This window comes from Natronotalea proteinilytica, from assembly GCF_055379935.1.
On the sequence record NZ_AP043947.1, the window covers coordinates 2,018,500 to 2,076,170 of the forward strand.

The 57,671-nt window shown below is 58.1% G+C and carries 40 protein-coding genes and 1 CRISPR repeat array (2 of these 41 only partly in view); of the genes, 19 read left to right on the forward strand and 21 right to left on the reverse strand.

The genetic code is table 11. From position 1 onward, the window contains the following. Positions 1-1,922, reverse strand: the 5' portion of a protein-coding gene (locus tag ACZ5AL_RS08120) for a S49 family peptidase (RefSeq protein WP_464509869.1). 538 nt of this gene lie to the left of the window's left edge; only the first 1,922 of its 2,460 coding nucleotides appear in the window; the start codon lies at positions 1,920-1,922; its stop codon lies off the left edge, out of view. A 187-nt stretch (positions 1,923-2,109) separates the two neighbouring features. Between ACZ5AL_RS08120 and ACZ5AL_RS08125 the strand changes: the two genes are divergently transcribed. After that, complete coding sequence (locus ACZ5AL_RS08125; RefSeq protein WP_464509870.1) at positions 2,110-2,943, forward strand: DUF6503 family protein; 834 nt, start codon at positions 2,110-2,112, stop codon at positions 2,941-2,943. Positions 2,944-3,067: 124 nt separating this feature from the next. Further along, positions 3,068-5,962: direct repeats of the CRISPR family, unit length 28 nt; unit sequence GATGACTCCGCCCACGCGGAGATAGACC. Positions 5,963-6,318: 356 nt separating this feature from the next. On the opposite strand, the gene ACZ5AL_RS08130 is transcribed toward ACZ5AL_RS08125, so the two are convergent. From ACZ5AL_RS08130 to ACZ5AL_RS08140, 3 genes are all read right to left on the reverse strand, one after another. Beyond that, positions 6,319-7,386, reverse strand: a complete 1,068-nt coding sequence (locus ACZ5AL_RS08130; protein WP_464509871.1) for a glycosyltransferase family 8 protein — start codon at positions 7,384-7,386, stop codon at positions 6,319-6,321. After that, a complete protein-coding gene (locus tag ACZ5AL_RS08135) occupies positions 7,379-8,380 on the reverse strand; it encodes a glycosyltransferase family 8 protein (protein WP_464509872.1) in 1,002 nt (333 codons plus the stop codon). The genes ACZ5AL_RS08130 and ACZ5AL_RS08135 overlap by 8 nt, the downstream gene beginning before the upstream one ends. A gap of 315 nt (positions 8,381-8,695) precedes the next feature. Further along, positions 8,696-9,535 (reverse strand): 2,3,4,5-tetrahydropyridine-2,6-dicarboxylate N-succinyltransferase, encoded by an 840-nt coding sequence (locus ACZ5AL_RS08140; protein ID WP_464509873.1) that lies wholly within the window; start codon positions 9,533-9,535, stop codon positions 8,696-8,698. 190 nt (positions 9,536-9,725) lie between these two features. Here ACZ5AL_RS08140 and ACZ5AL_RS08145 point away from each other — a divergent pair, with 190 nt between their 5' ends. The 5 genes from ACZ5AL_RS08145 to ACZ5AL_RS08165 all read left to right on the forward strand — a co-directional run bounded on the left by ACZ5AL_RS08145 (position 9,726) and on the right by ACZ5AL_RS08165 (position 16,238). Next, entirely contained in the window at positions 9,726-9,893 is a 168-nt protein-coding gene (locus ACZ5AL_RS08145; RefSeq protein WP_464509874.1) for a hypothetical protein, read from the forward strand. A gap of 134 nt (positions 9,894-10,027) precedes the next feature. Continuing rightward, positions 10,028-11,959 (forward strand): DNA primase, encoded by a 1,932-nt coding sequence (gene dnaG, locus ACZ5AL_RS08150; RefSeq protein ID WP_464509875.1) that lies wholly within the window; start codon positions 10,028-10,030, stop codon positions 11,957-11,959. Positions 11,960-12,680: 721 nt separating this feature from the next. After that, positions 12,681-14,822, forward strand: coding sequence for a polyphosphate kinase 1 (gene ppk1, locus ACZ5AL_RS08155; RefSeq protein ID WP_464509876.1), 2,142 nt, complete (start codon positions 12,681-12,683; stop codon positions 14,820-14,822). A gap of 37 nt (positions 14,823-14,859) precedes the next feature. Then, positions 14,860-15,396: a c-type cytochrome gene (locus ACZ5AL_RS08160; protein WP_464509877.1), complete on the forward strand. Its 537-nt coding sequence runs from the start codon at positions 14,860-14,862 to the stop codon at positions 15,394-15,396. 41 nt (positions 15,397-15,437) lie between these two features. After that, a complete protein-coding gene (locus tag ACZ5AL_RS08165; protein WP_464509878.1) occupies positions 15,438-16,238 on the forward strand; it encodes an alpha/beta fold hydrolase in 801 nt (266 codons plus the stop codon). A gap of 189 nt (positions 16,239-16,427) precedes the next feature. Here the strand turns inward: ACZ5AL_RS08165 and ACZ5AL_RS08170 are convergent, their stop codons facing one another. Next, positions 16,428-18,866, reverse strand: coding sequence for a DUF5686 and carboxypeptidase-like regulatory domain-containing protein (locus ACZ5AL_RS08170; protein WP_464509879.1), 2,439 nt, complete (start codon positions 18,864-18,866; stop codon positions 16,428-16,430). Then, entirely contained in the window at positions 18,817-19,617 is an 801-nt protein-coding gene (locus tag ACZ5AL_RS08175; RefSeq protein WP_464509880.1) for a TatD family hydrolase, read from the reverse strand. Before ACZ5AL_RS08175 ends, ACZ5AL_RS08170 begins: the two co-directional genes overlap by 50 nt. Positions 19,618-20,056: 439 nt before the next feature. On the opposite strand from ACZ5AL_RS08175, the gene ACZ5AL_RS08180 reads away from it, so the two are divergent. The 9 genes from ACZ5AL_RS08180 to mutS all read left to right on the forward strand — a co-directional run bounded on the left by ACZ5AL_RS08180 (position 20,057) and on the right by mutS (position 33,398). Further along, positions 20,057-21,343: a SpoIID/LytB domain-containing protein gene (locus tag ACZ5AL_RS08180; protein ID WP_464509881.1), complete on the forward strand. Its 1,287-nt coding sequence runs from the start codon at positions 20,057-20,059 to the stop codon at positions 21,341-21,343. Positions 21,344-21,542: 199 nt separating this feature from the next. Continuing rightward, complete coding sequence (locus tag ACZ5AL_RS08185; RefSeq protein ID WP_464509882.1) at positions 21,543-22,034, forward strand: nuclear transport factor 2 family protein; 492 nt, start codon at positions 21,543-21,545, stop codon at positions 22,032-22,034. A gap of 37 nt (positions 22,035-22,071) precedes the next feature. Further along, positions 22,072-24,072, forward strand: coding sequence for a sensor histidine kinase (locus ACZ5AL_RS08190; protein ID WP_464509883.1), 2,001 nt, complete (start codon positions 22,072-22,074; stop codon positions 24,070-24,072). A gap of 456 nt (positions 24,073-24,528) precedes the next feature. Beyond that, positions 24,529-26,244 carry an alanine/glycine:cation symporter family protein gene (locus tag ACZ5AL_RS08195; protein WP_464513287.1) on the forward strand — a complete coding sequence of 572 codons (1,716 nt, stop codon included), beginning with the start codon at positions 24,529-24,531 and terminating at the stop codon, positions 26,242-26,244. A gap of 164 nt (positions 26,245-26,408) precedes the next feature. After that, positions 26,409-27,032, forward strand: a complete 624-nt coding sequence (upp, locus tag ACZ5AL_RS08200; protein WP_464509884.1) for a uracil phosphoribosyltransferase — start codon at positions 26,409-26,411, stop codon at positions 27,030-27,032. Between the two features lie 38 nt (positions 27,033-27,070). Next, a complete protein-coding gene (locus ACZ5AL_RS08205; RefSeq protein ID WP_464509885.1) occupies positions 27,071-29,026 on the forward strand; it encodes a Na+/H+ antiporter NhaC family protein in 1,956 nt (651 codons plus the stop codon). A 55-nt stretch (positions 29,027-29,081) separates the two neighbouring features. After that, complete coding sequence (locus tag ACZ5AL_RS08210) at positions 29,082-29,426, forward strand: phosphomannose isomerase type II C-terminal cupin domain (protein ID WP_464509886.1); 345 nt, start codon at positions 29,082-29,084, stop codon at positions 29,424-29,426. A 431-nt stretch (positions 29,427-29,857) separates the two neighbouring features. Continuing rightward, on the forward strand, positions 29,858-30,448 hold the full coding sequence (gene def / locus ACZ5AL_RS08215) for a peptide deformylase (protein WP_464509887.1): 591 nt from the start codon (positions 29,858-29,860) through the stop codon (positions 30,446-30,448). Positions 30,449-30,746: 298 nt separating this feature from the next. Next, complete coding sequence (gene mutS, locus ACZ5AL_RS08220; protein WP_464509888.1) at positions 30,747-33,398, forward strand: DNA mismatch repair protein MutS; 2,652 nt, start codon at positions 30,747-30,749, stop codon at positions 33,396-33,398. 180 nt (positions 33,399-33,578) lie between these two features. Here mutS and ACZ5AL_RS08225 read toward each other — a convergent pair whose 3' ends face one another. Next, positions 33,579-34,097: a hypothetical protein gene (locus tag ACZ5AL_RS08225; RefSeq protein WP_464509889.1), complete on the reverse strand. Its 519-nt coding sequence runs from the start codon at positions 34,095-34,097 to the stop codon at positions 33,579-33,581. Between the two features lie 186 nt (positions 34,098-34,283). On the opposite strand from ACZ5AL_RS08225, the gene ACZ5AL_RS08230 reads away from it, so the two are divergent. After that, a complete protein-coding gene (locus tag ACZ5AL_RS08230; protein WP_464509890.1) occupies positions 34,284-35,114 on the forward strand; it encodes a cyclase family protein in 831 nt (276 codons plus the stop codon). A gap of 294 nt (positions 35,115-35,408) precedes the next feature. Here the strand turns inward: ACZ5AL_RS08230 and tadA are convergent, their stop codons facing one another. Beyond that, positions 35,409-35,879 carry a tRNA adenosine(34) deaminase TadA gene (gene tadA, locus ACZ5AL_RS08235; RefSeq protein ID WP_464509891.1) on the reverse strand — a complete coding sequence of 157 codons (471 nt, stop codon included), beginning with the start codon at positions 35,877-35,879 and terminating at the stop codon, positions 35,409-35,411. 503 nt (positions 35,880-36,382) lie between these two features. On the opposite strand from tadA, the gene ACZ5AL_RS08240 reads away from it, so the two are divergent. After that, positions 36,383-37,447 (forward strand): hypothetical protein, encoded by a 1,065-nt coding sequence (locus ACZ5AL_RS08240; protein ID WP_464509892.1) that lies wholly within the window; start codon positions 36,383-36,385, stop codon positions 37,445-37,447. A gap of 196 nt (positions 37,448-37,643) precedes the next feature. Here the strand turns inward: ACZ5AL_RS08240 and ACZ5AL_RS08245 are convergent, their stop codons facing one another. From ACZ5AL_RS08245 to lolB1, 9 genes are all read right to left on the reverse strand, one after another. After that, positions 37,644-38,921, reverse strand: a complete 1,278-nt coding sequence (locus ACZ5AL_RS08245) for an arginine deiminase (RefSeq protein ID WP_464509893.1) — start codon at positions 38,919-38,921, stop codon at positions 37,644-37,646. Positions 38,922-39,045: 124 nt separating this feature from the next. Then, entirely contained in the window at positions 39,046-39,183 is a 138-nt protein-coding gene (locus ACZ5AL_RS08250; protein WP_464509894.1) for a hypothetical protein, read from the reverse strand. A gap of 545 nt (positions 39,184-39,728) precedes the next feature. After that, the gene (gene wrbA, locus ACZ5AL_RS08255) at positions 39,729-40,355 is read right to left on the reverse strand and encodes an NAD(P)H:quinone oxidoreductase (protein ID WP_464509895.1); all 627 of its coding nucleotides are present in this window, start codon (positions 40,353-40,355) and stop codon (positions 39,729-39,731) included. A gap of 72 nt (positions 40,356-40,427) precedes the next feature. After that, on the reverse strand, positions 40,428-41,447 hold the full coding sequence (locus ACZ5AL_RS08260; RefSeq protein WP_464509896.1) for a VOC family protein: 1,020 nt from the start codon (positions 41,445-41,447) through the stop codon (positions 40,428-40,430). 41 nt (positions 41,448-41,488) lie between these two features. Continuing rightward, positions 41,489-41,932, reverse strand: a complete 444-nt coding sequence (locus ACZ5AL_RS08265; protein WP_464509897.1) for a MarR family winged helix-turn-helix transcriptional regulator — start codon at positions 41,930-41,932, stop codon at positions 41,489-41,491. 335 nt (positions 41,933-42,267) lie between these two features. Then, entirely contained in the window at positions 42,268-43,188 is a 921-nt protein-coding gene (locus ACZ5AL_RS08270; RefSeq protein WP_464509898.1) for a GntR family transcriptional regulator, read from the reverse strand. Between the two features lie 117 nt (positions 43,189-43,305). Beyond that, the gene (gene lpdA / locus ACZ5AL_RS08275; protein WP_464509899.1) at positions 43,306-44,724 is read right to left on the reverse strand and encodes a dihydrolipoyl dehydrogenase; all 1,419 of its coding nucleotides are present in this window, start codon (positions 44,722-44,724) and stop codon (positions 43,306-43,308) included. Between the two features lie 140 nt (positions 44,725-44,864). Next, positions 44,865-46,109, reverse strand: coding sequence for a murein hydrolase activator EnvC family protein (locus ACZ5AL_RS08280; protein WP_464509900.1), 1,245 nt, complete (start codon positions 46,107-46,109; stop codon positions 44,865-44,867). Continuing rightward, the gene (lolB1, locus tag ACZ5AL_RS08285; RefSeq protein WP_464509901.1) at positions 46,084-46,923 is read right to left on the reverse strand and encodes a lipoprotein insertase outer membrane protein LolB1; all 840 of its coding nucleotides are present in this window, start codon (positions 46,921-46,923) and stop codon (positions 46,084-46,086) included. Before lolB1 ends, ACZ5AL_RS08280 begins: the two co-directional genes overlap by 26 nt. 253 nt (positions 46,924-47,176) lie before the next feature. Between lolB1 and ACZ5AL_RS08290 the strand changes: the two genes are divergently transcribed. Together ACZ5AL_RS08290 and ACZ5AL_RS08295 are read left to right on the forward strand one after the other, a co-directional pair. Continuing rightward, complete coding sequence (locus ACZ5AL_RS08290) at positions 47,177-49,117, forward strand: CBS domain-containing protein (protein ID WP_464509902.1); 1,941 nt, start codon at positions 47,177-47,179, stop codon at positions 49,115-49,117. A gap of 149 nt (positions 49,118-49,266) precedes the next feature. Beyond that, a complete protein-coding gene (locus ACZ5AL_RS08295) occupies positions 49,267-49,515 on the forward strand; it encodes a ferredoxin (RefSeq protein ID WP_464509903.1) in 249 nt (82 codons plus the stop codon). 829 nt (positions 49,516-50,344) lie between these two features. Here ACZ5AL_RS08295 and ACZ5AL_RS08300 read toward each other — a convergent pair. The 4 genes from ACZ5AL_RS08300 to ACZ5AL_RS08315 all read right to left on the reverse strand — a co-directional run. Beyond that, complete coding sequence (locus ACZ5AL_RS08300) at positions 50,345-51,637, reverse strand: glutamate-5-semialdehyde dehydrogenase (RefSeq protein WP_464509904.1); 1,293 nt, start codon at positions 51,635-51,637, stop codon at positions 50,345-50,347. A gap of 112 nt (positions 51,638-51,749) precedes the next feature. Further along, a complete protein-coding gene (gene proB / locus ACZ5AL_RS08305) occupies positions 51,750-52,877 on the reverse strand; it encodes a glutamate 5-kinase (protein ID WP_464513288.1) in 1,128 nt (375 codons plus the stop codon). A gap of 352 nt (positions 52,878-53,229) precedes the next feature. Next, positions 53,230-55,521 carry an amino acid permease gene (locus ACZ5AL_RS08310; RefSeq protein ID WP_464509905.1) on the reverse strand — a complete coding sequence of 764 codons (2,292 nt, stop codon included), beginning with the start codon at positions 55,519-55,521 and terminating at the stop codon, positions 53,230-53,232. 190 nt (positions 55,522-55,711) lie between these two features. Beyond that, on the reverse strand, positions 55,712-57,671 hold the 3' portion of the coding sequence (locus ACZ5AL_RS08315; RefSeq protein ID WP_464509906.1) for an amino acid permease. It continues 407 nt past the right edge of the window; the window shows 1,960 of its 2,367 coding nt (coding positions 408-2,367); the start codon falls outside the window, past its right edge; the stop codon is at positions 55,712-55,714.

Genomic DNA, 57,671 nt, shown 5'->3' on the forward strand with positions numbered 1-57,671 from the left:
AGGTGTTCGCTGAAACCATCGTCGTAGATCCACCCGGCCACTACGCCAATGGAGCCGGTTAGCGTGGTGGGGGCGGCCCACACGTCGTCTCCATACATGGAAACCCAGTAGCCGCCCGAGGCTGCCACCTGTCCCTGACTGATGATGACCGGCATGTCCTGGGCGGCATCACGCAGCGCCTCGGCGACGAGATCTGCTGCCAGCGGATCGCCCCCCGGCGAATCCACCCGAAAGACGATTGCCTCCACGTTGCCCCGGCGGGCGGTCTGCCGGATGGTTTGCTCCAGCCGTCGCGCGTTCATCCCCGTGTCCATTGACGTGCTTCCAATGCCGTAAACCACCGCAATGGAAGGTGGGGTGCTCCAGGTGCGTGTGGCAGTCTGCGTATCATTCAGATCGTCCACAGCCAGATTTGATGTGCGGATGCCAGTGTGTTCTTCCAACAGATCCGGCAAATTGCTCCATCGTCCGGTAGCATCTACCAGTCCGGATTCGATGGCCTTATCGGCAAAGAGTATCGTTTGGGTATTAACGACGGCATCGAACGCCTCGGCGTCAAGGCTACGGGCAGTGCCTACGTCGGTGCGCACCGTTTCGTAGAAGGCATCAACGTACGCGCTGCGCTGCTCGCGTTCGGCATCGGAGAAGTCGGTGCGGTCGAGCGCCTCTAGCGCGGACTTGTGCGAGAACAGTCGCCAGTCATCGACTGCAATGCCGAGCTTATCGAGCGTACCAGCCAGGAAGGTTTGGCTAGAGGCGTAGCCATCGAGCATGAGCGTGCCTTCGGGATCCATAATGACATAGTCGGCCACGCTGGCTACATGATACGTGTTCATACCGGCATAGTCGATGTAGACGAGCACCTCGGTTCCCGCCGCTTGGGCGTCTTGCAGTGCCGTGCGCAGTTCCCACGCCAGCGCGGGTTGGATCTGCAGGCCCGACAGGTTAAGCGCCAGAGTATGCACCCGATCCGACGCTGCGGCGCGTTCGATGGTGCTCAGCACCTCGTAGAGCCGCCCTACGCCGTCTTGCGTCCAGGCTTCGATCTGTGTTTGCTGATACCGCACCGGTCCGCGCAGTTCCATCGCCACGTGGTTGCGCTTGCGCTGCACGGCATCGCTGAAGGCGTTGGGCACATAGTCGCCCAGGCGCAGTCCGTACGTGCTGGAGGCGTACTCGGAGTTCGCATCGAAGCGCGCTTGACTGCTTGCGCCGGTGCGTCCGAGGTTCAAACGCAGGCCCAGGCTAAACGCATCGTTTTCGAAGTAGCGTCCCACCACATCCAATCCGCGCACCACTTCGGCAGAGGCCCCTACGCTCCACGGGGCATTCTGCAGTGCATCGCCCTCGAACACGGCCGCATCCGCAAACATGGTGAACCGCGAGGAGCCCAGCGGACGCACACCGAGTTCGGCCACCACCTCGCGATCGCTGGTTTGGAGCCCAATGTTGTACGTAAGCCCAACCGAAAGGTAGCGACTGGGCCGCGAAATGAATCCAGTCGTCAGACGGTTGACGCGACCCAGCGCGCGGGCATCGCCCGCAAACCCTTGAAACGCCATGCCGAGTGCAAAACGACGATCGCCGCCGGCCAGTCCGACATGGTACCCGGTGGCTTGGAGTCCGCCATTGCGGATGCGCGAGAGCGACCCGCTAAGGCCACCAAGCGACGTAAAGGCCCCCCAGTTTTGCACCGTGCCGTGGTCGCGTCCGTCGGTTGCCCACAGCACCTGCAAGCTGTTGCCCTCCACCGCGGGCAAGGCCGGATGGGCGTATCCGCCTAACCCTTGACCAAAGGCTGCCGGGGGCCCTGCAAGGAAATCGTAATGGGTGTAATAGGGCGCCATTGACTGAGCCTGGGCTGAGGTAGCCATGCCCCAGGTTGCACCGATAATCAAAAGAAACGAGACAAAGCGAGGCATACGTCTATAACAGCAGTTGAGTAAATCCTGTGTACCCCCAAGGATACGCCGCCCAAGCGGATATAGTCAACTACCCACCACGCATATCCCCATGCGATGCCCGCTTGCACCATCTGCGTCTGTAACGCCTGCGATCTCTACCTCACCCAACAAGATGACGTCGTTTTTTGTACTTTAGGATACACGCATGATTTATCAACGCGCTCTATTTTTTGCTTTCGTACTTTCGCTGGGGATATCCCTTGCAGCCTGCGATCCAGAAGATGCTGAAAACGATGATGCCCGTGCAGAGGGGGATGTGCATATCCCCGATGCCCCCGAAGCCCTACAAGCCGCTTGGAAGGCCCATGGCGGACTCGATACCTGGCGCGCCCAGCGAAGCGCGCGCTACACCTTTGAGCGCACGGTGGGCGACACCTCGACTCAAGACGAGCAATTCATTGACTTGCACGACCGACGCGTACGCATTACCGGCGATGATTTTGTCCTGGGATTTGATGGTGCCGAGGCCTGGGTTGCGCCCGATCTGGATGCCTTTCCGTACGATAGCGATCCGCGCTTTTACACCAGCACCTATTTTTACTTTTGGGCCATGCCCTTCCTGCTGGCCGACCCCGGTGTGATTGCCACCGATGCAGGCACCACCACGCTTAATGGCACGACGTACAACGTCACTGAAATCCGCTATGAAGACGGCGTGGGCGACTCGCCCGATGACGTGTATATCGCATACACCGATGCCGAGACGCACGAACTGGATGTACTGCGTTTCTCGGTAACGTACGGGGGGCGGGAATCGGAGCCGGATATGGCGCTTGTGTTTGATGAATGGACGACCATCAACGGATTGAAACTACCGGTTGAGAGCCACTATCGTACGTGGGAGGCGGGGGCGCTGGGCGACCCGGCGGGTCCGGTGTTGCAGTACCACGACATTGAACTTGGCACCGAGCCGCCGGCCTTTGACTTGTTCGAGCGTCCTCAGGACGCCGAGATTGCGCCGGCACCCGATGATGCATAGCCCGTAGTCACCACGTTCACTGAACGCTGCACCCCGTCAAAATGGCAGGAGGGGTGGGCTTGACAATGCCATGGCTGTATTGTATGCTATAGCCGATACAGTCCTCGTGTCATACTGACGCAGGGATGACTCCGCCCACGCGGAGATAGACCTCTTTGGGGTCTGTTCAGTTAAATGATGCGGTGGATGACTCCGCCCACGCGGAGATAGACCGTGGGCTGATCGGCACGGCTATCCGGCAAAAGTGATGACTCCGCCCACGCGGAGATAGACCCGGCAAAGACCGCCCGAGTGCGCCTGTGCCATCGATGACTCCGCCCACGCGGAGATAGACCTCGTGCCGGCCGCGTCAGCCGCTGCGCGATCAAGATGACTCCGCCCACGCGGAGATAGACCCTTATCAATTCTTCACACAAGTCTGACGTTAGGGATGACTCCGCCCACGCGGAGATAGACCCACACGCGTTATAGTAGATGTAATCTTTTTGGAGATGACTCCGCCCACGCGGAGATAGACCTCATCAAGAAGATATACCACAATATCTAAAAGGGATGACTCCGCCCACGCGGAGATAGACCTTTGGGCGCGATTTTCTTTGACGACCCAGAAAAGATGACTCCGCCCACGCGGAGATAGACCCAAGCCTCAAGGGTACCGCGACTTATTTTAGTGGATGACTCCGCCCACGCGGAGATAGACCCCGTTTCATGACCATCAGCAAGGCCCGCCGCGTGATGACTCCGCCCACGCGGAGATAGACCGTTATGATTACCAAAAAAGACTATTCCGACGCAGATGACTCCGCCCACGCGGAGATAGACCCTGCTCGACAGCCTCGTAGGGCGTCGGGTAGTCGATGACTCCGCCCACGCGGAGATAGACCCGTGCCATGCGCATCCTCCTGGCCGACAATCGCGATGACTCCGCCCACGCGGAGATAGACCTCTCGATTGTGGCACTCGCGTCATCGTCTGCGCGATGACTCCGCCCACGCGGAGATAGACCCTGCGTCTGTGCCCCGAGTGGCGGCCTTTACGAGATGACTCCGCCCACGCGGAGATAGACCTCGAAGCCGGGCAGGCGGTCACGATCACATGGGGATGACTCCGCCCACGCGGAGATAGACCCTGACCATGGCTTATACCGACGCCACGCACAGCGATGACTCCGCCCACGCGGAGATAGACCCAAGATAAAAGAGCGCACCGTCACCCGCAACGGGATGACTCCGCCCACGCGGAGATAGACCCTTGGGGATACGCACCTGTCGTATCGTCAGATTGATGACTCCGCCCACGCGGAGATAGACCTCGTTGAAGCCATCAACTAACCACGAGAGCCATGATGACTCCGCCCACGCGGAGATAGACCCAGGCGTTCGGTAAGTGGCTGTAGTGGTAGGCTGATGACTCCGCCCACGCGGAGATAGACCCTCTGGATCTGGGCTTTGAGGTCGAGGGCGCGGGATGACTCCGCCCACGCGGAGATAGACCTTAGCGCTGGGTGCACAAGCAAAGCGACGCTCCGATGACTCCGCCCACGCGGAGATAGACCGCGAGCTGGATCGCATTGCGGTGGAACGCGACGGATGACTCCGCCCACGCGGAGATAGACCTGCTTAACATGACTAAAATGGAGCATTTGTGTCGATGACTCCGCCCACGCGGAGATAGACCCAAGGTTGCCTCTAATCATCAGGAAGATATACCGATGACTCCGCCCACGCGGAGATAGACCTCGGGTGAGCTCCTGGGCACCGCATCTCCCAAAGATGACTCCGCCCACGCGGAGATAGACCCCCATGGCCATGATGATGCCGACGATGATGTGTGATGACTCCGCCCACGCGGAGATAGACCCCCCCGATGCTGTCGGAGCGCTCACCGATCCGTGATGACTCCGCCCACGCGGAGATAGACCTCTGTGCTTCGCCATTGGCCCCGACAAGGTGTGGATGACTCCGCCCACGCGGAGATAGACCTCTACGATCACAAGCGGTACCTCAGCCTGTGCCGATGACTCCGCCCACGCGGAGATAGACCCAGGCCCATATGGGCACGCGATGTACAGACCACGATGACTCCGCCCACGCGGAGATAGACCCTTCAGCACGCGCTTGTCAACGCCCTGCCGCTTGATGACTCCGCCCACGCGGAGATAGACCGTTGCCAGACACACAGCGCAAGATCCTTGATGAGATGACTCCGCCCACGCGGAGATAGACCTTGGGCAATCTAATGATGAACCCGGAGAACCTGGATGACTCCGCCCACGCGGAGATAGACCCTCCACTAGAGATAACCGATCCGGTCGAAAGGCGATGACTCCGCCCACGCGGAGATAGACCTTTTTATAGTTAGGCGTGTCGCAAGCCGAATACGATGACTCCGCCCACGCGGAGATAGACCCAAAAATCGCTTTGACCCAGGACAGGATGCGCGGATGACTCCGCCCACGCGGAGATAGACCTCGGATGCGCGCATCACACCCGAACGGGCAAGCGATGACTCCGCCCACGCGGAGATAGACCTCTCCTACCGACTTACTTGTTTTTAATTTCTTAGATGACTCCGCCCACGCGGAGATAGACCTATATTCCCCCCTTTTGTTGGGGGGATGTGCGCGATGACTCCGCCCACGCGGAGATAGACCCGTGCCGGAAATCTCCCACCGTCCCACTTGTTTGATGACTCCGCCCACGCGGAGATAGACCCCCTTCCGGCTTCCCCGACAAGGAGGCCATTGAGATGACTCCGCCCACGCGGAGATAGACCTTGGGCGGTCTAATGATGAACCCGGCGAACATGGATGACTCCGCCCACGCGGAGATAGACCTCCCGCCCGGATCTAGTGGGCTACGGGGGCTGCGATGACTCCGCCCACGCGGAGATAGACCTTTCTATGACGGAGGGTGGCGCACATAGGGGAAGATGACTCCGCCCACGCGGAGATAGACCTTTGGAGAAAAAAGAATGGCAAGAAATTGTCTAGATGACTCCGCCCACGCGGAGATAGACCCGCGATCAAGGGCCCGGGGCTTCTTGAAAGGAAGACATGCGTTAACAGGGGGCCGCCATAAAAAAACGCAGAGCGTCCACGGCTTCGTCGCGACGCGGAGCATCGCGACGAGAAATGGGGGTGTTAAAGCGTTAACCTCTTTCTCCAAAGGCATTCTTCTCCGCGGTTTTATCGGTTGTCATGCTGAACGCAGTGAAGCATCTCAACAGGAGCGAAACGAATATCCCGGGCGGTTATCGAACCATACCAAACAGGTACGTGCTGGAACGCTCCCCAACGCTCAAGATGCCAACGGTTGGAAGAGCTACCTCCCTCCTCTCGACCCACCAGCGTATAACCTACGCCCCTTCGAAGGCTCACGAGGACGAGATCTTATCGGACGCAGGTTGCTCTCCCTTTCGCATCAGACATTGAAGCGCAGGCGGCAGATGTAGGGCCAAGCGGTGACGAGCTGGCCGAGTCGCGTTGCGCACACGCGTCGTGAGCTGCGTGACGGCGAAGCGCGTCTGCGAGGCGATGCGCTCGGCGGGCGTACACCACCCACTCTCCCAAAAGAACCGAAACCACTCCGCCGATGCCGGATGCGTGCCGTCCATCACCCACGGCTTACGCGACCCGGTAAAGTGGAGCACGTCGTAGTTAGAGAGCAACTCCGATCGGGTGGCCCGTAGCACCCGCTTGAACGCACAGTCCGGCCACGCCCGACTCTCTTTGTCCCACCGCTTAAACCGACAATCGTGCTGCACATTCCACGTTGCCGGTAGCGCCTCCCAATCGTCCGCCAGAACAGCGTTTAGCCCTTCCTGGTCATTGTGGCATAAACGGCCTGCAAAGCGTCCCAGGTGCTCCATCGCCCGGCTATGCACATCTGTCGAACGCCACCGCTGCAAGTTAAGTAGCATCACCCCACTGTTAAAGTAGGGGGCAAACGGATCGATCCCAACCTCCTCGTAATAGGAAAGTCCGTTTGGTGAGGAAACGAACGGAATCCAGTAATCGCGTACCGCGCAGAGCGACGTCGTGGCCAGCGACCACTGCCAGAGCCTCACTAAATCGCCTCTCACAAGAACATCGCTATCCAGGTAGATCGCCTTTCTGCAATCGCCCGGAAGAAGGTCTGGGATCCACAATCGCAAAAGGGCCCCCTTACTGAAGCCGGGATGGAGTTTTACCAGAGGCAACCGGCAAAGCTCATCCGCTGGAACAGACCTCCAGTGCACGCGCGACGGCACAGGATGCATCGACACCACCTGCTCGATCCGTTCCTTGTTGTGCGGCTGGATGCCCCCATCAATGAGATAAAGATGGACGCCCCACCCAGGACGAAGGTGCTGCAGTGCTGAAAAGATCGCTACAGCCATCGGACGGGCATATGCATCGTCGGCGGCCAACACCAACGCAATAGAAGTGCGTGTTTCATTCATCTGTATAAGGCGCCAAGACGCGAGTAAGTGGGGCTGGTACTCTGCGCGCAACCCAATGCCGGATGGGGCGTGTGGCGTTCTTGATCGTGCCAACGGATTGCCGTTGGTATACGGTGGGTATTGAACGGGCGCGCTCACGCAACGTCATCCAACGACTGCGCCATGCATACCGAAACCATCGAAGCGCTTCTGGATGGTGATCGGTCTTCCAGGGCTTTTCGGGACCGGCAAAGTGCAGGATGTGGGGATACGAAAGCAACGTGCTGTATCGCGCTCGCATCTCGGTTCGAAAGTCAGACAACGGCCATTGCGCAGCTTCACGGATCCACCGCTTCGTTCCAATTTTATGGTGCACGTTCCATGATGGCGGAAGCGCCTTCCAATCATGCATCAAGACGGCATTGAGCACCCCTTGATCGGCTAAATTGATAGCGTGGGTATGTCGCCTGATATAGGCACGCGCCCGCTCGTTGACGTGGGCTGCTCTCCACTTTTCAAGATTACATACCATCACCCCCGAATTGAAGTACGGATGGGTGTCCGACGCGTCGATCACGGTGTGATTGTGAATGCCTGCATGCGATGATATATGGGGAATCCACTGGTCCTGGGCGGCAAGCAAAGCAGCGGAATGCAGCTCCCGATTCCATAGATCAGATAGACTGCCCTCAACGACCAAGTCGCTGTCTAAGTACAACGCTTTGTTGACGGATGCAGGTACGATGGTTTCCATCCAAAGTGGCACATATGCATTGCTATTCAGCCAGGACTCGGAAGGAGCTATCGCATCTAACCCGCTGGTATCGACGAACCGCCAATGGAGCGTGACGCGGTCGGCATACGCCGCAAGCACATGCTCCACCCGGTTTCTATGCGCCTGTGAAATGCCTCGGTCAACAAGGTACAGTTCAACCGTGTACCCTGGTGCTAGATTGTGCAGGACTGAAGTGATCGTTACGGCCGTCGGACGCACATAGGTATCGTCGGAGCACATAACGACGACAATAGGTGTGCGATGTTCGTTTCGGCCTCCATTCGTTTGGGCCATCGGATGCGGCGTATGATTGACAAGCTGTAGAACCGTTGTCTGGAAGCACGTTCAGGCTCCAGCAACCGGTCAAAGCATACACGTCTGCATCCACCTGCAACACGGGCATTCGGAGCACCGCCCTCCTACGGTTTGGAGACAACCGGTGTAACTCGGTCCTACCGCCAAGACGGAGCTCAGCGCCCGCCGTCATCCCATCTGACACTGCGCACAAGAAACCACCCCTCCCCCCAATCATTAACCGGCGGCACTGATTTCCCGTTACCGCAGCGCATCTTCGAGAGCGGTCGCAGCGTTGGTGGTGGCATCGCGATACTTAACGATAACTGGCGTGTAGAGCGACAAGCCATGCTCAGCGCCAAAGTCGGAGGATACGGGCCGTGAGCCCGATACCACAACAGCGTTGGCGGGCACCTCCAACGTACCGTTTTCATCGGCGGTGATGACGCGTTCGTGTACCGTGTCGTACAACCGGGTGGAGCTGGTGAGTTGCACGCCCGAGGCAATGACAGCCCCTTCTCGTACAATGCAGCCCTCATACACGCCAGCTTGTCCGCCAACAAACACATCGTCTTCTACAATGACAGGCGTGGCGTTAACCGGCTCCAGTACGCCGCCAATCTGCGCAGCCGCCGACAGGTGCACGCGCTGTCCGATTTGCGCACAGCTGCCGACAAGCGCATGCGAATCGACCATGGTGTCGGTATCTACGTAGGCCCCCACGTTAATATACATGGGCGGCATGCACACCACGCCCGGCGCCTGGTAGCTGCCCGTTCGGATAGACGAACCGCCGGGCACCACGCGTACACCGTCGCCTTTTTGCACGGGCTTTACGGGATACGTATGCTTATCGAAAAACGGAAAGCCCTCGGTGGAATAGTCCACAATGCGGCCAATGCGAAACCCAAGCAGGATGCCCTCCTTCACCCAGGCGTGGGCCGTCCAGGTGCCCGCATCATCGCGCGAGGCAGCACGTACGGTGCCAGCGTTTAGCGCGCGCAGCAGATTGGCCACGGCATCGCCCGCAGGACCAGCATCGGGATCGTCTTGCGCGGCCAGGGTGGTGAGGCGATCGCGAAGGGCATCAACATCAATCATAGCAAAAAGGGGAGGTTGTCAAAAGAAAACTACATGCTAAAATGCATGGCCAGCGGTCCATTGTAAAGCGCGTGCTGTGAAATTGGCGTCGTATCGACAGGATCAGCCATGCGCTGGATCCTTGCTACCAACGCGGCGGTACGTTGCTTCGCAATCATTTGCCTTGACTATCAACATCCACCGACTTTTTATGTACCGTACTGTTTGCCGTAGCGTTGCCGCACTTGCACTGCTCGCCATGTTTGCGATTCCGGGCTGCCAATGCTCTGACAAGCCCGACATTGGTCCGGTTGAAGACGAAGAAGCACAGGTCATCGAACCGGCCTCAGAGGCCACGGTGGCCCCGCTATTTGTATAGCACCAGAGCGCCCCGCTTGCAAGATGGCTCGCCTCCTCCAACGTGCTGGCGAGGAACGCGTACCCCCACACGCCTCATAGGGCCATCCAGCATCTGCAGCCGGATTCTTCTGAACGTGTTCTGTTGCCCCGCCCATGGCTATCCCCGACGAGAAACTGGACGCCATCCGTTCGGCCACTGACATTGTGGACGTGGTGAGCGACTACGTGCGTCTAAAACGCGCTGGGAAAAGCTATAAGGGCCTGTGCCCGTTTCACGACGAGGACACGCCCTCTTTTCACGTGGATCCGGAAAACAACTTGTTTCACTGCTTTGGCTGCAAAGAGGGCGGCGATGTGTTCTCGTTTGTACAGAAGATGGAAGGCATCGGCTTTTTAGAGAGCGCTCGCTATCTGGCCGACCGATCGGGCATTTCGCTGCCCCAATCGGCAGCCGAAGAGCAAGCCGCCTCGCACCGCGAATCTATCTACCAGGCGCTGCGCATGGCCGCCCGGTTTTTCTATCGACAGCGCACGCAGTCCGATGAGGGCGCCCCCGCTCGACGCTATCTCTCTGAGCGGAGCTTCTCCGCTGAAACCCTTAAAACGTTTGGCGTTGGGTACGCCCCCGATGCCTGGGATGCCCTGCTCACGCATGGTCGCAACGAACACGTAGACGCCGAGGTGATGCACAAGGCGGGTCTTATCATCCCGCGGGCCCAAAGCGATGGCTATTACGACCGCTACCGGCACCGGGTGATCTTTCCGCTGTTCTCCCACATTGGTAAGGTGGTGGGCTTTGCCGGACGCATTCTGGATACGGAGGCCGATCAGCCCAAGTACATCAACTCGCCGGATACGCCGGTGTACAATAAAAGCAAGGTGCTCTACGGACTGCATCAGGGCAAGCAAGCCATTCGCCGCGAGAAGGAGGTGTGGGTGGTGGAAGGCTATACCGATGTCATGGCGCTGCATCAGGTTGGCATTCAGCATGCGGTGGCCACCTGTGGTACCGCGCTCACCCGCGAGCACGTACAGCTGCTAGAGCGATATGCCGACCGCATCATCTTGCTGTTCGATGGCGACGAGGCCGGCGGACGCGCGGCCCGCGACGGGCTGCAGCAGGTGCTGGCCGAGGGCTTGGGCGCCTATGCCGTAACGCTTCCTGCCGGACACGACCCCGACAGCTACATTCAGCAAAACGGCGTGGACGCCTTGCATGCGCACGTCGAAAACACGCGGAGCGACCTCCCACAGTTTGTGGTCGAGCAAGCCCACGACGCCGGACGCATGGATACCCCCGAAAACCGCGTGGCAGTGCAGCGCGATCTGCTGCGCTCGCTAACGCGTATCCCCGACGATAACCTGCGCCGTGAGTACGTGCGCCGGGCCTCCGACGTGCTTGACGTGCCGCACAGCGATCTGTTTACCGAACTCAATAAGATGGAGCAAGCCAAAGCCTCGTCTGCCCGGCGCCGAGCCCCACGCCCGCCCCCCCCACGCCCGCAAGCACCACCGCCCGAAGACGCCCCTCATGCTGAGCAGGAATCGGAGGCAGACGAAGACGCCCCACCCGCCCGCATCTTGCCCGAAGAGCGGCTCCTGCTGCGCCTGATGCTTGAAGAGGGCACCCCGATGATCCGATACGTGCTCAATCATATGTCGCTGGAAGAGTTTACCGAAGGCCCCGCTCGCGACCTGGTGCACTGCCTGATGACCATGTACAAGGCCGGCGATGTGCGAACAGAACGCATCATGCAGGGCGAGGAAGGCGACACCCTACAAAAGCTGGCCGCGGCCGTCCGCATCGACCCGCACAGTCCCTCAGACAACTGGGAGCACCGGCGCAATATTCGCGTGCCTCGGTTCAACGAACAGCCGTATGAGTCCGCTGCCAGTGCCATGACGTTCTTAAAGCTCGACCGCGTTAAAGAGGCCATGCACGCAGCCCGCCAGCAGTTGCACCGAGCCGACCGGACCGGCGATGAGGAGGCGCTTTCGGCCACGCAAAAAAAGATCATGCAACTGCAAGACCTTAAAAAACACATACAGCAGCGGGCGTACTTGAGTGAGGCTCCGGCGCGATAGGCGCGATAAGCAGAAAACCGGCCTGTTTGCCTGCGTGACGGCACGTATCGCCTTGTCATAGCGAGGAGGGAGCCTGCAACCAACGCGGCGCTGTGAGCGCTAGCGAACGAGTACTCCTGGAGCGCGACCTCATGCCGTTGCTTAGCCAGCTGTATCCGGCCTGATACCATGAGATTGCGTCGCTGCGCTCGCAATGACAAGGGGGCGGGTTTTTCTCTCGATACGTTGGGGGCACATGCGTTACCCAAAGATTAATCTGTGACAGAGCAATAAGTGACCTCGACAATGGTTTTGGGGATTGCCGGTTGGTTTCTCCTCCATCCTACCCTTCCTCCCCGAGGAAGAAGGAACCGTGGAAGGCGTTCATCACGCCCCCCTCAGAGGAGCTATGGTGTATACACAACGCAACCGGAGGGGAACTCCCGCTTGCGTCCTCGTCGCGATGCTCTGCGTCGCGACGGACGAATGGACGCTCTGCGTCCAACGTACCCCCCGAGGTAAAGAAACCAGGTGGTGGATTGGGAATGCTGGAGCGTCCCGGCAAGCGGGGCGACGCAGAGGGGCCGTAAGGTCATGCCTGTTGTGCATCGCCACGAGAGGATAGATGTATTGTTATTATCATCGGGCAGGCTGTCACTCCCTCTTGAACTCCAATATTGACACGTGACTTCACTTACAGCCCGCCCCGTCCTGTTCTTTACTCCACTTGGCCCGCCCCGCTATGCCTGCATCGTCTGACACCTTCTCCGCTTCGCACGCCCTGGCGCCCCAGCCGGTGCCCGATGATCCGCCGCTTGACCACTCCAGCCTGTATTTGAATCGTGAACTGAGCTGGATCGACTTCAACTGGCGCGTGCTCGACCTAGCCCGCGATGCACGCACGCCGCTGATGGAGCGCATCCGGTTTGTGAGTATGGCGGCCTCCAACCTCGATGGATTTGTGCGTAAACGGGTGGGGGGCCTAAAACGACAGGTAGACGACAACCGCCTCGATGTTGGCCCCGATGGCCGCACCCCCGAGGAACAGCTTGCGCTCATCATCAAAGCGGTGGAGACACAGCACGAAGCCCTCCACAGCACGTGGACCGACACCGTAGCGCCCGCCGCCGCTGATACCATCGGACTCCGCATTCGCAACTGGGAATCGCTTGCCCCCGCCGAGCAAGACCGCCTCACCACCTACATGCACACGCATGTAAAACCAATCCTTACGCCCTTAGCGGTGGATCCGGGGCGCCCGTTTCCCTTCATCTCCAACATGAGCCTGTCGCTGGCCGTGGTGCTTACCCACCCGAAAAAGGGCACCGAGCACTTCGCCCGGGTGAAGGTACCCAAGACCCGTGCACGCTGGATTCCGCTGAATGCGCCGCTGGAGTTTATACCGATTGAAACGCTCGTGGCTGCGCACATCGACATGCTTTTTCCAGGGATGCAGGTGGAGGGCGTGTACCCGTTTCGTGTCACGCGTAATGCCGAGGTACCTCGCGACGACACTGATACCGACGACCTGCTGGATGCGATTTCAGAACGCCTGCGTGAGCGACGGTTCGCCCCCATTGTCCGGCTGGAGGTGGACGGCACAATGCCTACCGGCGTGCAGGCGTTTCTTCAGCGCAAACTGCGCGTGCCCGACCAGGATGTCTTTGTAACGCCCTCTCCACTAGACCTGACCGACGTGGACGCGCTCGCCGACCTGCATGTACCCGATGCCCGTTTTGAGCGCAGCCTGCGCTTTCCGAGTTGGCGCCCTGTGGCCCCCTCCGCACTCCCATTGCGTCCATCATCAGACACCACCACGCTGTTTGAAACCCTTCGATCGGGCGATGTCCTGTTGCATCACCCGTACCACTCATTTCGCGATAGCGTACAACGCTTTATCGAAACCGCGGCGCAGGACCCAAAGGTACTCGCCATAAAAATGACATTGTACCGCACCTCCGAAGACTCTCCCATTGTCAAGGCGCTCATCAACGCCGCCGAGCAGGGCACGCAGGTAGCGGTGCTCATTGAAGTAAAAGCACGCTTCGATGAAGAGAAAAACATTGCCTGGGGCCGCAAACTGGAGGATGCCGGAGTGCACGTTGCCTATGGCGTAATGGGCCTCAAAACGCACGCGCAGGCCGCTCTGGTAGTGCGGCGCGAAGACAAGGGCCCCCGCACCTATGCCCATATCAGCACGGGCAACTACAATACGCACACCGCCCGCCACTACACCGACTACGGACTCCTTACCGCCGACCCGGATATTGGGCACGATCTCACACAACTGTTTCATTTTCTCACTGGATTTGCGCCCAAGCAGACGTACGATACACTGGTTACCGCCCCGCACGCCATGCGATTGACCTGGCAACGCCATATCGAGGCAGAGATTGAGCAGGCCAATCAGGGAAACGAGGCACGGATCCTTCTGAAAATGAACGAGCTAACGGATGTGCAACTGATCCAGTCGCTGTATCGCGCCTCGCAGGCAGGTGTACAGATCGATCTGATTGTGCGTGGGCAGTGCCGGGTGCGTCCGAGGGTGCCCGGCATTAGCGACCATATTCGCGTCCACAGCATCGTGGATCGTTTTCTGGAGCATGAACGGGTGTTTTGTTTCTGGCACGGGGGGCCTACGGTCTATATTAGCAGTGCCGACTGGCAGAGCAGCCGCCTGGATGAACGCGTAGAGGTGGCTGTGCCTATCACCGATGATACATTGCGCACGCGCATCTTGGATCATCTGGAGGCGGCACTGCAACCCCGCCCCCGCACCTGGGCGCTGCACGCCGACGGGCGCTACGTACCCACCGATGACGGCACCCATACGCAAAGCGTTCAGGAAATGCTCATGCAACGCTACGCCCCCTCAGAAAGTTGATACGTCCCTGCATCCGCCAACTATCTTTTTCGTTTCGATGACCCGACTCATTTCCTTTCTTGGTCTCCTACTCATGGGCCTGCTAACAGCGGGATTACTTGCTGGATGCACCGGCGAGGGCGACCGTGTGCAGTACAGCGATGATCCGTATGCGTATGGCGAACGCATCTATCAGCTAAGGTGCCAAACGTGCCACCAGATGGATGGAAGCGGCATCGCGGGCGCATTTCCACCGCTCACGCCCAACGAATGGGTGCTCGGAGACGAAGGACGCTTCATCCGACTGGTGCTTCATGGCGTACGCGGCGAAATGGAAGTGGACGGCACTACTTACAATGGCGTGATGCCGGGCTTTGGCTACTTGAGCGACGAGGAGGTGGCGGCAGTCATTACGTACGTGCGCCAAAGCTTTGGCAACGACACCACCGCCGTACGCTCCGAACAAGTAGCCGCCGTACGAGCCCACGACGAGGCTCCGCGCGGCGGATGGCACGCCGATGACTTGTGGGAGGCCACGGGCATTCCTACCCTAAACACCACCGATGCCCCCGATGAAACCCCCATCGCGGAGTAACCCCTCAACACGACTAGCTGCTCAAACAAACCCGTCTTGCTATGACCACTGCCTACGCCATCCGCGACATCACACTACACGTTCGCGACACCCAGACCGACGGGCCGCCGTTGCTCATGGGCCCCAGTTATCTGCTCACTCACCGCATGTACGATGCATTTATTGAGGCGCTTCAAGACGACTATCGCTGCATCACGTGGGATTGGCGGGGGCAGGGGGCGTCGGATGTGCCCGACAACGGCTACGGCATCCCCAGCCTGGCTGCCGATGTGATCGCGCTGATGGATCACCTTGAACTGGAGCAGGCCACCTACCTGGGACACTCTATGGGCGGATATGTCGGCTTTCGGCTCCTGCTTGACCACCCGGATCGCATCACACGGGCCATGCTCATGAACACGCAGGCGCAGTCCGAATCGACCCTGCAACGCATGAAGTACAAGGCCATGCTCCAGATGGTAAAAACAACCGGATACGGCCCAGTCGTAGGGCAGGTGGAGCCGATGCTCTTTGGCGAGACGTATCGCACCAATCATCCCGATGCCATGAGCGAGTGGCGCTCCATCATGACGGCCAACGCGCCCAGTGGCACGGTACAGCTGGGCCACGCTATCTTTGGACGCGATAGCGTGCTTGCCGACCTTGGTGCGGTGTCGCAGCCGGTGTTGCTGGTGGCTGGGTCTGAAGATGCCGTCGTGCCCCTTGACAATACGCGCGCCACCCACGACGCCCTACCCAACAGCACATTCGTCATTGCCCCTGGCAGTGGCCACACCACCCCGGTAGAGCAGCCCGAGACCGCGCTGGATGCATTTCACCGGTTTATGGACAAGACGCAGTAGCGCTCTGTCACACCTGAATTTAAGCAGATCGCCGGGGACGCAAGCGGTCCCCGGCTATGGATTGTACTCACATCGAACCGTTCCGTAGCCCGGGATCAGGAGCGAAGCGGATATCCCGGGCGGCCATTGGACCACGCTAAACAAATACGTGCTGTGGCGCCCTCTCTAAGCCTCCTCAGCAGGGCCCGTTCAAAACAAGCGTCCGGTACTCAGACCGAGTGACCAGCCCGGCTCGTCCAGGCGGGCGGTAACGTCAATGCGCAGGCCGCCGCTCAGGCTAAGGCCCACTTCGTGATGCCAGCGATCCATCGAGCGGAGCGCATCGGTGGGCGTGGCGTCGTCGGTCCAGGTGCGCCCGTGACCGCCATGCACAATCAATGCGAAGGGCGGATTCGAAATGCCGACCATCTCAAACGGAACGGTGCGAAACGTGTGCTCCCACATCAGTCCGGCGTAGTGATCGCCACGGTAGGGCTGATGGCGCGCCGCCCGCAGCACCCCAAACGGCGTGTAGGGCACAAGTGCTGTATCGATGTGGCCCTGCTCTTGCAGGGGAGCGGTGCCACGCACGGTGCCTCCCGCTACGGCACGCACATCGAGGGCATTCGACAGCAGACGACGTTGAAAGAAGGTCGGCACACGCAGCGAGACTTCTCCATCGAGTCGCGTAAAATCGAAGTCGCTGTTTACAGCGGGATCCGCATGCGTTACGCGCACCGAAGCGCCGCGCTGCCCACCCACCGACACGCGCTGCCCCACCGTTCCGATCGTCCACGCACCGGTGAGCGCATGAAGGGTGCCGTCGTTGATCGTCGGATTAGCGCGGAAGCGATCAAGGCGTCCCCACAGGTCGTAGTTGGTGCCGTTGCCAACGCTAAACTGCCGCTCGCCGCGGTACCCCACCTGAACGCGACTGTTAAGCGAACGCAGGCGATACTGCAGTCCCACACGCACTCGCTCGGCACCCAGGTAGTCAAAGTAATCCGTTACGCCGTTAAGCGCCCACAGCGTATTCAGCGTGCGTCCGTAGTAGCGTGTGTCGGTGAGGGGATCGATGCCGTAATGATACGACGCATCGAGGCGTAGGCCGAGGGGAAGGTGCGTGCGGAGCGACCCGCCGTAGGTCCAGTGCGAGGCGCCGGTATCCTGAGTGCGGTAGCCGCCCTCTGCTCGCAGGCGAGTGGGCCATGCGATACCGGGCCACCGTAGCGTCGTTCGGAGTCCCGCAGCACCGCCCTCCACGCGATTATAACGCCCGAACGGGGTAACATCGCTGTGCAGACCAGAAGCCCTGCCTTCGGCACCTGATTCGGCACCAGCGCTTACGTTGAAGTCAACAACGCGGGACAGTGGCCCGCTCGGTTCAAAGGCATCGGCCAGTGTGTCGGTGGAGTCGATGGTGGCAAGGGCCGCGTCCTCATCAGCCGTGAGTGGAACCGTTCGTGCGGTTGGAGGCGTGGCGGTAGGGCGGCGAGCGTCGGCCCAGGCTACATGCGTGGAGTCAGAGCGGGTCTGCTGCGTATCCGCAAAAAGCGAGTCGGGCAACGACACATTGATTTCATATCCGCTAATTTGGGACGTTTGGTCGACTTGCAGCGAAGGCATGCTGAAGAGGCCGGTCATCCCCACATCGAGGGTGTAGGTGGCCCTAAAATCGACCGGTACATAGGCGTCTCCCCCGAAGTTTGAGAACTGCTGCTCCATACGCACGGTGGCATCCTGCACGGGCCGCGGAAACATGAACGACTCGGTGGGGGTCAGCTTGGCCTCGATCAGGGCGGATTCATCTGCCAGCACAGAGATGCGCCCTTCGAAGCCGGATTGCAGGCGGCTGCGGGGTGTTACGCGCAGGTCGTAGACACGCTGATCATCGAGTACGCGCGTGGAGTCGAGCGAAAAGGTGTAATAGTCAAGCGCGTCGGGATGCGTAACACCACGAAGCGTGTGGCCCATAACCTCTACATCGTCCTCATAGAGATTGGTGACGAGCAGCGCTGCCGGGAGCCCATCGAATGCATCGTTGGCTGGGCCTTCAACATTGGCAGTGGAGGTGTCGTGCAGCACAATTTCGCGGAAGCCGTCGGCGGCGCGCCAGAACGCGCGGGTGTGGGTTTCCTGCATGGAGACGATGCCCGTGTCGTTGCGCACGGTAAAGCGGCTGTAGGCATCGGCTTCGAACGACTCCAGATCATTCCACCATGTCTGCTTTTGCTGGATGACAGCGGCCATGAGGCTATCCGGATCGGGCGGCGACACCGTAACGCCGTCCAGGTCGAGGGTGGTCGGAGACAGCGCTATCGTGATCGGCTCCGACGGCGGCGCGTCGATAGTGCGCGTGTACGTGTCGTATCCGATAAACCGAACCACGAGGGTAGCCGGATAGCTGGACGGCGTGAGCGCAAATTGTCCGTCTTCACCGGTGATGGTGCCGGTGTAGGTGCCTTCAATCTCGAGATTCGCCGCCGGGAGCGGATCGTTGGTTTCCGCATCCACCACGGTGCCCGTTACGGTTTCTTGCGCATGTGCCGGATGCGCCAAGAGCACGAGCATGCTCACCAGCAGGCTGTAAATCAGGAGGTTATGCAGGATGTGGGAGCGGATCGGGGAGGCTGTAGATCGATTGGGCATTGGCGGTCGTCTGGGCAATCACGGTATCGAGGTCGTGGTCGGTCACCGAAGCCATGTAAGCCGCCACGTGGCGCACAAAGGCCGGCTCGTTGCGGGCGCCGCGCTCGGCCTGTGGCGCAAGATACGGCGCATCCGTCTCTAACACGACCTGCTGCAGCGGAATGTTACGGAGCAGCGCGTCGTGGTCGCTATTGTCGAACGTGACGATCCCGCCCAGTCCGATGTGAAAGCCCAGGTCCCACGCCCGCTGGGCCGTGTCCAGATCATCCACGAAGCAGTGCAAGATGCCATGCAGCCGGTCGCCCTGAGGGTGGGCGCTGCGCTCTTCCTCCAGAATCTTCAGCACATCGGCAGTGGCTTCGCGGTTGTGAATGACCAGCGGCAGCTCCGTCTCGATGGCAAGTTGAATGTGCTGACGAAAGAAATGCTGCTGCCGGTCGTCGAACGAGCGGTCCCAGTAGTAGTCGAGGCCGCTCTCGCCAATGGCCACCACCTGCTCATGATCGCACCACTCGGCGACCGTGACCATGTCTGCCTCGGATGCGTCTTCAGTAGCAGAGGGGTGTAGACCCGTCATCGCAAATACGTCGGCGTGAGCTTCAGCCAGCGCAACCGCCGCCTCAATAGACAGGAGATCGATGGCAGGCAGCACAATGGCGCCCACCCCGGCATCGCGGGCGCGTTGCAACACGGATTCGCGGTCGTCATCAAAGCGGTCGAGGTACAGATGGGCGTGTGTATCTACAAGCATGAACACGAGGAACTAAGATTAAGTCGGCAAAAATACGTTTACACCTTGTCATCGCGAGGAGGGAGCTTGCGACCGACGTGGCGCTGTGAGCGCAGCGAACGAGTACTCTTGGGGTGCGATCTCATGCTTTGCGATTGGGCAGTGTCACCCCGTTTGAAGGCACAAGATTGCCGCGTCGCTGGTGCTCCTCGCAATGACATGTTCAAAGATTCTTCTGTGTGCCCACTTAAAACGAGGCAAACCAGCGAATCGGACGTTCAATTACAACGCATGTACGCGGGCTGCAACTGTGAGTGCCGTTTCTTATAATAGAGATATGCGAAAGGCTCCTTGCCTTTGAACGCAGTCATTTTCAATCATCAACCTCTTCATGGTGCCTGTGCATTGTTTTCGTTTCTATGCGGTTTGGCCTGTGTCGGAAGCGGCAGCGCGTTGGAGCATGTGTCTGCTCGCTGTATGGGTAGTGTGGAGCAGTCTGCCCGCTCCTGCCGATGCCCAGGACGTGCGCGTTCGTATTCTGGATGCCGAGGCGGTGGCCTCGGTGACGCTGACGGTTTCCGAGCGCACCCCGGTGCATACCGATCCTGAAGGGAGCCCGCTGTTTCACATTCGCCCAAATACCAGCGTTACGCTTGCTCCACATGAAGGAGGAGATGTGCGCATTGAGCATGAGAACGACCGGCTGGCGGCCTCTACGCTGTATCTTCAGGTACCGCAGGGAGCAACCACAACCGTGCAAAGCGGATCCACGCGCCAATCGTATCCAGGCACGTTTGCCATCCGCGCCGACGATCGCCGCTCCGACCGACTTGAGGTGGTTAACCGCGTGCCGCTAGAGCAATACGTGGCCAGCGTGGTGGCTAGCGAGTACGGCCTCGACGACACCGAAGGCGCAAAGGCAATGGCGGTTGTCGCACGCACCTATGCGCTGCGGGGAAGCGACCGATTCGGCGATACGTTTGACCATGTAGATCATACCCTCTCGCAGGTATATCGCGGACTGTCGGATATCAATGACGCCTCGCGTGCTGCAGCACAGGCCACCCAGGGCGAAGTCCTTACGTACGAGGACCATCTGGTGGAGGCGGTGTACTTTTCCAGCAGCGGCGGACACACAGCCAACAACGAGGACGTGTGGGACGCCAGCGAAGATTTGCCGTATCTGCGCGGACGCGATGACCCATACGATTCGGTCTCGCCCCATCACACCTGGTCTAGCACAGCCAATCGGTTGCAAGTACTACGCGGCCTGGAGCAGGCGTTTGGGGGAACCGTGCGCGGCTTCTTCTTAGGCGACAAGACCGACGACGGACGGCTCCTTACGATGGATTTGCTTCGACCCGGTGGAGAGCGCGAGTCGGTGCAGGCCAATGCGTTTCGGCTGGCCGTCAACCGCGCTGTGGGTCAGGAGGTGCTACGCAGCACCTGGTTCGACGCGCGCCGCAATGGAAGCGAATACGCTTTCGAGGGCCGTGGCTACGGACATGGCGTGGGCATGAGTCAGTGGGGCGCGCACGGCATGGCCAAACGCGGCCATACGTATCGCGATATCCTTGGGTTTTACTACCAGGGCGCGTCCATCGCATCGATTGGCGATGTGGATCAAACGCCAACCCGCCTCGCGCTTGACGAGCCCGACCGCAACGAACCCCTGCCCGTCGATACGAGTCCATCTGAAGACCCCGATGACCCTTCGCCCAGCACACGGCGACGCATTGGATGGTAGGCGCTACCACGTAGAATACTCCCCTCATCGTTCAACATGTTATTGCGAACAACAATAACGACGACGCGCTGTGAGCACCACAAACGAATGATTCTGGGGGCAATCTCGGGCTGCTCGATAGATCCAAAAACTGCGCAAATAGCGCCTGAGATCGCACCATGCACCGCATGTATCGTACACCGAACCTCTTGTACCTCGTATGCTCAACACACGTTCATCGTACCTTCCCCATCGTCTAGGCGGGCTCTTGATTGCCCTGCTGCTTGTTGCCCCTCCAATCGAAACGGTTGCACAACACACCGATGAAGACGCCGTCTATGCGGTGGAGGAAGACATGCGCACCGCGATTCTCGACGCCGACGTGGAGGCGCTTGCCCGCCTGTGGGCGCCTCACTTCATGGTGAACGCCCCCCGCAACGTGGTCGTACCCGATCGCGACGCCGTACTCAACGTATTTCGGGAAGGCATTGCTGCATATGAAACGTACGACCAATCCATTGAACAACTACGCATTGACGGATCCACCGCTGTTGTGATGGGCACGGAAACAGTGGTGCCCGTAGGCGAAGAGGCTCCACACGCTGGCAACACGGTGCATCGACGCTACACCCATGTATGGGAACAGAATGGAGAAGAAAAGACCTGGCACCTTATAGCACGCCACGCCCACATCACCGACATAGAAGAGTAGAGAACTGTCATCCCTCTTCCTGTGCTTGTTCTTCTATATGATTGCTTCCCTGCCCTTGATTATTGCTGCCCTGTTGTATGACGGCCTGTTGTATAACAGCTTTGGGATTCAGTTATTCGTTGGTAGTGGTAGCGTTATGCTCATAGCTGGACTTTTTGAGCGTGCGTTTGGCCCGCATCGCCAATCTACTGAAGAGAGGAATGGAGAATCTACGTCCTCTTCGGCGTTGCCGTTTGCTCCTATTGAGCATATGCCCATGGGGGTGGTAGTAGTGGATAATATCTACTGTGTGGAGCACTTCAACCAGCGAGCCAATAATTTCTTTCCCCACCAAACGCTACAGCAAGGCACTGCTCTTCCACGAGCGTTTGCTGACCGTTTGCCCCCCAACGACGATACAACCACCCTATCGTGGCCTGATGAGAACCCTGCTGCCATCGAGGCGACCGTACGACACGTGCACCACGAAACGGGAAGCTACCGCGTTATCACGCTACGTGACATTTCGGACACCGAACGTGCTGAGGCGGCTCTCGAAAAAAAAGACAGCCTACTGCAAGCAATCTTGGAAACGAGCGTTGCAGCTGTTGCCGTCGTTAACGAGCAAGGCGACATTACGTATGCGAACAAGCATGCCGAGTCGATTCTGGGGCTACGGCGCAACGCGTCGAATGCATGGAGTTACAAACAACTGGGCTGGACCCTCTCGCCTCTCGATGATGAGGCCCCTCCTACGCGCACACCGCTCCGGGATGTGCTCGACACCGGCCACCCCATTCGCGATATGCGCTGCGTCATCACCTGGCCCGATGAAACGCGCAAGTACCTGTCCATCAACGCCGCCCCGTTGCCCGAAGCCGAAGACCGTCCACCGCAGGTCGTGTTTTCGGTTGAAGACATTACAGAGCGCCACCAGACCCAGCAACGCCTGATTCATGAGCGTCGGTTTTCGGAGGCGGCTATCAATAGCTTGCCTGGCATCTTTTACATGGTAGACCGAGAAGGGCGGTATCACCGGTGGAACCAGTCGCTCGAACGGGTTACAGGATACGGCGCTGAGGAGCTATCTGAAAAAGCACTCGCCGACTTGTTTGACGAGAACGACCGTTCCCGCATTCAGCAAGCCGTGGCTAACGTCTTTCCTGAACGCAACGGGTTTAGTGTCGAAGCAAACGTGATCACAAAAGACGGATCGTCCATTCCGCACATGTTTAGCGGGGTCCCGCTCACCATTGACGATACAGACTACCTGGTGGGCGTTGGAATGGACGTAACCCGCCAGAAAAAGCGTGAGGCAGACTTGCAAGAGGCCCGCCACAAAGCCGAGACGGCTCTGCAAGAGGCCGAGCGCATGAACGAGCTCAAAAGTTCGTTTCTGGCCAACATGAGCCACGAAATGCGCACGCCGCTTACCACGCTTACTGGATATGCCCAGGTACTCGTCGACGAAGACGATCCCCCACCACACTTCGCCAACCGCATTGCCGACGGGGCTCTTCGTCTCCTCAACACGTTCGACGCGATACTTACCTTCTCGCAAATCGAAACCAATTCGTATACGCTCTCGCCGTCGAAGCTGTCGGTATGGCCCTGCATCCAAGACGTCGTGCGCGAGGTAGCCTCGCAGACCGAGCGCACGATCCAGACGGACCTACCGGATGCGCCCTGCCAGGCTCACTTAGATGCCAGTGCGGTGGAACGCATCGTCAAGCATTTGGTGGACAATGCGGCCAAGTTTTCATCGCCCGATGACACGGTCCACGTACGGGCTCGCTTTTCCGATGTGGCCTTCAAAATAGTCGTCGAGGATACCGGCATCGGAATGCCGGAGTCGTTCGTGCCGAACGCATTCGACGCGTTTACGCAAGCCTCCTCGGGCAACCAGCGCACCCAAGACGGCAGCGGTCTCGGACTCGCGATCGTGCATGGGCTGACCGATGCCATGGAAGGGTCGGTTACACTGGATACAGAAGAAGGCGAAGGAACCACGGTAACTGTACGTTTGCCCCGCCGCCTTTCTTCTCCTTCGAATGCATAGTGCCGAAACGGTATTGTCACATCCTATTGCCGTGTCACAGGTCAATGGTTGGGGATGCGCCTGGTTGGTCTAAACGTACCGAGAAAAACCCACAACCATGTCATTGCGAGCGCAGCGAAGCGCCCAGCACATTTTCCTGTACACCAGACCTGCACTGATCATATCAGCCTTCGTCCTATAACTTTCGTAGGAGCCGACTTGCGAGACATCCCGCTGTCTGGTATAATGATGCGGTGTTGTGTGTAGGGAATGCGTAGACCTGGTTGCAGCGCGCATTAACATCCCCTATATTGCATTCGGTGTTACGCTCTGCGCCCCTCTGCCCACTTGAGTGGCGTTTATTCATGTTCTTGTTTTTTGTACTGGCCTCTATTTCTCTTTATGTGGTTTGAGCGCACGGTTGATTTTCTCAATGACTTGGTATGGTCGTATGGCCTTCCGATAGGTGACGGGCAAATGCTGCCCTGGGTCGTAGTGTTACTACTCGGCGCGGGTATCTATTTCACCGTGAAGCTCAGTTTTGTACAAATCCGCCAGTTTGGGCATGGCGTAGCTGTAACCTCGGGAAAATACGACAATCCCGATGACCCTGGCGATGTCTCGCACTTCCAGGCGCTTACTACAGCCCTTTCGGCTACGATTGGAATCGGAAACATTGCAGGAGCCGCCCTGGCCATTCACTTTGGCGGGCCGGGCGCGCTCTTCTGGATGTGGATTACGGCCATCTTTGGCATGGCTACGAAGTACAGCGAGGTAACCCTTGCACAATACTATCGCAATGTCGATACGCCAACGGAAGCCGAAAAAGGCACGTGGCGGCAAAAATGGAAAGGGACCGTAGCCGGTGGCCCTATGTTCTACATCGAGAAGGGGTTAGGGGAGAATTGGAAACCCCTGGCCATCTTCTTTGCCACCATGCTCATGATCACCTCGTTCCTAACGGGGAATGCCGTTCAGGCCAACACCGTGGCCGATGTGATGGCCTCCGACTTTGGCATTGCCACATGGCTGTCGGGCTTGCTACTGGCTAGCGTAATTGCCCTTGTCATTTTAGGCGGTGTAAGCGTCATCGGACGCGTAACGGGTATCTTGGTGCCCGTCATGGCAGCAATTTACGTCATTGGCGCCCTCCTCATTCTTGGATTCCATTACGACCAGATCATTCCCACACTTGGGCTCGTCGTTACCAGCGCCTTCAATCCGGCAGCCGGTGTAGCGGGAACAGGGGCCGGTGTGTTCTTGCTCACCCTCATTTATGGCGTACAGCGCGGCCTCTTCTCCAACGAAGCAGGAATGGGGTCGGCCCCTATTGCCCACTCGGCAGCCAAAACCAATGAGCCCGCCTCAGAAGGCGTAGTTGCTCTGCTGGAGCCCTTCATTGACACCATCACCATCGTTACGCTTACCGCGCTTGCCATCCTCGTAACCGGCGCATGGGGCGATCCGGTACCCACCACGTTCAATCTCGACTCGGGCAACATTTCGTACCGGGTGCAAGACGAAGGCGGCATCTTCTCAGACGTCGATCGCCCTGAAGAAATTGAAATCTTCGACGGCTATCAAGAAGTCGACGAGGAGCAAGATCCACAGTTTGCCTGGCGCGAAGCCGTAGTCGAACGCTTTTACTTGCGTTGCGTCAATGGATGTGACACGGAAGACGACCTGGAAATCCCCTTCACAGGCACGCTCTATACGGATGATGGCATTGCCATTGGCCAGGATGGCACCGAGTACGACGTGCTGTATGGACAGGGCGTACGTAGTGGCGCTCCGCTAACCCAACTTGCGTTCGAGCGCGGGCTGTCCCCATTGGGCGACTGGGGCGGCTGGATCGTAATTCTGAGCGTTATCTTGTTTGCGATCTCCACCTCTATTGCCTGGAGTTATTACGGCGACCGGTGTGCGTATTATCTGTTTGGCGAAAATGCAATCTTGCCCTATAAATTGGCATTTGTCATAATGAACTTCCTGGGGGCAGTCACAGCGCTCACCACCATATGGGCCATTGGCGATATTGCCCTGGGCATCGTCATTGTACCCAACCTCATAGCGGTGCTCTTACTGACCGATAAAGTCAAGGAAATCACGAACGACTACACCGAGCGCAAACCGTGGCTCGATGACGGAACTGACCTTGATGACGACGATGCCGGAGTCGGCTCAAGCGTCTAACTCAAGCGTTAACTCAAGCGGCAAAGGCAGCGCGGTGCGGGTTGTGCAGAGCACACCACCTGCATGGAAGACAACGCGCACCGCTTCTTTTGCCCTGATTGCGCTCGAAATGCCGATACGTCACCCCGTGTTCTTCTCATCTATTCTCGATTTTTCTACGCTTCATGCTCACTCTTGTAGACCACCCGCTGCTCAAACGCGACTTAACTACGCTGCGTGACCGCACCACTGCGCATGGGCACTTTCGCGAAACCGTGTCGGATGCGGCAGCGATCTTGGCCTATGAAGCCATGCGCGAGATTGATCTGGCCGAGGTAGATATCGAAACGCCCCTTGAGCCAACCACCGGCTATGCGATTGCTAACGAAGTTATTGTCGTACCTATCATGCGTGCCGGACTGGGAATGGTTGACGGGTTTGTCCGCTTTGTACCGGAAGCCCGTGTGGGCCACCTTGGCATGCAACGCGACGAAGAAACCCACGAACCCGTCGACTACTACGCCAACATTCCCGATAGCGTAGACCGCGCCGACGTATTTGTGGTGGACCCGATGCTGGCCACCGGAGGCAGCGCCACCCAAGCGATTCAACTCCTTAAAGAGCGCGGCGCCAAGCGATTTGTGTTTGCGTGCCTTGTAGCCGCCCCCGAAGGCATTGAAGCCGTCCAAGAGGCGCATCCCGATGTGCACATTGTGGCAGCGGCCATAGACCGTGAACTCGATGCCAACGCATTCATCCGACCGGGCCTCGGAGATGCAGGCGACCGGATTTTTGGAACGCCTGCTTAATTCAATCTCGCGCCCTGTTGCCTCCCTTGCCTTTGTTTATGCGTATTTCGTTATCACCGTGGCCCCTCCTCGCTGTCTGCCTCTTCCTCGTGCCGCTGTTCGCCAGCACAGAGGTGCGTGGACAAACGATGGACGCGCCACGCGTAGCGCTAACGGACATTGCCTTTGAAGTGACCGTCGATGACCCCGATCGGGTGCTAACCTCCGGCGCCCAGATTCAAGTCAACGGGGCCCGCCCGGTAGAACTTACCGAAGACAACGGAACCTGGACCGCCGAGGGCATCACGGTAGATAGCAGGGGGCCCGCCGAGGTTACTCTCGTACAAGGAGGAAACGTGCTCGACCAGGCCTCCACGCGCATCATACCAGCCTGGCTTTCGATTCTGCCCCCACTCATTGCGATCGGGATGGCCCTCGTATTCAAACGCGTAGTGCCTGCGCTTTTCTTAGGCGTGTGGCTAGGCGCGTGGATGGCCGCCGGCTTCTCGCTCACCGGGCTCTTTGTGGGGACCCTCGAAACCATCGAAATATACATCCTGAACGCCCTGGCGAATGAATCGCATGTAGCCATCATCCTGTTCTCACTGATGATTGGTGGCATGGTCGGCATCATTTCTAAAAACGGCGGCACGTATGGCATTGTCGAACGCATCATTGGCTGGGCACAAACCCCCAAACGCGGACAACTGGCCACCGGCGGTTTGGGCATCGGCATGTTTTTTGACGACTATGCCAACACGCTTATCGTAGGCAACACCATGCGTCCGGTCACCGACCGGCTCCGCATATCCCGCGAAAAGCTGGCTTACATCGTAGACTCTACCGCCGCCCCCATTGCCTGTGTGGCTCTGGTTACAACCTGGATTGGGTACCAGGTTGGACTCGTTGGCACCGCTGTAGAGATGATCGACGGCTACGACGAAGGCGCGTACTCCATCTTCCTAAACTCGCTGGCCTACAGCTTCTATCCGTGGCTGGCGCTCTTCTTTGTGTTCGTAGTAGCATTTTCTGGACGCGACTTTGGCCCGATGGCACGTGCCGAAATTCGAGCACGCACCACCGGCGAACTGCTGGGCCCCAATGCCAATGTGGATGAAACCGCATCGGAGGATAACGATGAGCTGGCTCCCAAAGAAGACGTGCCCCTCCGTGCCTACAATGCCATCATCCCCATTCTGGTGCTGGTCGGTGGCGTGTTGGGAGGGCTCTACGTTACCGGCGAAGGCGATACGATACAAGACATCATCGGGAGCGCCGATTCATACACGGCCTTGCTGTGGGGGTCGCTGCTGGGCGTGCTGGCTGCCGCGGGGCTCTCCATCGGACAACGGTTGCTCTCGCTCGAAGAAACCGTAGAAGCGTGGTACGGCGGCCTCAAGTCGATGCTCTTTGCCATGATCATTCTCATTCTGGCCTGGGCACTTTCTGATATTACCGAGGTGCTCCATACCGCCGACTACCTGGTGTCGATCTTGGGCACTACGCTCGCCCCCGGCATCGTACCCGCTATCGTGTTCATACTGGCTGCGGCCACCGCGTTTGCCACCGGCTCTAGCTGGGGCACCATGGGGATTCTGATGCCACTGGTGGTTCCCCTCGTCTGGGCCGTTCTGCAGGCCAACAATATGGCCAGCCCGGAGCACTATCACATCATGTACTCCTCGGTCTCGTGTGTCCTGGCCGGGTCGGTATGGGGCGACCATTGCTCTCCCATCTCCGATACCACCATCCTATCGTCTATGGCGTCGGGATGCGACCATATCGATCACGTGCGCACTCAGTTGCCCTATGCGCTAAGCGTGGGGGCTGTAGCCATCGGTATCGGAACTATTCCTGCTGGATTTGGCTTTCCGTGGTGGCTCTCGCTTGCCATTGGGGCTGGACTGCTGTGGGCGGCCATGCACTTCTTCGGTACCCCCACGGAAGATCCTGAACCCACCGTTGCAGCCGAGATGCTGAACGACTCACCGCCCTCCTCTGTATCCGATTCCTAAATGCCTACAGAGGCCCCCGACCACGCACGTTATACCTCATAAACAACTACACACCATGTACTTGGAAGCCGACAACCGTCCCTGGGGACGCTGGGAAGAGTATCTTAACGAGCCCGGCTATCGGGTCAAACGCATCATCGTCCATCCGGGCCAGCGCCTGTCGCTACAAAAGCACGAACACCGCAAAGAGCACTGGGTGATTGTGCAGGGAGAAGGCGTCTTCACGCTCAACGACGACGAGATTAACGTGTCCGTGGGCGATAAGGTCTTTATCGATATCGGCGATGTGCACCGCATCCAAAACGACGGCGACGAACCGCTCGTCTTCATCGAAACGCAGCTGGGACTCTGCATCGAAGACGACATCATCCGGCTTGAAGATGACTACGGACGGTCGTAGTGGTGTGTCACACGTGATTGTTAGGGGACGGAGACCGTCCGAAACTCTGTATCCCAGCCCCCTCCCAAAAAACCTGTCATGGTGAGCACGCGACGGGCCCAGCCCGGAGCACGTCGAACCATCTCCTCGACGTTCAGCAGCTACTGGCAAACCAACAGCCCTGCCCAATTCGTAGGAGATCTTTACTCACTGCGTTCGTCAGTCGCTTCGCTCGTGTCAGGACTCCGCACCTGCTAGACGCAGTTGCTCCGCTCAAGATGACATCATTAAGACGGGGGTGTTGCAACCCGAAGATTGACCTGTGACAGAGCAGATAGCATCGCATTCAGAATGCAAGACACCACGACAGCCAGGGCCGGCGAATCCATCGGAGCGATGGCTCGTAGACAAATGCTGGACCGCATCGCTCTTTCACTCCCAACTGCTTGCGCATGATTCTGCCCATTTACGCGTTCGGACACGACGCCCTACGTCGCGACACTGAGCCGGTTGATGCCAATACCGACGAGGTGCAAACGCTTATCGACAACATGATCGAAACCATGCGGGCCGCCGAAGGGCTCGGCCTGGCTGCCCCGCAAGTCGGGCGTACCGAACGGATCTTTGTAATTGACCTGACGGATGTGGCCGCCGCGCTTGAGGACGATGGCGAAACGGTGCCTCCACAACCTATGGTGTTCATCAACCCGGAAATTACCGGGGAAAGCCGGGCGAAATGCTCGTTTGAAGAAGGGTGCCTATCCATTCCCGATGTACGCGAGCCGGTCAAACGGCCCGAAGCAATCGATATTGAATACCTGAACCGGGATTTTGAGCCCCAGACGGCCTCGCTCGATGGCATGCTTGCCCGGGTAGTTCAGCATGAGTACGATCACCTGGAAGGAGTGCTCTTTACCGATCACCTGAGCGTGTTTCGTCGGCAGCTCTTGCGACGCGTCTTGCGCCGCATGGCCGACGGACACGTTGAGGCCCACTATCCGATGCAAACGGCAGAGGACGACATCATACCGGCCACCGCATAAGCACCTGGCTTGATTGCTCAACTGAAGCTCCGAGCAGCTTCATACCAAATCTGGGCGGCATTGCGGCGCCGCCTCGTTGCAGAGCACTGGGAATGGACGCGTAGCTGAGCGCTTTACCCATCCAGACCTCCACAAGCCCACCCATAGGCCCGATCCTCCGTCGATTTTCACGGGGGGCGGCAGAGGTGTCGTTGCAGTTCGGCACGTCATCCGATAGGTTGCGTATCCTGCATGTGCACCCGTATTCCACGGGCGCGCTTCGTCGTTCTGTTTGGGCTGATCCACTGCGTATCCCCCTATGGCAACCTCCACCAAAAAAGGCCGCACGCCGCTGATGCGGCAGTACTACGGCATCAAGGAGCGCCACCCGAAGGCCGTGTTGCTGTTTCGCATGGGCGACTTCTACGAGACGTTCGATGAGGACGCCAAAACCGTAAGCCGCATTCTGGGCATTACGCTAACGACTCGCAACAACGGGCAGGCCGACGATGTGCCGATGGCAGGCTTTCCCCACCACGCCATCGATAGCCACCTGCCCAAGCTCATCCGCTCGGGGCTGCGCGTGGCCATCTGCGAGCAGATTGAGGATGCCAGCAGCTCCAGCGGCAAAGTGGTAGACCGCGACGTGGTGGAGGTCGTCACCCCTGGCGTGTCGTTCCGCGATCAGCTGCTAAACCCGAAGCAATCGACCTACGTGGCTGCTGTGCACTGGAACGACGATACCGCGGGCGTATCCTTTCTGGATGCAACGACGGGCGAGTTTGCCGTCACCGAGGTGCCCGCTCCGGATGTGCTCCCGCTCTTGCAATCCATCGCCCCCTCCGAGATCCTCGTCGATAAGCGCCAGAAGGGCCGCGTGCCCGATCGCATGGCGAACGAGGTCGCGGTTACGCCGCAAGAGGACTGGGTCTTTGGCTACGATTTTGCCTACGAAACCCTCACCCAACATTTTGACACCCACTCGCTGAAGGGCTTCGGCGTAGAGCACATGGACACCGGGCTCCTGGCAGCGGGCGCGGTGCTGCATTACCTGCAGGAGACGCAGAAAGGCACCGTGCCGCATATCCGGCGGATTCAGCGGTACGAACAGGACGAGCACATCGCCCTGGATGCCGAAACCAAGCGCAACCTCGAACTGGTGCGCCCCATGCAGGAAGATACCGAGGGCGCGCTCATCGATATGCTGGATACCACGCAGACGCCCATGGGTGCCCGGCTCCTGCGCTCCTGGCTCGTGCGTCCCCTGCGCGACGTGGCTGCCATTCAAGCGCGGCAGGACGCCGTAGCGCACTGGGTCGCAGCCCAATCCGACCGCGCCGACTTGCGTGAAGAGCTATCGCAAGTGGGCGACCTGGAGCGCCTGGCCAGCAAAGTGGCCACCGGCAGGGCGCGTCCGCGCGATCTCATCGCGATCAAGCTCACGCTCAAGCAGCTCCCGCGTCTCAAGCCGTTTGTCACCGATACGGGATGCGAAGCCCTGGCGGACCTAAACGACGCCCTGACGCTCTGCCCCGACGTGGTCGACCGCATCCAGGAGGCGCTTGTGGATGACCCGCCTGCAAAAATAAGCGAAGGCGGACTCATCCGCGATGGCTACAGTGACGAGCTTGACGAGCTCCGTGAGGTAGCCGCCTCGGGCAAGCAATGGGTGGCCGATATGGAGCAGGAAGAGTCCGAGCGCACGGGCATCCCGTCGCTCAAAGTCGGGTTCAACAAGGTGTTTGGCTACTACATCGAAGTCACAAACACGCACACCGAGAAGGTGCCCGACCGCTACATCCGCAAGCAGACGCTGGTGAACTCCGAGCGCTACATCACGCCGGAGCTGAAGGAGTACGAGGAGAAGATCCTGACCGCCGAGGAGAAGATCGAGCAGCTGGAGCATGAGCTGTTCAACGAACTGCGCATGGTGATTGCCGAGCACACGCCGCGTCTGCAAGACAACGCCCATCAGCTGGCGCGCCTGGATGTGTTTGCCGCGCTGGCCCATGGCGCAGAGACGCATAACTACGTGCAGCCGACCGTTGATGACAGTCTCGTGATCGACATCGAGGCCGGGCGGCATCCGGTGGTGGAGCGGTCCCTACAAGCAGGTGAAGCGTTCATCCCCAACGATGTGCGCGTGGACCCGGACTCGCAGCAGGTGCTCATCATTACCGGACCCAACATGGCCGGGAAGAGCGTGGCGCTGCGCCAGACGGGGCTGATTGTGCTGCTGGCACAGATCGGCGCGTTCGTGCCCGCTGACGCTGCCCGCATTGGGGTGGTCGACCGCATCTTTACGCGGGTGGGTGCCTCCGACAATCTGGCGGCGGGCGAGAGCACGTTTCTGGTGGAGATGAACGAGACGGCGAATATTCTGAACAACGCCACGGCGCGTTCGCTCATCCTCCTCGACGAGGTGGGCCGCGGCACCAGCACGTTTGACGGGCTGTCGATTGCCTGGGCGCTGGTGGAGTACCTGCATGAGCAGCCCGAGGTGGCCGCGCGGACGCTCTTTGCCACGCACTACCACGAACTGAACGCGCTGGCGGAGCGCCTGGATCGGGTGCGCAACTATCGCATCCAGGTGCAGGAGCACGACGGCGAGATTATCTTTCTGCGCAAACTCGTAGCAGGTGGAGCCGACCACTCGTACGGCATTGAGGTGGCCCGCATGGCTGGACTCCCGGATCTCGTTATCCACCGTGCCCGTGAGATTCTGGCGCACCTGGAGCAACAAGATCTGGCGGTGGATACGGAGGGGGCTTCCAATCCCGATGCCGCCGCGCCCGACGCCGATGAGGTGCCGGATATGGAAGACGGCGTGATGGGTCAGATGTCGCTCTTCCAGCAGGCGGATCCCAAAGCCGAAGCCCTCAAAGAAGCCGTGCAGTCCATCGATCCCAACCGCATGACGCCCATCGAGGCGCTGATGAAAATTGCGGAGCTGAAGGAGATGTTGGGGTAGGGGTGAAGGGGTGGACGTGTGAAGGGATGAATGTGTTTGATTCAAAAGCGAGCACGGCGGGAAGCCAACTCGGAATGCTCCAAGGTGCGTAGCGTGCTAAAGTGATGCGAAAGAACGCTTTTAGCACGTGCTTCCCGCTACGCATAGCTCGCTTAAGGTTTTCAATCGGATCATGGAAGCTTACTCTACCTCCCCGATTTCAAACTCAACCACATCGCCCGGCACAAATTCGTCGGTACGGAAAAATTCAGTTCCGCCGTCTTCCTCAACGAAAACAGTCCCGGTGCCCTCTTCATCTTCTGGGGCTAGCACACTAGCAGAAACACCAATGACGGTCCGGTCTGAATCTGACTCCTTGAGGGTAATCGTATTTCCTGCCCCCCCTACTCCAGACCCTCCTGCCGCTCGCTCATCACATTCGCCGTCGTCGTAACAGATCGTGACGTGGCGGTCCATCGGTGCCATGCTGACAGTCGTCATGGGCTGGTCGTTCGATTCCAAAACAACCTGAATGGCACCAGTAGCATTGGCCAAATTGTCTTCGGTTGGGTCATCGCTAACGGAATCGTCACCGCAGGCCGACAACGTAAGAAATAGCGCCAACAGTCCTGTTAAAACAATTACGGCTTTGCCAAAATTCGCACCTTTGGAAAAGGTCATGATATCATTTTTGAGTAATGAAAAACAAACATCGGGCACAAGTCTCTAATGATCAATGCCCTCGCACTATATCATACGTAAGCCACCGGAGGAATGCGGACAAAAGAAGCCTTCCTCCGCACCCAGGCCGTTTGACACGTTTCGGAAAGCCGTCCACCATTTGCAACAAAGCCCCGTCGCACTCATCTTACCCACCCGATCTGTTCACAAAGACTTTGAGATGCTATGCACCGTGCTATCGCTCCTGTGGTCCTGGTTGTAATCACGCTGCTTCTCGCGACGGCCTGCGAATCACCGCCCGAAACGCCAGAATCGGCGATTCCCGATGGTGAGCGCATTGACCTTACGCATCCGTTCAATGAGGAAACCATCTACTGGCCCACCGCCCCCCAAACCTTTGAACTGGAAGAAGACTTTGTGGGCGACACGGGCGACTACTTCTATGCCGCGCACGTGCTGGCCACGTCTGAGCACGGAGGCACCCATCTGGATGCACCGTTTCATTTCGCCGAAGATGAAGAAGCTGCCCAAGACCAGTGGACGACTGACGAAATCCCCCTCGACCGCCTCATGGGCAATGCAGTGGTGATTGATGTGCGTGATGCCGCTGCCGAAGACCGCAATTATCAGGTACAAACCAGCGACTTCGAGCAATGGGAGGACGAGCACGGCGCTATTCCTGATGAAGCTATCGTGCTCCTCGATACCGGATCGGCGCAGTACTGGCCCGATGCCGAAGCCTACATTGGCACCGATGAACGCGGCGAAGAGGCTCTGGCCGATCTGCAGTTTCCTGGCTTACATCCTGAGGCCGCCGAGTGGCTTGTCGAAAACCGCTCCATCCACGCTATCGGTTTGGATACGCCCAGCATTGATTATGGGCCGTCGGAGGGCTTTGAATCGCACCGGGTGCTTTTTGCTGAAAACATTCCGGTGTTTGAGAACCTGAACAATCTTAGCGACCTGCCGCCGACCGGTACGTACGTGATGGCATTGCCTATGCATATTGAAGGGGGAAGCGGAGGACCGTTGCGGGCGGTGGCTGTTCTTCCGTAAGGCCGCTCACACGACCTGTTCACAGCAGCGCTACTGGTGTGTCACACCTGAATGTTAGGGGCCAACATTGTCATCGCGAGGAGGGAGCCCTGCGACTGACGCAGCGCTGTGAGCGATAGCGAACGAGTACTCCTGGGGTGCGATCTCATGCCGTTGCTTGGGCAGCTGTATCCGGTCTGATAGCATGAGATTGCGTCGCTACGCTCGCAATGACAAGATTGTGAGTTGTTCTCGGTACGTTAGGGGGGCAGGCGTTACCCAAACATTGACCTGCGACACAGTGCTACCGCCACTTTAGCCACGCTTTTCCGCAAAGAACGTCCGGAGTAGGGCTGCGGATCTGTCGGCTTGCAGTCCGCCCACAACTGTGAGTTGGTGGTTTAAGCGGTCGTCTTGCCCAATGCGGTAGAGCGTGTCTACGGCGCCTGACTTTTCGTCGTAGGCTCCGAACACCAGCCGGTTGATGCGTGCATGTACCAGCGCGCCTGCGCACATCGGACAGGGCTCAAGCGTTACGTACAGCGTGCAGTCGTGCAAGAACTTGCGTGCGAGGGTGCGACAGGCATCCTGTATGGCCAATTGTTCAGCGTGAGCCGTAGGGTCGCCGTCTGCCTCGACGCGGTTATGCCCGCGCCCGACCACCTGTCCCTCGTGCACAACCACAGCCCCCACCGGCACGTCGCCCGCCTCGTACGCCAGCAGGGCCTCATCGAACGCCTGCTGCATCCACCGGCGATCAGAGTCGAGCAGGGTAGAGAGCGTCATCAGAAAAGAGACGTTAGTGAGGGTTGGGTCAGTGCAACGTCCAGGCGCCATTGTTTGATTTATTGTTTCCGCTAAAGCCTTCTTTCACGTTTTTGTTACCTCTGCTTATTGACACTTTCCGGGGGGGTACTTTTGCTTTTGTTATTTGCTATTATATGAATAAACAGTGAGGTAACTGACATGAACCGTATCAAGCATACGTTAGGTTCTTTTATCGTCCTTATGATTATGTCTGGCGGCTTGCTCTTGAGCACTGGGAGCGAATCAAACAAAGCCTGTGCGCAAGGATCTGCTTTAAGTTGTGGAGCATACTGTCAAGACATTAATTGTGAAGGCGGGCCAGATCCTTGTCACAGGATAACTTGCAGCGATGGAACAGTGATAAATTGTGGCATGGGGGGCTTTATTCCCTGATCATGTTTTTCCGATAGCACCAACTCGTTTGATTTTAATCCTAATCAGGCAGCAGGGGCTTTTCAGTCCCTGCTGCTTGCCCAACTCTTATGGCTAAAATTATATCAGCAAGCCTGATCTGGGGTTTAATGCTAATCCCCGTGATAGCAGCGCTATCACCTGAACATGTTGATTCAGAACATTCCTACACAAGTCCTGACGAAAGGCTTCTCATTGAGGTCGTTCCTCAAAAGGCTCAACAGCGCGATATACAAGCCACGTTCGGTGATTTCAACGCATGGTCCATCGACCAAGAGGAGGGGTTCTTATATCATCCTATTGCAATTGAGGTCGATATCAACGAAGAAGTCTATGTGCTGGATTACAGCGATCATGTTGTAAAACGCTACACATCAGAGGGGGCGCTGCTTCATCGTTATGGTCATGGCCCAGGTCAGGGGCCGGGTGAAACAGGAAACCCTACCGACTTTGCACTAGCGCCGGATCAAAAAGGAGTGTTCATAAACGATGAGCAGGGTCGAAAAGTCGAGTTCTTTGCTGTCAACGACGGCCATGTTTCTACCATACACATAAATCATCCTGCATGGCGTATTGCTGCCATTCACAACGGACGCATCAATGCTGCTTTTGGCTCCGGTGCTGACCACATGATCTCGGTTGCAGACAAGCAGACAGGTGACTTTTTGCAGGTCTCACCGCCTGTAATTCGAGAGACGCACTACAATGTCAAGGCTCTGGTAGGAGAAACTGCTGCGGTGCAAGACCAGATCATCCATGTCCCGCATTACGGGGGGTTGATTTTTAGTTACTCTCTTTCTGAAGGCGAATATACATACGTCACAGAGCAGGTAAATCCTCCTCCGCTCCCCACCGTCGAACGCACAGAGATTAATGGTGCCGTTAGTGTGGGTCTTCCATACTCGGAGCTCAACCACCGCAATTTGAGTGTACATGTAGATGAGTACAGCATCTACATCCTCGTCTATCGGGATGACCAAGGGAAATCCCACTTCTACATAGACACGTACGATTTAGACAGCGGCACATACAGGCACAGTTATGCCCTTGGGCAGGGATTTCGTGACTTCGCGGTGGGCGATGGATCGCTGTTTTTCGTGGATGAGGAACGGGTGTACCATACATCGTATGAGTGACTCTCTCAACTGGGCCTTTCTTGTCTCTCGTGGCGATGCTCCGCGTCGCCACATGGGGGAGGACGCTCCAGCGTCCTCAAACCGAGTTGTGTAGACTCACCCCGACTCCTCTCCCGTTGCCGTGTGTGTAAACAGTAGCCTCGCGGGGAGGAAGGTTAGAATGGAGGGGAAACGTCTATAGGAAGCCCCCTACCATCTACACATCATGAACCGATGTACGCGCCAGGGGCAGCGTCATGCAGCGCGGGCCGCCGCGTCCGCGCGAGAGTTCGGTACCAGCCAACTGAATCGCCAGCTTCTCGTCGCCGGGGGTGAACGTGCTGTCTTTGTAGTACGACAGGAAGTTCTCAGCCGAGACCACGCGGTAGCCATGCCGCCGTAGCTCCTCGAAAGTCCGTCGGTTCCGCTCGTACCCAACAATGACACCAGGAGCCACCGAAAACACATTGGCCCCGTCTGTCCACTGCTCACGCTCCTGGTGCAGCCGCTCGCTGCCGCCGCACGGAATAAAGGTGAGGTCGCGATCCAGCAGGTCGTGCAGCACGTCACGCAGATGCAACCGCATGTCCGTGATAAAGCGTCCGGGTTCATTGCCCTCCATCAGATGCACGCAATACCCATAGCTGGGGTCGTCAATGAGCGGTGGAAACGCGATGCACTCGTTCGGAGAGGCAAACGTGAACACCGTATCGAGGTGCATGGTGGAGCGCCGCTTCGGCAGGTCCACCGCCAGCACATGCTCAATGGGCGTGTGCTCAAACACCTGATGCGCAATCGCCATGATGGCTCCAAACGAGGTGCGCTCAGAGTGACCAATGAGTAGCACGTTGGGGGCTGGCATCAGCAAATCGCCGCCCTCAAATGTCACCCCCTGCGGCAGCGTAATCACCCGGTCGCGCACGCCCGAAAAGAATGGATGATGGTGCAACAGCACCTGCATGATAATGCTCTCGCGCGTGCGCGCCGCCGTAGCCGCGTGGCTAATCACGATACGATCGTGCACCACCGCCGCCAGGTCGCGGGTAAACATCAGGTTAGGCAGCGGTGGGAGCGTCAGACTCAGGGGCGACTCGCCCGTAAGGGCCAGGCTGTGGAGTTCGTTCGGAGCCAGTTGTGTGAGTTCGTTGCGCGCCGCTTGCACATTGGTTTCGGGGGCTGCCCGACACAGCCGGTCGATGAAGTCAAGGCGCGCCTCCTCCTGCTGAAACACATCCAGCAGCAACTCACTCACCTGCAATACCGCACCCGGACTACCCACCACTTTCTCGAAAAGCGTGCACATCAGCAGGTGCTCATCGCGGGCATGCCCCAGAAACAGAATGTCGTCGAACAGCAGATCCAGACGGTTGTCGGGAGCGACCAACTCCATTTCATGGCCGGGCGTGTGTACCAGCACCTGCTCCAGGGGCATCGTTTCGGTATCCACCTGAAACGTGGCAGCATCAGGACGAGGTGGAGCAACAGTATCGGGCATAGAAACAGGAGACAAATCCAAATAACAAAACGAACAAGGTGCTGGAAGCGCTTCTATAAGCGCGGCGTCAGGACGGAGGGGTGTGAGAAGACGACGCGTTGGCCTGAAGCAACCGCAACGCCTGTCACAAGAAGAGAGCACCGGCCATCATTTCTCCGTTCAGCAACACAGGAGCGATGCCCGCGAGCAGCCCAACCCCACATCCGGCCATGCCCAGCATGGTGCCTATCAGCATACGAGCCAAGGCGCGCGGAGTCAACATAACGATCGAATCTAAGTACAGATTTCCACAAAAACGCCCTCCGCTCCACACAGGAACGAAGAGCGTATTCTACACACCACATCATGAGAAGATGCGAGGCGGTGCGCTATGTGAGATCAACACCGTAGTTGAGCTTTTCGTGCCTCAACACTGCAGTATCACCGGCATCCTTGGATGGTTTGACTACATAAGCAGGTCTCCTTCCAATTTAAGACCTTTCGGCCTCGAAGAAGTGGGCCGCCCGGACGGAGCCGCTGAGCCGCGTGCAAAATTGATCCTGTTTAAGCGAGCCTGCGAGCGAGTTTGATCAATTTTAGCGGCCCAGCGGGCGGAGTCAGGCCCAGTTCTTCCAGCCTTGATTTTTTTAGTTCGTTTTTAGCTCCCTACGGTCGTGAGTCGCTGCGCTCGTCTGCATCAAGGCAAAAATGAACACCACTTCGCATTACGATCACCCAAAAGAGTTCTCGTTACGATAGAAGCTTTTCAAGCCTGATAGCAAAAGGAAGTAAAACCAGCCAGCATTTCAAAAGCATCGCCGGGTTCATTTAGAGATCCTTCAAACGAGCAGAAACACGCGCCACCCGCCGTCCAAGATTCCGAGCCGAGAGCAACTCGTCCTCAACCGGCTGGCGCGAGCCATCGCCTCCAGCCATCGTAGTCGGTCCATACGGTGATCCACCGACGCCATCGGTCGTCAGAATCTGCGGGTTGTCACCATACGGCAATCCGACGAAGATCATGCCCAGGTGCAGCAGCGGCACCAAACTGGTCAGGATGGTCGTTTCCTGTCCGCCATGAATCGTAGCGGTGGAGGTAAACATAGCGGTGGCCTTGCCCTCCAGCTCTCCGTTCTGCCAGAGAGCGCCCGTCCCATCAATGAACTGCTTCATCTGCGCCGTCATGTTGCCGTAGCGGGTCGGCGAGCCCCAGATGATGCCATCGGCCCAGCGCAGGTCGTCGTTCGTGGCCTCCGGATGTTCGCTCATGGATTCCTGGGCCTGCACGTACGCATCCTGACCGCTCATGGCCTGGCGCGCACCCTCCAGTTCCGGAATCCTGCGCAGCCGCACATCGGTGTCATCAACGGCATCAGCGCCTTCATACACGGCCTGCGCCATCTGATAGGTGTGTCCATACGACGAGTAAAACGGGATTAATACGTTGGTTGCCATAACAAATTGTGGGATTGATAAAAATACACGCGGCTCCAAACCGAGCCGCAAAGCGATAACGAATACATTGGGTTAAGCCGAGGACGAAGCCGTTTCGATTGGCGTAAGCGAAGCCTCGATTTCGTCGCGTTTCGGTTCCAGCGCAGGGGGCAATGTGACCTTGCCCGCTGCAGCCTCCTCCACCGGAAACGGCGCCCCGGTGTCGGTTGCAATTTCAATGAGGATACCCCCGGGCACCCGCACATAAATCGACGTAAAGTAGTGCCGATCAATAATCGGGGATACGTTGAGCCCTGCTCCTGCAATGCGTTCGCGCCAGGCTGCAATCGTGTCTTCGTTGGGCGTACGCAACGCCACATGATGCACGCCGCCCCGGCCCAACCATCCGCGCGGTGCATCAGCACGCTCAATAACGTGCAACTCCGCCGCAGCCCCGCCGGCACCAATAGCATACACGCGTGCCGTTTCAGGGGGATGGAGAACAGACGGTTCGTGCTCCGTCTCAGGGGCTTCCACCCTATAAGGACGGTCTTCGGTGAGTCCAAACACCTCAGTGAGCACGTCATGCGTTCCCTGCCCCGCAGCCACCGTCAACTCCGACGGCCCCAGGCCACGAATCCCGTGCTCAAGGGCGATGGGCGTGCCCGTCCACGGCTTCGTGTCGGGTACGCGGTCGGCACTGGCGCTGTCATCGACCAGATGCATCGTCTGCTCTTCACGATCGTAAAACGTGAGCGCCGGACGTCCCGCCCGGGTGTGTACTACCGTGCGCGAAATGTCGTTCGCATCGAAATACTCGGCCCATGCCTCTAGCGCAGCCTCGCCACGCACGCGCAGCGATGTACCGGTAATGAGTCCCGTTCCCGGACGCAGATCCCGCGCATTTGGAATGTCGAAAAACGTGAGGTCGGTTCCGGGCGACCCTTTCGCATCGGCATAGAACAAATGATACGACGAAGTGTCGTCTTGATTCACCGTCTTCGCAACCAGGCGCAGGCCCAGGTGCTCGGTGTAAAAGCGGGCGTTGTAGGCAATGTCCGCCGTAATGGCCGACACGTGGTGAATACCCGTAAGTGGGATCTCGGTAGCCATAGGTGTCTGGGTGTTGATGAAAGCAGGGAGCTTCGGCGCTCCTATTCAACGGCTGTTTCGGCAGAGGCCTGCAACTGACGCAGCAGCCGAAACAGCGTCTCGCGGTCGTCCATCGATAGGTCGTGCATAAGCGCATCGATACGAGCCGCATGGTCGGGAAACACGTCGCTGATGAGCGCTTTTCCGGCGTCGGTAAGCGCCACAATCTGTACGCGTCCATCCGTTTCAGATGGACGGCGCACAAGCAGCCCGCGCTCTTCCAACTGGTCAATGACATACGTCATGCTTCCGCTGGTAAGCAGCACGCGCTCCCCGATCTCGCCGATTGGAAGCGGCCCCTTGTGGAGCAGGACTTCAAGCACGGCAAAGGACTTCACGGTCAGTCCGTGTGCCTCCACCTGACCCCTAAGCGGCTTATCAATAGCGTGCAGCGCGCGGTTGAGCGCAATCCACACGTGCAGCGCACGGCGCGTTTCGCGATCCATATCGTAGCGAGTTTAGCAAAGATCAATTTATCTTGATGTCAAGATATATTAAGAAGAGCTGCCGTGCATGTTCTCTGGCGTTGCACTATTGTTGCAAGGTTGGCATTCTGACGCGGTATAAGTGTCTACACACGTCTGCTTTGGGCATGCACTGCTCCATTCATGCATTGTCTCGCCAGGAGGGAGCCCTGCGACTGACGCGGCGCTGGGCGTAGCCCGAGTACTTCCTCCCTACGGTCGGGGCGCGTCGCTGCGCTCGCAATGACATGGTTGTAGACTTTTCTCGGTACGTTAGGGGCACATGCGTTACCCGAGGATTGACCTGTTGCAGTGCACTAAGCCGGTACAGCTTTAGCAAGCATATCTAGCGCATCCGTACTTATAAGCACACGCAGGAGGCAGTGGGCTTGACTATCATTGATGTGCGTGCGTACACGCCGCGAACTGGCTGGGGTATAGAGTACACAATCCACCTGATCCAAAAACCCTGCTAAGTGGTCGGTGCCTTCGTCAATGGCGGCAGCAATAACCTGTCCGTGAAAGGCATCGTGTGCCCGCAACTGCTCGGACAGCGGGGTGATGCTGTTCTGTCGTTGGGTAACCAGCCCGACGGTGCTGCGAGGTGGCAGGCGGGAGATACGGCGCAACGCATCCGCCGCAAGATGGGTTACAAACCCTAAGACATCTGCTTTGGGAACCTGCTGCTGCACGTGGTGCAGGTGCGTATAGGGCGTAAACACATAGTCTGCATCGGGATGCCGATCGAGAGCGGACAGGCGACATGTGCGTACGGACTGCTGTAGCCGTTCGCTAATTTGATCGGCCCACATCGCATTCAACTCGGTATGTGGCCCCGTCACGATCAGCTTGCGATCGAACCCCACATAGTCAAGCAACGCAGCTTGTTCGGTCCACAGCGTTTCGATTTCGGGCTCGGTGCAGCCTAATCCAATGAGTTGCTGCAGAGCGCTGTGAACGATGTCGGCGCCCCGTTCCATGCGATCGGCCTTATCGAGCGGACGCCGTTCACGCACGGTATATCCACTTCCAACTTTGGACGTAAGCAGTCCGTCGTCTTTGAGGGTGGTGTATGCCTTGCGAACGGTATGGAACGAAATGTCGAGCTGCTCGGCCAGGTGACGCGTCGAAGGCAGCGTGTCGTCTACTGCGTACTCGCCACGGGCAATAAGATAGCGCAGCTGCTCCACCAGCTGGTCGTGTACAGACGTGGGCGCATCGCGATCGATTGTGAGCATAGCGCACAAACCAATAAGGATAGAGGAGGCAATTACCAGTCATACAAAAGCCCGCCCCTACGACCACACGTGAGGGCGGGCTCTGTCAAGCATTCAGCCGCTAATTTCAGGCCAACACTACAGATTCATTGGCTTGCCATAGGCCACACGGGTGGCTTCCATAACTGCTTCAGAGAGCGTGGGGTGGGGATGAATGGCTTCCATGATTTCATGCCCGGTGGTTTCAAGCTTGCGAGCCACCACCACTTCGGCAATGAGCTCAGTCGCTTCGTTGCCCACGATATGGCATCCAAGAAACTCGCCGTACTTCTCATCGAAGATGACCTTCACAAAGCCCTCGGTATGGCCCAGTGCAGCCGCTTTGCCGGAGGCACTGAATGGGAATTTGCCAACCATGATGTCATATCCTTCAGCCTCGGCTTCTTCTTCGGTGTAGCCTACCGAGGCAATTTGCGGCTGACAGTACGTGCAACCCGGAATGTTATCGAAATCCATAGGCGGCACATCATGTCCGGCCACGTGCTCAATGCACGTCACGCCCTCATGACTGGCTTTGTGAGCGAGCCAGGGGCCTCCAGCCACATCGCCAATGGCATACACGCCGTCTACGGTCGTTGCTCCGTACTCATCAATTGTGATGTACGAGTTTTCGGTTTCGACGCCGATATCTTCAAGACCTAAGTCTTCGATGTTACCTACCACACCGACCGCTGAAAGAACTTGGTCGCATTCGACATATTCGGTTTCGTCGCCCACCTGAATTTCGGCACGCAACGCGCCGTTGTGCTCCTCAACGCCCTGTAGCATGGCGCCGGTAATGACGTTGATGCCAGACTTTTTGTACGAGCGCTCCAGCACACGCGATACCTCGGGGTCTTCAACGGGTACGAGATGATCTTGCACCTCTACAACCGAGACGTCGGTGCCCATGTGGTGGTAGAAGTAGGCAAACTCGACCCCAATGGCTCCCGCGCCAACCACGAGCAGGCGGTCGGGCTGTTCAGTTTGGAGCATCGCCTCTTTGTACGAAATGACCTTCTCGCCATCGATAGGCAGCGGGGGAATCTCGCGAGCCCGGGCTCCGGTCGCAATGATAACGGTATCGGCTGTCACCGTTTGGGCTTCCCCAATCTCTTCACCATCCATATTCACCGACGGCTCCACCTCAATGGTGCTGGCATCGGTAAGGCGCCCGTGGCCATAGATAACGTCGATGTCGTTCTTGTTCATCAGATACTGCACCCCCTTGTTCATCTTGGCCGCCGTTTTTCGGCTCCGTTCGATGACTTTGGGAAAATCGGGCGTGACAGTGCCTTCGAGCGAAAGGCCAAATTCGTCGAGATGTTTTGCTTCGGCCATCACCTCAGCGCTTTTCAGCAACGCTTTGGTGGGAATGCAGCCTACGTTGAGACAAACACCGCCAAGCTTATTCTTTTCGATGACGGCGGTTTTCATATCGAGCTGCGAGGCGCGGATAGCGGTTTCGTAGCCACCGGGTCCGCTCCCAATGACAACGCAGTCGTAGTGAGTAGCCATGGACAAACGAGGGGTTGGTATAGAAGATTAAGCGTGCATGCGTACAGTACAGCTTCAACATACGCTCCGATGCCCACCGTTCCCACTGCAAGGCGGGGATGGGGGCCAAATCTTGTGTGAATTGGCGGCGATTGGGTCGATTAGCGGCTGCGCAGCCAATGCGTCGGATTATCAGAGGAGCTTGCATCCATATCAAAGATGGCAAAGAAGAGCCCTGCACCACGCGGTTCGCTGTCGGTGCCAGCCTGGCCGATTTGGTCGCCCGCTGCAATCGAATCGCCCATCGACACGTCTAAATCAGAAAGGTTGCTATAGACCGACAGGTAGTCGCCGTGGCGCACCATAAGGAGTGTGCCAAAGCCGGGGACAAAGTCAACGCCCGAAACGGTGCCGTCGAATACGCTGTAGACCGGCGCGCCCGGATTGGTGGCAATGGTAATACCGGGGGTATTGGTGGTGGTACCATGTACGGGATCCACATGGTCGCCGTACGTTTCGGTGATGGCTCCATCTACGGGCCAGGGCAACTGTCCTCGATTTTCGGCGAACGATGTCGAGAGTTCGGCATAGGCGGCTTCCGAAAGCACACGTGCCCCGCCGGCTTCTTCAGCATCTCCTTCTGCAGTGGCTTCTGCCATCATTTCCTGGATACGCTGCTCCAGCTCTTCAACCGATGCCCGGGTTTCCTCAATTTCATCCCGCAGATCCGCTTGCTCGGCCTGTAGCTCTTCAACAACGCTGCGGCGATCACGGTGCAAGTTCTGCAGTTGGTTGCGCTCGGAGCGCGCCTCCACGAGCAGTTCCTGCGTGCGCGCCTGTGACGCTTGAAGATCGCTCTGTTGTTCTTCAATGCTGGCCTGTGCCTCTTGAATGGCATCGCGACGGGAGCGACGCTGATCGGCAAACTGGCGCAGGTACCGCACCCGCACAATCATCTGGTTGATCGAATTGGAAGAGAAAACAAGCGCCAGGTCATGAAGCCGTCCGTACCGGTATGCGTGAGTGGCTCGGGCTTTGTACTCTTCAAGCAGCGCAGCTCGTTCGCGATCGAGTTGCTGTAACGTGTCGCGCGCACCGCTCTGTTGCGCTTGTAGCTCATTGAGGCGACGTTCGTATGTATCCACCAGCTCCTGACGCAGGGCAATTTCGCGATTGAGCTCTTCAAGTCGTTCGCGAGTATCGGCGGCCTCGCGTTCGGTGCGCTGCAAGCGCTGCTGGTCGCGCTCAATCTGTTCGCGCAGCGACTCCAGCCGCTCTTCAGTCGCCTCGCGCTCGTCAGAAGGCGTTTCTTGAGCCCACACCGGCAGGCTCGGCACCAGCAACAGCCCGCCCATAACGCTCAATGCAACGATGAACCAGCTAGGGCAGCGTAACGCGTTCGGCATCAGAGCTTGCATCCAGCGAGAAAGAAAGCGAATCAGGCGTTAGCGTTAGCGATCGGTACGTAAACACCGCACGCACATCATCAGGTGGACGACGCAGCATAATCCGGTTCGGAACGACAACGCCATCAACGGTTGTGTGGTCGCTAAAGACGCGTTCGTCGAGGATTGTCCCGTCGGCATCGCGCTCTACAAAACGAACGACCCGCCACAGCGCGGGATCCACGGCATACATGTACCGCTGATCGGGCGATTCGAAATAGTACATCTCGTCGTCGTGTGTAAGGGTCCAGTCGATAGCATCATTGGGCGCTACAATCCCCAGCAGATTTGTAAAGAGCTCATCCCCCGATACCGGTACCGGAAACACCCGCTGTGCTCCCTGCACACTACCCGCAGCCAGTTCGTTATCGATGCGATTATACACGAAAAAACTGTCGGGGGTAACCAACATCCGTGCGGCCTCAATGCCCAGTGTAGCGCGTACATTCATCCATAGCGAGTCGCCACGCTGCTGTCGAATGGTGCTGCGAAAGCGTCCGTTCTGCATCGGACTGTTCAGCTCCAGCCGGGCTTCCCCCTCAAACGCTTGAAGCGTATCTGCCGATAGGTGAATGGCATTGATGATGCTGTCTTTCGAATGGTCGGGAAACGCCTCGGGCATGTCCCCTTCTTCAAGCGCGGGTGCGCTCGTTCCGCACGCAGCAAGCACAAACGCCCCCCCTACGAGCAACGCCCAGGGCAGTAGCGTAAAAAACCAGCGTGGCGTAACGCTAGCAGTGGTGCACGAATTGGAACATTGGGAGAAGCAATGCATGGCGACGAAGCGGCACACGCTAAAAGACGAAAAAACAAAATTGTAGAACGCACACCTTTCAAACAGAGAAAGGCGTAGCGCTTTCCATCAACATAACGTGGCGGTGCAGCGTTTCGTATCAGGCACGTTGACTGAATGTAACGCCTTGTGGAAAACACACCACCGATTCGTCTTTTTGCGTGAAGAGTTGTACGTTAGGGCTATCATCCTTCATGTTCATCCTTTCTTTGCGACATAACAAGTACATACCATCATGGGCGAGCAAAATGTAAGCAGAGAGCGCGATCCGCGAGAGCTGCGCAAGTTTGCACGGCGGCTCATTCACGACGTGCGCGCGCTGGAGCGCATGCTTGAGGAGAACATGTTCGAAACCGATACACGACGTATTGGGGCCGAGCAAGAGCTGTTTCTTGTGGATCATCGAGGCGAGGCGGCGCCGGTTATCGAGTCGATGATGGCGCGTAATGAAGATCCACGCATCGTCACTGAGCTGACAAAGTTCAACGCCGAGTTCAACATGGATCCCATGGTCTATGGCGGCTCGTGCTTCCGCCACATGGAAGACGCTACCGAGGGGTTGTTGGATAAGGTGCGTTTGCTTGCAGAGACCGACGGGGCCGAGCCCGTCTTAGTGGGCATTCTGCCAACAGCTCACCTGGCCAACTTCTCGATGGACTTCATGACCCCCAAGCCCCGCTACTATGCCCTCAACGATGCCATCACACGGCTTCGAGGCGGGGCTGGGCGCTATCAGATTCGCGGCTTCGACGAGCTGTTCGTTAAGCACGACTCCATTATGCTGGAAGGCTGCAATACCAGCTTCCAGACGCACTTTCAGGTGACCCCTGATGAGTTTCCGCGGTTTTACAATATTGCTCAGGCTGTAGCCGCCCCATGCCTGGCTGCCGCCACCAACTCGCCCCTGCTCTTTGGCAAACGGCTGTGGCGCGAAACCCGCATTGCGTTGTTTCAGCAAGCCGTTGATACGCGGTCGAGCAACCTGTATCTGCGCGAAATGAGCCCGCGCGTGCACTTCGGCAGCCGCTGGATTGAGGAATCGGTCACCGAGATTTTCAAGGAAGACATTTCGCGCTTCCGTATGCTGTTAGCTACCGATTTTGAAGACAACCCGCTGCACCAACTCGACGAAGGGCGCATCCCCGACCTAAAAGCCCTTCAACTCCATAATGGAACCGTGTATCGCTGGAACCGAGCCTGCTACGGCATTACCGAGGGCAAACCGCATCTGCGCATCGAAAACCGCATCCTACCGTCGGGACCAACCGTGGTCGACGAGATCGCCAATGCCGTGCTCTGGTATGGCCTGGTCACAGGCATGGCCGATCGCTACGAAGATCTGGCGGATGTCATGGATTTTGACGATGCTCATCACAACTTCTTGGCTGCAGCGCGTCATGGACTTGCCTCTCAGTTCAGTTGGATCGACGGCTCAAAGCGTCCGGCCCGCTCGCTACTGCTCGAAACACTGCTCCCCATTGCCCGCGATGGTCTCGATAACTCGGGCATCGACACCAACGACATCGATCGTTACCTGAGCATCATTGAAGCGCGTGTGGCATCAGGCCAAACCGGCTCACAGTGGCAACTCGATTCGCTTGCCGGCATGGACGGCGGCACGCGCGGCGAACGCCTAAGCGGGGTAACACGCGGAATGGTGCGCCGCCAACGCGAAGGGGAGCCGGTGCACACCTGGACGTTGGCCTCCCTGGGCGAAGCCTACACGCCCGGGCACATCCGCGAAACACGGGTTGAGGACTATATGACAACCGACCTGATGACGGCGCATGAGCAGGAGTCGGTTGAGTTTGTAGCCTGTGTCATGGATTGGCAACGCCTGCGCCATGTGCTCATTGAAGACGAATCGCACCGACTTGTCGGGCTGATCAGTCACCGACGCTTGCTGCGGCACATGGCCGAGCGCGATGGCGCCGAGAACGATGACACACCGGTAGGAGCTATCATGAAAGAGGATCCGATCTCTGTCCCCCCGGATATGCCAACGCTTGAGGCCGTGCAGATTATGCGAGAGAAGCAAATTGGGGCGCTCCCGGTTGTGCGCGAAGGCCAGCTGGTAGGCATCATCACTGAACGTGAGTTTATGGATGTGGCCCACAACTTATTGGATACAGCAGACCCTTCGGCCTCCAATCAAACGTCCGAACCAGAAGCGTAACCTGTATGATAGATAGGATGTTACAGTTACGTGGACCTGGAACGTCTCGTTGGGCTGATGGGTGAGAAGGTACCCTTCCTAACATGGGGCCCTGCCTTGCAACACAACGGGGCCCCTCACGAGCTTTCTGTATCAACCCACCCCTTCGTATGTCTGACCTCAAAAAACAAACGATCAACGGCCTGGATGTACACATCGATCGATCGCTGTGTATTGGATCAGGCAACTGCGTGAATCTGGCCCCCGATGTGTTTACCCTCCGCGAAGATGCGCTCGTTGACTTCACCGACGACGTAAACAAAGACGCGGATCCCGGACAAGTCATTGAAGCGTGTGCCGTGTGTCCCGTCGATGCGCTGATGGTGTACGACGAAGACGGCGAGCAGATCGTGCCCTAACAGTTGGATAAAACGTTTGGGTAGTGGATAGACGCTAAGTAAGCCGGCAAAAATACGTTTACACCTTGTCATCGCAAGGGGGGCATCGCGAGGGGGGAGCCCTGTGAGCGATAGCGAACGAGCACTCCTGGAGTGCGATCTCATGCCCCCATCTGGGCAGTGCTGCCCGGCCTGATGGCACAAGATTGCGTCGCTGCGCTCGCAATGACAAGGGGTGCGTTTTTTCGGTACGTTTAGCCACCCAGGCGTACTCCAACCATTGACGTGTGACACAGCAGCAGTACTCTGTCTTACCTGTAATCTCAGGGGGACGAGGGTCGTGTCAAGCTTTACGTCTCACCACCTTCAAAAAAACCCTGTCATGGCAAGTCCCTTGAACAGCAAGGAAGGCGTACGTTCAGTGTAGACGGTCTCGTAACGTCACAGCGTGCTGTGACGCCTCCAACGCCTGGTCGACGTTCAGCAGGTGCTGGTGAATCGGCGGTCCTGACTCTCCAAAACACCTGCCATGGTGAGCGAGCGAAGGCCCCCAAGGGCCGGAGCGCGTCGAACCATCTCCGCGGCGCTCAGCAGGTGCTACACGATCGAACGGCCCTGCTCATTGCCTAGTCCTTGCACATAACTTTGTCTCTGGTATTTCGTTGATGGAAAATTTGACTCCTCCACTGTCTGTTCAATGAGAGACTGTTGGACCCCACAAAAAGAACCCACCTGGGCGTCTGCTCGGGCGAGTGAATCCTGAATCGAGTTCAGGGCAGGCAAGCGATCATCAACGATTATCACCATCTCAGGTTGTGTGCATAAACTAGGCTCATTGCGGGGGAGATTGTTACTCGCTGCGTTTGGGAACGGGGTGGCGCGTTTCGCCAGCTCCGTACACAACAAACTTCTCTGTCGTGAGCGCCTGCAAGCCCATCGGGCCATAAGCATGAAGCTTCGTTGTTGAGATGCCAATTTCGGCGCCCAGCCCAAGTTCGCCCCCATCAGAAAAGCGTGAGGACGCATTCACGAGCACGACCGAGGCGTCTACTGTACGCACAAACTCACGGGCCCTGAGCAGATTATCCGTCACGATCACTTCGGTATGATTGGATCCGTAGGTGGAAATGTGCTGTTGAGCAGCCTCTGCCTCCTCCACGACACGCATCGCAATGGTGAGGTCAAGGTACTCCGCAGCGTAATCCTCCTCGGTTGCCGGTTCTACATCAGTAACGCGAGCCCGCACCTTGTCGTCACCGCGGATGGTAACGCCTGCCTCGCGAAGCAGGGCGCAGGCACGGGGCACGTATGCATCGGCCACCTCTTCGTGCACAAGCAGCGTCTCTAACGCGTTGCAGACACTCGGACGCGAGGTCTTGCCGTCGATAAGCAGGTCGTCGGCACTGGCAAGATTAGCTTCTGCATCCACATACAGGTGGCACACCCCTTTGTAATGCTTGATCACAGGAATGCGGCTGGTTTCGTCGACAAAGCGGATGAGCCCTTCGCCACCACGTGGGATCACTAAATCGATGTGTTGATTCATCGTAAGCATCTCCTGGACCGCGGCCCGATCGGTGGTGGGTACCAGGGTGATGGCTGCAGGATCTACATCACCCGCTTCCAGTGCCTCATGCAGCGCACGGGCAATGGCATGGTTGACATGAAAGGCTTCGGATCCGCCACGCAAGAACACCGCATTTCCTGCCTTGAAGCAGAGCCCGGCGGCATCGGAGGTCACGTTGGGACGGGCCTCATAGATCATGGCGATCACGCCAAGCGGAATGCGCATGCGCCCCACCTCAATACCACTGGGCCGCGTGGTGGTGGCCGACATTTGCCCGACTGGATCAGAAAATCCAGCCACCTCACGCAATGCTGTTGCCATCTTCTGCAAGCGCCCCTCATTCAGCACGAGCCGGTCGATCATGGCCTCGGGCAGCCCATTGCTTTGGGCCCCTTCCACATCGGTATCGTTGGCATCGAGGATGGCGTCTTGGTGGTCAAGCAGCGCATCTGCCATGTGGTTTAGCACGCGGTTCTTACGTGCGGTAGACAGGTTCGCCACCTGACGCGCCGCCTTGCTGCAAGCGGCAGCCAGCGATTCAATGGAACGGTCGGATCTGGACGCTACATCAGCCATAATTTGATCGGTCTATGTTGAACAAAGCACCACACATGAAGATATCGTTTACCTACACACAGATAGCTATACACAGGCTCGGGGGGCTTGTGCCGTTGCTGAGTGTGTTCATTTAAGCGATCAGCACCAGGTCATCACGGTGGATGACGTAATCGGTCGGTGCGGTGTCAAGCACCTCGGCAATAGCTGTACTGTGCTTGCCCTGTATTTTGCGTACGTGGGCGGCGCTGTACTGAACCATGCCCTTGGCCAGGGGGTGGGGATCTCCCTCTGTACGGCGGGCAACCAATACGGCATCGCCCTGTGCAAACGATCCCTGCACATCAATAATGCCCGACGGAAGCAACGACGCCCCTTGCTCCTGCAGCGCACGCGCTGCGCCCTCGTCAACAACAATGGTGCCCACCGCAGGCAAGGCATGACGCATCCAGTGTTTGCGACTCGAAAGTTGCCGATCGGGGGTGGCGGCGGCAAACAATGTACCGGGCACATAGCCCTCACGCAAAGCATCGAGGTGCGCCCGCTTTTTTCCATTTACGATTACGGACGGAATGCCACGATCGGTTGCTTTTTCAGCCGCTTCGAGCTTGGTGCGCATGCCGCCGGTGGCAGCGGCATGGTGGCTTCCTCCAGCCAGCGCGTACGTTGTTGCATCGATGGCATCGACGTGGGGGATACGGGTCGCATTCGGGGTGGTGTGGGGATCAGCATCGTAAAGTCCATCCACATCAGAGCACATTACAAGCAAGTCGGCTTCAGCAAGCACAGCCACAAAGGCAGCCAGGTTGTCGTTGTCGCCCACCTGTAGTTCTTCCACCGCAACGGTATCGTTCTCATTGACGATAGGCAATGCGCCGGTGTCGATAAGTGCCGACAGGGTATTTTTGGCATTTACGAAGTGCGTACGACGTCGCAGATCGTCGTAGGTGAGCAGCACCTGAGCACAGGGCACATCAAAGAGACGGCTCCAGTGCGCCATCAGTTGGGGTTGCCCAATTGCGGCCAGGGCCTGCTTTTCGGGAATGGTGCTGTTGGGAGGTGTATTGACATCACCCAGCAAGGCACGCCCGGCAGCCACCGCGCCCGACGACACCACAATCACGGTTTTTCCCTGCGAGCGGCACTCTCGAATCCACTGCGCAATCGGAAGAAGATAGCGTGTTGAACACCCTCGCGCATCAGGAGCTACCAGGGCACTGCCCACCTTTAAAACAGCGGTCTGCCAATCAGGAAGAGACACGAGCATGGGTACGTGCGGGATAGCCGTTCAATGTACAATGTTCGGCAGTGGATAGGAACTAAATGATAAGGTGATCGGAGACCGCAGTTTTGTCTTGTTCGAACCTCCTCTGTCTTCGAGCTTCGACGCAGGCGTGATCCTGTGGACATCTCCCCCTTGGCCAAGGGGGAGAGACCCGTAGGGAGAGGGGGTTTGAGCGGGTTGCGATGATGATGTAAACCATATGTCAATCACTTAACATCCTAACGCTACCCAATATTCTTCGGGTACATACAAGCTCCTGTGGCATGCTTCTTCGAGACGCACTCCGCGTCCTGCATACGTCCATACGTTCATATCTCCATACGTAGCCCTACGCGAGCGCACTTTCCTGACCCGAATCGAGAACAAACAGGCCGCTGGTGCGGGTGCGGTCTACCACATCGCGCATCCGGGCAAAGTTAGGCGGATCCATCAGCCCAAAGATGTTCACATCGCCGCGTGGCGCCTTCGACAGGTAGGGTTCAAACTCGCCCACATGGACCTCCACCATCGCCTCCGGCATACGGGCCAGATCAATCAGCGTATGCAGGAAGGCACGCGCCTCATCGGCCTGCTCTTCGGTGCCTACAACCGTTAGCAAGCGCATCTCCGCATCCCAGTTGCGCCTGAGCTTATACGCCAGGAGCAGCGGCAGATCCAGGTTGCCGATATCCATGGACACCTCCCAGTCGGGACTGCGGTCGTTGATCCAGACGTTCACGGTTTCGCGCTGTCCGAGTCCAGCGCGGCGGTGGGGCGCATAGATGCACGTGCCCATCTGCTGATCGCTGGCTGTGTGGACCAATTGGGCATAGTCGTTTTCGCGTTCGTCATCGTCGGGCAGAGGCAGAAAGAGAATGTTCGGCTTAAAGAAGGCCCCCTGCATGGTTTGGATGCTGGCAGTGAGGCTCGGCGCAAATCGTTCGGCCGATACCACCGCTGAAGAGGCAAACACGCCGCGCTTGCGAAAGGCTGATGTCATGTCCTCAATCTGGCGCGACAGGTCCTCAGAGGAATGCTCGCTATCCAGTCCCAGCAGGTTTACCGCGCCTTTCGGGGAGGCCAAGTCCTGCACAAAGAGGAACGATCCGCGTAACGTATCGGCATCGCGGATGGGCACCAAAATGTTCGGCTTCCACGCCCGCTCTTGTCGCGAGCTCAGGTCCTTCACGTTTTTAGCGGCCCACTCCGCCAGCGACACAAAGAGCCCGCTTCGCACATCGGCCATGGAGTGGTCGAGGGTGCGGCGTACGAGCACGCCGTAGAACACCACCACAATGGCCATAGCCGCCAGCCCAAAGGTCGGATTCACGATGAACATCGCCATCAGACACCCTGCAGCCCCCGCAAACGACACAACGCGCGGCATCCGAAGAATGGGGCGAAAGCTCACCAGTCCCAGGGTTTGCTCCACAAACACCACTACATTAATCATGGTGTAGGTGATTAGGAAGAACATGGTGATAAGCGGCGCAATTGCATTCAGGTCGCGCACCATCAGCGCGGCCAGGACAATGCCTCCGGTAATCAGCATCGCGTTGCGTGGCTCGCCGGCATCGGTGCGCTGCGACATCCATCCACTTGCAGGCAGAATGTCGTGATTGCCCAGCGCCTGCAAGATGCGCGGCGCGCCCACCGCCGAGGCCAGCGCGGAAGAAAACGTCGCCCCTAGCAGTCCTGCCAGCACCGGTGGCCCCCAGTACGCCATATCAATCATGACCGTGTAGTTGGTGAGCAACTCCTCGGGCGGCGCCGAGCGGAGCAACCAGATGGCAACCAGCACATAGATCACAAAACTGAGCCCGATGGCGCTCATCGTACCCAGCGGAATGCTCGTACGCGGGTTCTTCAGTTCCCCCGACATATTCGCCCCCGCCATAATCCCGGTAGCGGCCGGAAAGAACACAGCAAAGATCACCCAGAACGACACACCGGGGAAGCCATCTTCCGGCGCGCCGGGGAAGTCGCCAAACAGCTGGATGTCTTCAAACGGAATCATCATCGATCCCGTTGCTGCCGCCATGGCCACCGATATGAGCGATGCCACAATGATGGCCAGAATCACATATTGCACCCGAAAGGCCAGGCTTGCGCTGATGTACGCGATGCCAAAGATCAACCCAAACGCAATCAGATCAACTAGCAGCGCCGGATGTTCAGGAAACACCCAGAGCCAGCCTTCTCGAAAGCCAAAGATGTACATCGTTACCGCCAGCGCCTGCGCCAGGTAGAGCGGAATGCCTACCGCCCCGCCCACTTCCAAGCCCAGCGACTGCGAGATGATCGAATACGCCCCACCGGCCCCAATCCGAATATTGGTCGTGATCGACGACATCGAGAGCCCCGTCGCCGTCACAATCCCGAATGCCAGGCCAATCACCAACAGCCCGCCAATCAGCCCCGCATTCCCGACCACCCAGCCGGTACGCAAGTACATAATCACGCCCAAAATCGTAAGCAGCGTCGGCACAAACACCCCAGCAAAGGTGCCATACTTGGTGCCCTCCGGCATAATATCCGACTCAGCCGAGGGTTCGACATCGTCGCCTACGGCTTCATGCTCCACAGCGGGGGCTTCGGAAGAGGGTTCTACAGGCCCAGCTTGTGATTCGGAGTCAGCCATGAAAAGTTAGACGCTTTTATTTTATGGGAAAGCCCGTAGGGATGTACATCAACGGTTAGTCAATGCTACCCCGCCTCGTCCTATCCGATCCAACTACATGCGACCCGCACGCAGCGAATGTACCCTGTTCGACCCATCGTCTCCCGTGGGGCCTGCTCTGTGGTGCAACTATGCCACAGTCGGAGTCTCGTCAAGAGGTTCGGCCCGCCGTATCGATTTGCGGCGAGGTAGTCAGTCCAATGCGCTCCTTGAGCCGCTTGAACCCTTCTGTGGCCTTGGTGGGCAGCGTATCCGGTACATAGCGGCGCACCATCAGCACCGAGGAGTCGGCCTGATCTGCTATCACATCGGGAATCGACCCGAAGAGCACCTGCCGGAACGTCCACTCCCGCGAGGCGCCGATGATTGTGAGATCAAAGTTGTCTTGCGCCATCGCTCGTTCAATGCCACCGGTCACGCTCTCGGCATGCTCCACCTGGTAGATAATCGTATTGTCGTCACCGATCTCGTTGCGTACGGTGCGCTGCAACGATGTTTTTTCGCTTTCCGGGTCGACTCCTTCACGCACCACACGCAGCACATGTAGATTAGCGCCCGTAGCCTGGGCAATCCGCACACCGATTTCGAGTCCGAGACGCGCATGCAGCCCGCCGCCCCATGGCAACAGAATCTTTTTCATCTGCCCAAAGCCGCGGTCCTTCAGAAAGGCAACATCAGCGGGGAGATCCCGAATGATGCGCTGCGATGGGCTGTTGTAGATGTTGCTTACATTGAATCCGCCACGCCACCCCATCAGCAGCAGATCGGCCTTCTCGCGCACAGTTTCGTTGATCAGCCCGCCAAACACATCGTGCGCCACATCAATCGACGACTCGATCTTCGTCTGCAAGTAGGGACGGCTGTCGGTTCCATTTTCAGCCATCTCGCCTTCCGCCTGCACTGCAAGATCGGCAATCGTCTGCTCCAGCGAGGGGCGTTCGGCAAACTGTTCACGGGCCTCTTTAAGCGGCGTCTGCAACGGCACCCGAACAAGGTGCAGTCCGGTTACGTGTCCGCCTACATCGCGCCCTGTAGCAATGTATCGGCCCATTTTAAGCATATCGGCTTCGGTATCGGGGTTGGCTAGCGCCACCGCAACGCGGCGCGGCTCAATGGTATTAATAGTCCGCTCTCCGGGAAGCACCGCCTCGGGAATTCCGACCTTTATGGTAGGCGTAGGCCGTGTAAAGACGCTCCATCCGTGCTCTTGCCACTCGGCTTTGAACTCGGGCACGGCGTGTTTAATGTCTACGCGGCTGCGCCCCCAGACGGCATACCAGGTCAGGCTGACCACGATGAGGACAAGCACCGCAATTTGCGCAAACGGCCCCGAGTAGAGCATAATGCCGACACACGCAATGGCGGCAAACACCTGGGCATACGGAAAAAGCGGGGTGCGATAGGCCGGTTCGTACCAGTCAGGCTTAGCTACGCGCAGCGTGATGCATCCAATGTTCAGGGCGGCATAGCTGTACAGCTGGAGCACACTGGCAATTTTAGCAAGGTCCTCCAGGCTTTCAATCAGCAGAAACGAGAGCGACAGCACGCCCGTGAGCAGAATAGCGCGGTGCGGCGTCATGAGCGTTTCGTGGATGGTGCTCAGCCAGCCCGGCACCATACGATCGCGGGCCATCGCCAGGTTGATGCGCGACGATGCCAAAATACTGGCGTTCGCCGACGACACCGTCGCCAGCAGTCCGGCAAAGATGATGATACCGGCTCCCACGGGTCCTAGCATCAAACGGGCAGCCTGCGTGAGGGGGTCGTGCACATCGCCGATCGTTTCTTGCGTAAAGACGCCTCCAATGATGAGCAGAATCACTACGTAAAGAAGCGTAACCAACGCCACCGACCCAATCAGGGCACGCGGTAGGTTCTTGGCTGGGTTCTTAATCTCTTCAGCCACCGCAGCAATCTTCACAAACCCCAGAAACGATACAAATACCAGTGCGGTGGTAGATGCTACAGGAGCTGACCCAAAGGGAAAGAACGGCTCGAAATTGTCTACATCAATGTAGAAGAGTCCGATCAGGCAGAAGCCGCCCAGAATCGCAAACAGGGTAAGAACGACGATCACCTGCGTTTGACCGGATTCTTTGGCCCCGTATACG

Coding starts and splice junctions, on each gene's coding strand:
- ACZ5AL_RS08205 (WP_464509885.1), top strand. CDS start 27,071: ATGCGTATTTCGTTATCACCGTGGCCCCTCCTCGCTGTCTGCCTCTTC.
- ACZ5AL_RS08135 (WP_464509872.1), bottom strand. CDS start 8,380: ATGTGCTCCGACGATACCTATGTGCGTCCGACGGCCGTAACGATCACT.
- ACZ5AL_RS08165 (WP_464509878.1), top strand. CDS start 15,438: ATGACCACTGCCTACGCCATCCGCGACATCACACTACACGTTCGCGAC.
- ACZ5AL_RS08245 (WP_464509893.1), bottom strand. CDS start 38,921: ATGCCCGATACTGTTGCTCCACCTCGTCCTGATGCTGCCACGTTTCAG.
- ACZ5AL_RS08210 (WP_464509886.1), top strand. CDS start 29,082: ATGTACTTGGAAGCCGACAACCGTCCCTGGGGACGCTGGGAAGAGTAT.
- wrbA (WP_464509895.1), bottom strand. CDS start 40,355: ATGGCAACCAACGTATTAATCCCGTTTTACTCGTCGTATGGACACACC.
- ACZ5AL_RS08145 (WP_464509874.1), top strand. CDS start 9,726: ATGTACCGTACTGTTTGCCGTAGCGTTGCCGCACTTGCACTGCTCGCC.
- ACZ5AL_RS08175 (WP_464509880.1), bottom strand. CDS start 19,617: ATGCTTGTAGATACACACGCCCATCTGTACCTCGACCGCTTTGATGAC.
- upp (WP_464509884.1), top strand. CDS start 26,409: ATGCTCACTCTTGTAGACCACCCGCTGCTCAAACGCGACTTAACTACG.
- lpdA (WP_464509899.1), bottom strand. CDS start 44,724: ATGGCTACTCACTACGACTGCGTTGTCATTGGGAGCGGACCCGGTGGC.
- lolB1 (WP_464509901.1), bottom strand. CDS start 46,923: ATGCATTGCTTCTCCCAATGTTCCAATTCGTGCACCACTGCTAGCGTT.
- ACZ5AL_RS08250 (WP_464509894.1), bottom strand. CDS start 39,183: ATGTTGACTCCGCGCGCCTTGGCTCGTATGCTGATAGGCACCATGCTG.
- ACZ5AL_RS08290 (WP_464509902.1), top strand. CDS start 47,177: ATGGGCGAGCAAAATGTAAGCAGAGAGCGCGATCCGCGAGAGCTGCGC.
- ACZ5AL_RS08190 (WP_464509883.1), top strand. CDS start 22,072: ATGATTGCTTCCCTGCCCTTGATTATTGCTGCCCTGTTGTATGACGGC.
- ACZ5AL_RS08270 (WP_464509898.1), bottom strand. CDS start 43,188: ATGCTCACAATCGATCGCGATGCGCCCACGTCTGTACACGACCAGCTG.
- dnaG (WP_464509875.1), top strand. CDS start 10,028: ATGGCTATCCCCGACGAGAAACTGGACGCCATCCGTTCGGCCACTGAC.
- ACZ5AL_RS08130 (WP_464509871.1), bottom strand. CDS start 7,386: ATGAATGAAACACGCACTTCTATTGCGTTGGTGTTGGCCGCCGACGAT.
- def (WP_464509887.1), top strand. CDS start 29,858: ATGATTCTGCCCATTTACGCGTTCGGACACGACGCCCTACGTCGCGAC.
- ACZ5AL_RS08170 (WP_464509879.1), bottom strand. CDS start 18,866: ATGCCCAATCGATCTACAGCCTCCCCGATCCGCTCCCACATCCTGCAT.
- ACZ5AL_RS08230 (WP_464509890.1), top strand. CDS start 34,284: ATGCACCGTGCTATCGCTCCTGTGGTCCTGGTTGTAATCACGCTGCTT.
- ACZ5AL_RS08140 (WP_464509873.1), bottom strand. CDS start 9,535: ATGATTGATGTTGATGCCCTTCGCGATCGCCTCACCACCCTGGCCGCG.
- ACZ5AL_RS08240 (WP_464509892.1), top strand. CDS start 36,383: ATGGCTAAAATTATATCAGCAAGCCTGATCTGGGGTTTAATGCTAATC.
- ppk1 (WP_464509876.1), top strand. CDS start 12,681: ATGCCTGCATCGTCTGACACCTTCTCCGCTTCGCACGCCCTGGCGCCC.
- ACZ5AL_RS08195 (WP_464513287.1), top strand. CDS start 24,529: ATGCTGCCCTGGGTCGTAGTGTTACTACTCGGCGCGGGTATCTATTTC.
- ACZ5AL_RS08125 (WP_464509870.1), top strand. CDS start 2,110: ATGATTTATCAACGCGCTCTATTTTTTGCTTTCGTACTTTCGCTGGGG.
- ACZ5AL_RS08265 (WP_464509897.1), bottom strand. CDS start 41,932: ATGGATCGCGAAACGCGCCGTGCGCTGCACGTGTGGATTGCGCTCAAC.
- ACZ5AL_RS08300 (WP_464509904.1), bottom strand. CDS start 51,637: ATGGCTGATGTAGCGTCCAGATCCGACCGTTCCATTGAATCGCTGGCT.
- ACZ5AL_RS08260 (WP_464509896.1), bottom strand. CDS start 41,447: ATGGCTACCGAGATCCCACTTACGGGTATTCACCACGTGTCGGCCATT.
- ACZ5AL_RS08160 (WP_464509877.1), top strand. CDS start 14,860: ATGACCCGACTCATTTCCTTTCTTGGTCTCCTACTCATGGGCCTGCTA.
- ACZ5AL_RS08185 (WP_464509882.1), top strand. CDS start 21,543: ATGCTCAACACACGTTCATCGTACCTTCCCCATCGTCTAGGCGGGCTC.
- mutS (WP_464509888.1), top strand. CDS start 30,747: ATGGCAACCTCCACCAAAAAAGGCCGCACGCCGCTGATGCGGCAGTAC.
- ACZ5AL_RS08180 (WP_464509881.1), top strand. CDS start 20,057: ATGTGTCTGCTCGCTGTATGGGTAGTGTGGAGCAGTCTGCCCGCTCCT.
- tadA (WP_464509891.1), bottom strand. CDS start 35,879: ATGACGCTCTCTACCCTGCTCGACTCTGATCGCCGGTGGATGCAGCAG.
- ACZ5AL_RS08280 (WP_464509900.1), bottom strand. CDS start 46,109: ATGCCGAACGCGTTACGCTGCCCTAGCTGGTTCATCGTTGCATTGAGC.
- ACZ5AL_RS08310 (WP_464509905.1), bottom strand. CDS start 55,521: ATGGCTGACTCCGAATCACAAGCTGGGCCTGTAGAACCCTCTTCCGAA.
- ACZ5AL_RS08295 (WP_464509903.1), top strand. CDS start 49,267: ATGTCTGACCTCAAAAAACAAACGATCAACGGCCTGGATGTACACATC.